The sequence below is a fragment of the bacterium genome, from assembly GCA_008933615.1.
In the GTDB taxonomy this organism is placed as follows: Bacteria; CLD3; CLD3; order SB21; family SB21; genus SB21.
The window spans coordinates 1-42,429 of sequence record WBUR01000036.1; the positions used below are offsets into that span (position 1 = coordinate 1).

Annotated in this window: 30 protein-coding genes and 1 pseudogene; 4 read left to right on the top strand and 27 right to left on the bottom strand. The window is 44.0% G+C overall.

Annotated features, from left to right (window positions below; all coding sequences use genetic code 11):
* The 4 genes and pseudogenes from F9K33_12845 to F9K33_12860 all read right to left on the bottom strand — a co-directional run.
* Positions 1–410, bottom strand: a 410-nt coding sequence (locus F9K33_12845; GenBank protein ID KAB2878495.1) for a dihydrodipicolinate synthase family protein, incomplete at its 3' end; no start/stop codon positions are given.
* A gap of 378 nt (positions 411–788) precedes the next feature.
* Positions 789–2,057 carry a DEAD/DEAH box helicase gene (locus F9K33_12850; protein KAB2878496.1) on the bottom strand — a complete coding sequence of 423 codons (1,269 nt, stop codon included), beginning with the start codon at positions 2,055–2,057 and terminating at the stop codon, positions 789–791.
* 354 nt (positions 2,058–2,411) lie between these two features.
* A complete protein-coding gene (locus F9K33_12855; GenBank protein ID KAB2878497.1) occupies positions 2,412–2,849 on the bottom strand; it encodes an anti-sigma factor antagonist in 438 nt (145 codons plus the stop codon).
* Positions 2,801–4,062: pseudogene (locus F9K33_12860) on the bottom strand (MFS transporter). Before F9K33_12860 ends, F9K33_12855 begins: the two are co-directional and overlap by 49 nt.
* A gap of 274 nt (positions 4,063–4,336) precedes the next feature.
* Between F9K33_12860 and F9K33_12865 the strand changes: the two are divergent.
* Positions 4,337–7,924 carry a hypothetical protein gene (locus F9K33_12865; GenBank protein KAB2878498.1) on the top strand — a complete coding sequence of 1,196 codons (3,588 nt, stop codon included), beginning with the start codon at positions 4,337–4,339 and terminating at the stop codon, positions 7,922–7,924.
* 9 nt (positions 7,925–7,933) lie between these two features.
* On the opposite strand, the gene F9K33_12870 is transcribed toward F9K33_12865, so the two are convergent.
* From F9K33_12870 to F9K33_12880, 3 genes are all read right to left on the bottom strand, one after another.
* Positions 7,934–8,698: a dimethylargininase gene (locus F9K33_12870; protein ID KAB2878499.1), complete on the bottom strand. Its 765-nt coding sequence runs from the start codon at positions 8,696–8,698 to the stop codon at positions 7,934–7,936.
* Positions 8,699–8,878: 180 nt separating this feature from the next.
* Complete coding sequence (locus F9K33_12875) at positions 8,879–9,295, bottom strand: hypothetical protein (GenBank protein ID KAB2878500.1); 417 nt, start codon at positions 9,293–9,295, stop codon at positions 8,879–8,881.
* Positions 9,296–9,390: 95 nt separating this feature from the next.
* Positions 9,391–10,065 carry a M48 family metallopeptidase gene (locus F9K33_12880; protein ID KAB2878501.1) on the bottom strand — a complete coding sequence of 225 codons (675 nt, stop codon included), beginning with the start codon at positions 10,063–10,065 and terminating at the stop codon, positions 9,391–9,393.
* Between the two features lie 85 nt (positions 10,066–10,150).
* On the opposite strand from F9K33_12880, the gene F9K33_12885 reads away from it, so the two are divergent.
* A complete protein-coding gene (locus F9K33_12885; protein ID KAB2878502.1) occupies positions 10,151–10,339 on the top strand; it encodes a hypothetical protein in 189 nt (62 codons plus the stop codon).
* A gap of 152 nt (positions 10,340–10,491) precedes the next feature.
* Here the strand turns inward: F9K33_12885 and F9K33_12890 are convergent, their stop codons facing one another.
* The 7 genes from F9K33_12890 to F9K33_12920 all read right to left on the bottom strand — a co-directional run bounded on the left by F9K33_12890 (position 10,492) and on the right by F9K33_12920 (position 19,446).
* Entirely contained in the window at positions 10,492–11,532 is a 1,041-nt protein-coding gene (locus tag F9K33_12890) for an alpha/beta fold hydrolase (GenBank protein ID KAB2878503.1), read from the bottom strand.
* Between the two features lie 39 nt (positions 11,533–11,571).
* Positions 11,572–12,150 (bottom strand): VOC family protein, encoded by a 579-nt coding sequence (locus F9K33_12895; GenBank protein ID KAB2878504.1) that lies wholly within the window; start codon positions 12,148–12,150, stop codon positions 11,572–11,574.
* Between the two features lie 77 nt (positions 12,151–12,227).
* A complete protein-coding gene (locus F9K33_12900; GenBank protein KAB2878505.1) occupies positions 12,228–12,881 on the bottom strand; it encodes a hypothetical protein in 654 nt (217 codons plus the stop codon).
* 384 nt (positions 12,882–13,265) lie between these two features.
* Entirely contained in the window at positions 13,266–16,373 is a 3,108-nt protein-coding gene (locus F9K33_12905) for a glycoside hydrolase (GenBank protein ID KAB2878506.1), read from the bottom strand.
* A gap of 55 nt (positions 16,374–16,428) precedes the next feature.
* The gene (locus F9K33_12910) at positions 16,429–16,872 is read right to left on the bottom strand and encodes a DUF1569 domain-containing protein (protein ID KAB2878507.1); all 444 of its coding nucleotides are present in this window, start codon (positions 16,870–16,872) and stop codon (positions 16,429–16,431) included.
* 68 nt (positions 16,873–16,940) lie between these two features.
* On the bottom strand, positions 16,941–18,902 hold the full coding sequence (locus F9K33_12915; GenBank protein KAB2878508.1) for a hypothetical protein: 1,962 nt from the start codon (positions 18,900–18,902) through the stop codon (positions 16,941–16,943).
* Between the two features lie 55 nt (positions 18,903–18,957).
* A complete protein-coding gene (locus F9K33_12920; GenBank protein KAB2878509.1) occupies positions 18,958–19,446 on the bottom strand; it encodes a DinB family protein in 489 nt (162 codons plus the stop codon).
* A gap of 291 nt (positions 19,447–19,737) precedes the next feature.
* On the opposite strand from F9K33_12920, the gene F9K33_12925 reads away from it, so the two are divergent.
* Positions 19,738–20,943 carry an aminotransferase class I/II-fold pyridoxal phosphate-dependent enzyme gene (locus F9K33_12925; GenBank protein KAB2878510.1) on the top strand — a complete coding sequence of 402 codons (1,206 nt, stop codon included), beginning with the start codon at positions 19,738–19,740 and terminating at the stop codon, positions 20,941–20,943.
* 154 nt (positions 20,944–21,097) lie between these two features.
* Here the strand turns inward: F9K33_12925 and F9K33_12930 are convergent, their stop codons facing one another.
* The gene (locus tag F9K33_12930; GenBank protein ID KAB2878511.1) at positions 21,098–23,146 is read right to left on the bottom strand and encodes a hypothetical protein; all 2,049 of its coding nucleotides are present in this window, start codon (positions 23,144–23,146) and stop codon (positions 21,098–21,100) included.
* Positions 23,147–23,649: 503 nt separating this feature from the next.
* On the opposite strand from F9K33_12930, the gene F9K33_12935 reads away from it, so the two are divergent.
* Positions 23,650–24,078, top strand: a complete 429-nt coding sequence (locus tag F9K33_12935) for a hypothetical protein (GenBank protein KAB2878512.1) — start codon at positions 23,650–23,652, stop codon at positions 24,076–24,078.
* 23 nt (positions 24,079–24,101) lie between these two features.
* Here F9K33_12935 and F9K33_12940 read toward each other — a convergent pair whose 3' ends face one another.
* The 12 genes from F9K33_12940 to F9K33_12995 form a co-directional block, all read right to left on the bottom strand.
* Positions 24,102–24,566 carry a hypothetical protein gene (locus F9K33_12940; GenBank protein KAB2878513.1) on the bottom strand — a complete coding sequence of 155 codons (465 nt, stop codon included), beginning with the start codon at positions 24,564–24,566 and terminating at the stop codon, positions 24,102–24,104.
* A gap of 123 nt (positions 24,567–24,689) precedes the next feature.
* Complete coding sequence (locus tag F9K33_12945) at positions 24,690–25,811, bottom strand: response regulator (GenBank protein KAB2878514.1); 1,122 nt, start codon at positions 25,809–25,811, stop codon at positions 24,690–24,692.
* Between the two features lie 120 nt (positions 25,812–25,931).
* On the bottom strand, positions 25,932–27,176 hold the full coding sequence (locus tag F9K33_12950) for a 4-hydroxy-3-methylbut-2-enyl diphosphate reductase (protein ID KAB2878515.1): 1,245 nt from the start codon (positions 27,174–27,176) through the stop codon (positions 25,932–25,934).
* A 188-nt stretch (positions 27,177–27,364) separates the two neighbouring features.
* On the bottom strand, positions 27,365–28,747 hold the full coding sequence (locus F9K33_12955) for an insulinase family protein (GenBank protein ID KAB2878516.1): 1,383 nt from the start codon (positions 28,745–28,747) through the stop codon (positions 27,365–27,367).
* Positions 28,748–28,760: 13 nt separating this feature from the next.
* Positions 28,761–30,140, bottom strand: coding sequence for an insulinase family protein (locus F9K33_12960; protein KAB2878517.1), 1,380 nt, complete (start codon positions 30,138–30,140; stop codon positions 28,761–28,763).
* Between the two features lie 77 nt (positions 30,141–30,217).
* On the bottom strand, positions 30,218–33,472 hold the full coding sequence (locus tag F9K33_12965; protein ID KAB2878518.1) for a glycosyl hydrolase: 3,255 nt from the start codon (positions 33,470–33,472) through the stop codon (positions 30,218–30,220).
* A 71-nt stretch (positions 33,473–33,543) separates the two neighbouring features.
* Complete coding sequence (locus tag F9K33_12970) at positions 33,544–35,604, bottom strand: acetate--CoA ligase family protein (GenBank protein ID KAB2878524.1); 2,061 nt, start codon at positions 35,602–35,604, stop codon at positions 33,544–33,546.
* A complete protein-coding gene (locus tag F9K33_12975; protein KAB2878519.1) occupies positions 35,598–36,245 on the bottom strand; it encodes a hypothetical protein in 648 nt (215 codons plus the stop codon). The genes F9K33_12970 and F9K33_12975 overlap by 7 nt, the downstream gene beginning before the upstream one ends.
* 52 nt (positions 36,246–36,297) lie before the next feature.
* Positions 36,298–37,107 carry a PEGA domain-containing protein gene (locus F9K33_12980; GenBank protein KAB2878520.1) on the bottom strand — a complete coding sequence of 270 codons (810 nt, stop codon included), beginning with the start codon at positions 37,105–37,107 and terminating at the stop codon, positions 36,298–36,300.
* 6 nt (positions 37,108–37,113) lie between these two features.
* Complete coding sequence (locus tag F9K33_12985; GenBank protein KAB2878521.1) at positions 37,114–38,304, bottom strand: PQQ-binding-like beta-propeller repeat protein; 1,191 nt, start codon at positions 38,302–38,304, stop codon at positions 37,114–37,116.
* Entirely contained in the window at positions 38,288–41,335 is a 3,048-nt protein-coding gene (locus F9K33_12990; GenBank protein KAB2878522.1) for a hypothetical protein, read from the bottom strand. Before F9K33_12990 ends, F9K33_12985 begins: the two co-directional genes overlap by 17 nt.
* 19 nt (positions 41,336–41,354) lie before the next feature.
* Positions 41,355–42,161 (bottom strand): ABC transporter substrate-binding protein, encoded by an 807-nt coding sequence (locus F9K33_12995; protein KAB2878523.1) that lies wholly within the window; start codon positions 42,159–42,161, stop codon positions 41,355–41,357.
* Between the last annotated feature and the right edge of the window lie 268 nt (positions 42,162–42,429).

Here is a 42,429-nt window from a genome sequence, read left to right on the forward strand (position 1 = left end):
ACGCTATACAGTAGAATACCGATTTTCGACGCATCGGCCACGCGCACATAATGATAATACAAGGCATCCTGCGTGATCGCCGATTTGAAAAAAGACGGCGTGATGACGAGGGCGCAATCGGCGCCACAGTCTGAAGCAACCTGAACCAAACGAATGGTTTCCTGCGTGGACTCGCTCCCAGCGCCGACCATCATGATTTTTTCCTTGGGTATAACTTCTCGCGCCGCTTCGATGATCTTTCTTTTTTCAATTTCGTTGAGCATAACCGCTTCGCCGTTCGAACCAAGGACCAGATACCCGGCTAAATCGGTTTTATTCCATTTCGTGATATTCTCCTTCAATTTCTCCGGCGCGATCTGATCGTCTATAAACGGCGTCGGTACCGGCGGCAGTATTCCTTTTAGATTCATGAATTTTCTCCAGAATTTTCGCTTGAGCTACAACCAATTCCAGCAAAACTTAACCAAATCCGCTCCAGAATGTCAATTGATTATTGGACTTTAGAAATTTAGTACATAAAAAAACCCGCACGGAAATTCCGTACGGGTTGTCAATTTGCCATATTTAGAGCCATCTCAAAAAAAAGAGAAGAGATTGCGTTAGAAAACTTGGATCCACTTTCTTTTTAAAAAAGAAAGTGGCAAAGAAAACTTTGGCCATGAATGCTTTAACATATTTAGAGACATTATGTCAAATTGCAGCAGCATCAATAGCGGGACGCCTACCGCATAGAATATTCCCTTTTTCATCCTTAAATTTTCGCTTTTGAGATGCCCCCCCACCCAACTTTACCTGCCGCGTCTCGCGCCGGACCATTTTCGTCTGCCCGCTTTAAGCGAACCAAAAGAGCGAACCGTTCCGGTGACGCCTTTTACTACCTCATCCTGATGTTTTCCCGGGCCAATATGGCTGAGCGGAAACGGATGGTCTTCCACAACAGGAATGGTTTTAGAGATAAGCCGATTAATCGCGCGCAGGTACGGTTTTTCTTCCGCATCGCAAAAAGAGATCGCTATGCCGCTGAGTCCCGCTCTTCCCGTTCGCCCGATGCGGTGCACATAGGTTTCTGCAATATTGGGCAATTCGTAGTTGATCACGTGCGATAAATTATCCACGTCAATTCCGCGCGCTGCAATATCGGTTGCAACCAGCACGCGCAGTTTTTTTAATTTAAAACTATTCAGCGCGCGCTGCCTTGCGTTCTGCGACTTATTGCCATGAATGGCGTCGGCGTTAACGCCGGCCTGAACCAGATCGCGCGTGATCCGGTCCGCAAGATGTTTCGTTCGCGTAAAGATCAACGCGGATTCGATGGATTTGTCTTTAAGCAAATGAATTAGCAGTGAACGTTTGTCCGATTTCGCAACAAAATAAACGGACTGCTCAATGGCTTCTACCGTTGTTGCAGGAGGCGTCACGGCAACTTTTTCCGGATGGGTCAAAATCGTATTGGCCAACCGTTGAATTTCCGTCGGCATCGTAGCCGAGAAAAACAGTGTCTGCCGGTGCGTGGGTAACTTCGCGACGATTTTTTTAACGTCAACGATAAATCCCATGTCGAGCATACGATCGGCTTCGTCCAACACGAATATCTTTACATGCTGAAGATGAATGAACCTTTGATGCATCAGATCAAGCAGTCGGCCCGGCGTAGCGATCAGGATATCGATGCCGCTGCGCAGCGCATTGGTTTGCGCATGCTGCGATACTCCTCCGAATACGACGGTATGGCGAAGGCCCGTGTGTTTGCCGTAAGCGGCAAAACTCTCACCGATCTGTACTGCGAGTTCTCGCGTCGGAGTCAGGATCAGTGATTTAATGACCCGCGGACCTTTTATAAGATGCAGTTCCGGGTGCTGCTCGCCCCGCAAAATCTGTAGAATTGGAATAGCAAACGCGGCCGTCTTACCGGTTCCGGTCTGTGCGCAACCAAGAAGATCTTTTCCTTCTAGAACGATCGGGATGGCCTGTTCCTGTATGGGGGTAGGTTTCGTGTACCCCTCGGTTTTCAGAGCTCTAAGAATAGGCTCTATGATGTTTAAATTTTTGAATGGCATTATTTAATTTTCTTTCTTTATGAACAGCCGGCTATAACTTATTTAGGGTTGTTTGATCAGCGTTCGATGAAGTACGATCCCTTCACTTAATGTCGCAAAACCCGGTCACATGATATAGCAAAGCCGTCTATCGGAAGGTTCGATAAGCTTTTACGATCAGTGATTAAGTTCTGAATCAAAACGAGAAGATTTCTGTAACTGGCGAGTACCCTTGCAGAACGCAGGGCTTCAAAGTAGGTTTGAAGGGACTGGAGCGAAAAGGAACTCATTTATATTAATATGGACGAATAGTAGGCTATTGCCGTGTCAAAAGCAAGCTTTTTAATTCTCATTGCGGACAATCGCATTACTGCTTCAACTCATCCCTTGAATCCGATGCCCCAGTGCCTCGCACGCCCTATCGACCGATTCAAACGTCCTGAATACCTCATTCAAATGGGTCATGAAAAAGACTTCTTCTGCTTTGCCTTTGACGCTTGTCAATACCAGTTCGCCGCCCGACCTTCTTACGGTGATCAAACTGGCTATCAGAATACCTAGCCCGGCGCTGTTCAGCCATTCAAGCGCATCGAGATCAACAACAACATCACGCATACCTTGCGATAAAAAGTATTTAACGCGTTCGTGAACCTTCCGAGTATCCGGGCCCCCCATCATTTTGCCCTGTAGTCTTAATACGAGCGCATTATCTGCAGTGCTTTCATAAATTTTCATCGTCGTACCTCGGTTCGTGTTCACAATATTCAAATCAAAATCTTTTTTCCTTTGGTTTCCGGAAATACCCAGATCCATGCGCCCGTAAGCAGAGCAAATAAAGCCGCTAACGAGATACCTCCACCTAATCCATACCGCTCCGCAATCACGGCAATAACGACCGGTGTGAAAAATTGTACGCCTCGCGCAAGATTGAACGCAGAGCCCATGGCGGTATTTCTGATTTCTGTCGGAAATAATTCAGCGAAAAGCGGGCCATATCCGCTGAACATGCCCGTTCCGAATCCGACGAGAAACATAAAACTCAATATGACGGACGGATAGGCCGCCACGACATCCCACATAAGTGTTATCATGACGAGCCCGGCGGGGCCATGATCACGGAATAAATCGAATACGCAGGCCGGCGACCCCATTTGTCTGCAATAAAGCCAAAAGTAAGATATCCCGTCAATCCTCCGGCTTGCGTGATCAGCATCCATCCGGCCGATTTGACGATTGAGAATTGCCTCTGCTGATGCAGATATCCCGGGAGCCATGAGTATGTGAACCAATACGCCGACATATCAAAAATGGCAAGGATAAGGCACCGGCTGAATATTTTTCGATACTCAGCGCTGAACAATCTTAAGAATAATTCTCCGGCATTTTTTTTTGTACCGGTTATTGCTTCCGTTGTTAATTTCTTGCGTTCAAGCCATATATCGGATTCAGGCAGGCGTTTCCTTATAAATACAACGAGAAGAGCCGGTAATATTGAAATGAAAAAACACATGCGCCATCCTATCGCAGGCGCACCAAATCCGCCGATGACCGAAGCAAGCACGATGCCGATGGGCGCGCCGGTTTGCATGAAGGCGCCATATCTACCCCGCACTTTGGCCGGAAACGTTTCGCCGACATAGGTTTGCCCCGTCGCCCACTCACCGCCAACGCCTAGTCCTGTGATGATTCTGAAAAACAGCAGAACTTCAAGCGAGTTCGAAATACCGCAAAGAAAAGTACCGATACTATACGTGAGGATCGTCCACTGCAAAACACTTTTCCTGCCGTAACGGTCAGAGAGAATTCCGAAAATTACGCCGCCGAGAGCCGTTGCAGCCAGTGATGCGCCCAGAATATAAGAAAGATCGATATTAGATAGTTGCAGTTCCTGTCCGATGGGGATGAGAAGAAATGTGAACAAGATGAGATCGTAAAAATCAAAGACCCACCCCGCCCAACTCATCATGAGAATTTCAAAGTGCTGTCGTGTAGGTTTTTCATACTCGTTGAGTAATGAAGGGTTCATTCTGTAGACACTCTCAAAATTTTTGAGTGAACAAACCGATACAAATTGCAAGACGACAGTTACAAAGGGTAGTAACTGAAGTTAACCAATAGGAAACAAATTGTCAATGACTTGACCTTAACGGTGCAAAAATAAACTGCAGCCAGATTTGCTCATGCACGCAAATTTCTGCTATTGAAAGACAGCTTCAAAAACGTTATACTTATTGAAGCATTAGCACATACCCGTGTACTTCAGGAATTACGCTGAACCATGAAACTATAAAAGAAGTATCATGATTAGCCGAACCATACCATTCCTAATTCTATTTTTAGCCAACTCGCTATCAGCACAGGAAAGCGGCTTGCCATTGGCCCGTTATTTTCCCGCCGGTCAGTATAGCGCACATAATCAAAATTGGGCTGCAGCACAAGACTCATCAGGAGTCATGTTCTTCGGAAATACCAGCGGTATTCTACGTTATGATGGAAGCGAATGGCAAATGTACCCAACCCCCAAAGGCGGTATTGTCAGATCATTATCTCATGGGCGGGCGCACAAGATGTATGCAGGAGCATATGGCGAATTCGGATATCTCTCAGCCGACGAGTCGGGAAAACTCAGGTGGACTGCGTTATCCGATTCCCTTCCACAGTCGCTCAGGGAGTTCGCTGACGTCTGGAAAATTCACGTCACACCCCGCGGCGTATTTTTTACATCTCAACAAACTATATTTCTTTTCAGTCACGACGACCACTTCATTGCTAAGTGGCACCCAACCCAACGCTTTCGCTTTTCTTATTGGGTTCGCGATCAACTCATTGTTCAGGACGAACAAGCCGGATTAAAAGAAATCCGGGGAGACAGCCTGATCATGGTTTCCGGCAGCGAGGCTTTAGCCGCTACACGTATTTATGCGATATTGCCACACGGCGATAATGCTATCCTTATTCAGACTCGATCAGACGGAACTTGGATATGGGAAAAGGAGCAATTCAAAAAAATTCCATGGGAAGCGGGGCACTACTTGGAAGAACAACAGGTATACAATGGCATTCTGACTTCATGGGGAGAGTATCTGTTTGCAACGCTTCGTAATGGCATTGTTAGAACAGGACAGGACGGCCGTATTCTCCAGATATACAATAAGGAATCGGGGCTACCGGATAATACCGTCTATGATGTTTTTACGGATAGAACGGAAGGTATTTGGCTTGCGATGAATCGGGGAATTCTTCGTGCCGACATTTATGCTCCGTTTACATATTGGGATGAATCGATGGGCATTGATGGCGCCGTCCTAACTGTTGCCCGACATGCTTCGAAATTCTATGCCGGAACAAGCAACGGCATATTTTTTCTCGAAAAAAACAATCTTATGAAGCCGTGGGTGCTTAAAAAACTCAATGAACCCCAGGGACAATGTTGGAGCCTTTTATCTCACAATGGAAATTTACTTTGCGCTCTGAGTTCCGGTATATTTGAAATCTCCGGACAACGCGTGCGGCAGATAAGCGAGGCATACACGTTTGTTCTTTTGCCTTCAAGATACGATTCCTCGGTAGTCTACGTCGGACTTTCCAACGGGCTGGGCTGTTTACGCAGCACGCCATCAGGATATATTTTTGAAAGGATTGATCAGGCGATTCAGGCTGAAACACGGTATATCGCGGAAGAAAAAGACGGCAGTATTTGGACCGCCGGGGGTTTCGATGGGTTTCAACACATCCGTCGGGAAGAAACCGTTCGCCACTATCACCCCAATAGTCAAATCCGCTCACGAAGAAATCGTGTGTTCCCGACCTCGCATGGGATTCTCTTTGTCACAGATCGCGGGCTCATGCGTTTTAACACAACCGGTGATATTTTTGAAAGCGATACACTAATTGCGCACTTACTTCCTGAAAACGGAAAGTTCCTATTACGAATGAGCGAAGATGCAGCAGGAAATTTTTGGATTAGCGTCGGCGGGACAACGAGTACCGAACAGGCTGGAAAAATTCAATACCAGCCGGGTACAGGCTATACCCGCTACGCACCGCTTACTCGCATTTCACAATTTGGCGATATATCTATGATCTGGAATGAAGGCCGGTTTGTATGGTTTGGCGGTTATGACGGTTTACTGCAATATAAAAGCTCGTCCGTTGCCATAAATATTGATACGGATCCGGTAGAGTCTTATCCTCCGATCATATTAACCGTGCGTCTTAAAAATGACTCCCTGCTCTTCGTCGGACAAGGGAATTCAATGCTGACGTATAAATTGGATTATGGAATGAACGAGCTTAGGTTCGCATTTGCCGATCCAGGAAATCTCAGCATAAATTCGCGTGAATACCGCTACCGACTCAATGGGTTCGATTCCAATTGGATACGGAGTGAAGAATTCAAGAAGACATACACGTTTCTGCCTGAAGGAAATTACACTTTTGAGGTAGCATCTACCGAAGCACATTATGAAGGACGTCCCACTATATTTTCATTCGTGATTAAACCGCCCTTATATCGTACCTGGTGGGCATATACGCTTTATATTCTTCTCGGAATCACCGTAATTTTTTTAATTTTTCGAATAAGAAGTGTTTATGTTGAATACGACCGGCGACATCTTCAGGAGGTTGTAGAACAGCAAACTGCAAAGCTCCGAATTGCCAATACGGAATTGCAAAGCAGTCATGAGCGCCTCGAAAAAACCATTGATATAGTCTCAGCCATTAACTCGGAATTGGATCTCGATAGGCTCTTGAATTCGATTTTTGAAATTGTTCACCCCATCTTACATATGCAGTCCGGCTCAGTTCTACTCCGCGAGGCAACGACCGGGCGGTTTAAGTTTCATGCGGCGTTTGGAATTGACAAAGCGGAACTTCGACACATCGAGTTAACCGAAGAGGAAGCTATAGTAAGATATGTAGATAAAGGTGAACCGGTAGCTGAGGATATGTATTTTATTAGAGGACTTGTTGCCCGACAGGGTACTGAGAAATTCATAAATCTTCGAATGATCGATAGTTTGTTTGTCATTCGTCTTATGGGGCATGAGGGATTAGCGGGATTCCTGCTTTTCGATGATGTCATTGCCGTTACAGCGCAAAATTTGCTGCTGCTTACCGGCTTGAAAGAACATATACGCATCGCCCTCACGAAAGCACGCTTACTTACTGAACTCAGGATGATGAATGAAAAGAAAAACGAATATCTCGGCATTGTAGCCCATGACCTGAGAAACCCACTCTCAACTATTCTAGGATATGCCGATTTGCTTATCGAAGACTTTCGTAAAGGTAAAATCAACACCACCGATGCGGTAGATGATCTGTCAAAAATCGCCGGTGTGAGCCGGCACATGAACCGTTTTATAACTGAACTTCTGGATATTTCATCCATTGAATCCGGCAAGGTGCGTATGGATCTCCGCCAAAGTGACTTGAAAATAATTGTTGAAGATTGCGCCTATTTACATCGCCGCGCGTCGCAGAATAAGAATATAGAATTGACTGTGGATTATGATTCCTCATTACCTCCCGTCAATGTGGACACGTCAAAAATATCGTCGGTCATTGATAACCTGCTTTCCAATGCGATTAAATACTCTTATCCGGGCGGAAAGGTCAGGGTGTATTTCGAGAATCGTTCGAGTGAAGTGATAACGCACGTCCAAGATTCGGGACAGGGGTTGAGCGAAGAAGATCTGAAGAAGGTATTTACTTCATTTAAGCGTTTGAGTTCGAAGCCGACGGGCGGCGAACCCAGCACGGGCCTCGGCTTAGCCATTGTGAAAAAAATTGTTGAACTTCATCAGGGACGTGTCTGGGTCAAGAGTGATGTTGGAAAAGGCTCCACTTTTAGTTTTTCATTGCCTGTGGAGTCGTCCTCGTAAATAAAAATTTTACCGTTCAAATATCAAACTGCAGCACGTTAGAGCGCCTTCCGCTTTAGCTAGTTCCGATACATCAACGATCCGTTGTTTGATCCCCGCTTCTTCCAATTTCCTCTGAGTTCGCGGAAATAAAGACGGATAAATTACCGTTCCATTTACCCATAGGGCATTCGCAGCATACGGTTCTGACGGATCAATATCGATGAATTTATTTGCAGAGAAATTTTCCGAATCAACCCAATTCCGGTTGATCAATAATGTCTGCTCAGCAATCTGCGTTACTGCAGACTTTAAATGAAGACAGCCTTTCACCGGTGCGTTTCTAACATCGTACCCGTATGGTTTAAGAAATTGCCGCATCTGTTCTGCCCCTGCTTTATTACTTCGTCCCGACATGCCGACATATACAGTTTTATCCACCCGTAGCACATCCCCGCCGTCAACCGTTCCCGGATCTGTGATATGAAACAATTGACGGTACGAACTCAGCGCACGTGCGATTGAATCGGTTTCTGCCCTACGCGATTCCACGCCTGACCGCAGAATGATCGCAAGCTCATCCAATACAACCGCCGTATCTTCTACGAATACCGAATCCGGCAGATCGGGTTCGGGAGGAAGTGTCTGCACTTCACAGCCTAATTCAGTAAGACACTGCTCATAAGAACGGTGCTGGGTTCTGGCCAGCGATACATCGATCGGCCGGCGTTTCAGGTGCGTCAACTCACAGTACGCGATTCGGTCACTTACGTTTCGTGTAATGGCTATCAACATGTTTGTTTGCAGTAGCTATAAAGGTTGAGCATTTGCGTTTGTGCTTATCGGGTTTACTCACATACGTCATGGTGAGCGGAGTCGAACCATGACCAAGTTTAGTAAAATCAGTCTTCGACTGCGCTCAGACTGAAGGGTTCTTTCCCATCTGTGAGCCAACCCGATAAGCACATTTGCGTTTCATTCCACAGCTAAGTGGTAAGCTTCCAAATCGACCTCGGAATTCTGATAGTGATCGGCGTTGCGCACTTGTTCCTCAAACCATACTGAATCAAGGCCATTCATTTTAGCTATGCGTCTTAACCACTCTTCTTCATTGGAATGCAGAGCGTCGTGATCGCAAAGCCCCAGCCTCAAACCGTCACGGATAAACATCATGGACAGGCTATGCGATTCAAATACGGGAGGTTCATCTGCAATGTATTCGTTGTCAAGAATTTCATGGATAGCTTTTTCACAAAACTCTTCATTAAAATCAAGAGCCTTGCCAATACGCATCATCATATCTTTTTCCGGATCGGAGATTTTTCGATCCTTGCGGATCAGAATAAGTAACCCTCTCAAATAATTGCTTCGATCAATAAGAGAAATTATCATGGTTTTTTTTTTGATGAGCAGATCCCAATTAACCTGTCGATCAAATTTAGGGTAACAGGGCGAACATTACAAGTAATAGTGAAAGCGGCTAAATTTCACATGTCAAGTTCCCAATGATTATCCTGTAGCCATTGTTCTGCATTTTTGTAGTTCGGCATCATTTCCGCCACCCTATTCCAGAAATGATTTGAATGATTACGAATTTTTAGATGAGCCAGTTCATGTACAACCACATAGTCGAGCACGAACATTGGCGCCATGATAAGGCGCCAGTTGAAATTTAAGCTTCCCGACGGGCCGCACGACCCCCAACGCCTTTTTGCACAACTGATCTTTACCGATTTATATTTTACCCCCGAAGATAGCGCATAAAGTTCAACTCGCTCAAAAATAATTCTAAACGCCTCAGTCTTATACCAAGCTAAAATTTGCCGACTAATTTGTTCCGTGTCAGAATCCGATACCTGAATGGTCTGTGAAAGAACAACCGGTTTGTGTTGTCCTCTGACAAATTCCAGCTTGTATGTTTTTCCCAAGTATAGAAATTCTTCGCCCTGAATAAACTTCTTTTGCTTGCGGCCTGCCAATCTGGAACGGACCATTTCTTGTTTTGAAATTATCCATTGACGCTTGTCATCAACTACCCGCTGTACGTCACGCATCGCAGCAAACAGAGGCGCACGAACGATCAGCGTAGCGTCCTGCGCGATCTGAAGGCCAATGCTGCGACGTTTGGAACGGATCAGTTTATCGATTTTGACTTCATCCATAACGAGCTATTACTTTTTATTTTCTATCCGTCGAATGCTTGATAAATTCATTTCAATATACGAAATTAATAAAAAGGAGACTACCATGAAAAAAAAGGCATCTCTTATTTCTGCTCTTTTTATTGCCCTGGTGGCGGTTGGCCACTTACTCCGCATTATCCTGAATATCGATCTGATAGTTGGTGGAATTCAAGCGCCCATGTGGGCTAGCGGTGTGGCCGCTGTTTTCTGCGGCGTTCTTGCTGCGTTGCTCTGGAATGAAAGACGCGGTTAACATTTTAAAACTGATACAGTATTTGTAAGGGTATTTAGTAGAAACAGCCGTCGTTGCAAGGTGCAATGGTTATACGGTTTACTAGAGGCGTAGCAATTTCGGAAAACGTTTCATAAAGCCTTTAAGTAGCGGAGCTGCCTGAACTCTACGGATCAGAAATCCGACTTTTGCTTTCCGTTATTGATATCTTTTATAAATTTAATCAGGCCTTTCATATAGGTCTGCTGATCATCCCACATGGACATATGGCTTCCGTTAGCGCAAAACAGATAACTCCCGTTTTTGAATTGCGTAGACATCCATTTCATGTGTTCCGGATCCATCGTGTCAAATGCCGAGCCGATCACGAGAGTCGGTACCGTAATTTTTGCTAAATCAGCTTTTCTGTCCCACAATTCAAGTTTTCCGGAAATACCAAATTCACTCGGTCCCTGCATCATTACATAAACCTGTTGGTTCATATTCTTAAACGCCCTATTCACCGGATCAGGCCAATCGGCTGCCGGAATCCTGCATATATGCTTGGTATAAAAGTGTTCCGTAAGCAATTCCATGTATTTCGGGTTCTGAAAATCGTTTTTTGCCTCCAGATGTTTAATTTCAGCAAGGATTGCAGGTTCCATTTGTTTTGACAGAACGTCCTCAGCGTACTTATCATATTCAGGGCAACTCGACATCATATTGGAAATGATCAACGCTTTGAGATTTCCCTGATATTTCAATGCGTATTCCACGGCAAGAATTCCACCCCAGGAATGGCCGAGAAGATAAAAATTATTTTTATTAAGGCCGAGCGCAATTCGAACCTGCTCGACTTCCTCGACAAATCTGGGCACATTCCACAAACTGGTATCGGTAGGTTGGTCAGAGTAAGCGGAGCCTAACTGATCATAATAAATGAACTCAATCCCTTCTGCAGGCAAGAAACTTTCAAAATTTTCAAAGTATTCATGCGTTCCGCCGGGGCCGCCGTGAAGCAACAACACTTTCATCGAGGGATTGTTACCGAATCGTTTTGTCCACACATTGAATTTTCCGTTAGGCGTTTCAACTTGAATCATATTTATTCCGCCGGTTTTAATGCCCGGTTCGGAGCTTTTAAAGTAATTCGACAAAGAATGCTGTTCTGATGGCCTTCCGCATGAAAAACACAGAAAACAAATAAATATAACTGCCGACGTAATTGGATTCATTGTCTGATCCCTTTTTTGGTTGGAGTTATCGTTTATCAATTAGCCTCCATAGAGGGCTGCCGCGCGCTTGACCATTTCCTTTGGCGAAACGTCCTCCACATGCGTTGCAATAAACCACGTGTAACCAAACGGGTCTTCAAGCCGGCCCGATCGGTCGCCATAGAATTGCAGTTCGACCGGCTTGATCATGACTCCGCCTGCAGCAACCGCTTGTTTCATAATCGCGTCCGCATTTTTCACGTATATCAAAAATTGCACTGTCGTCTTTCCCTGGGTTTTCGGACTGACATTACCCATCTCCGACGACTCATCAGCCAGCATGAAATACGAATCTCCTATCTTAATTTCCGTATGCATGATCTTTCCGTCGGGACCGCTCATGCGTCCGGCTTTTTCCTTTGCTCCAAAGGCTTTGGTATAATAATCTACGGCAGCGTTACCGTCATGAACCGACAGATACGGAGTCAACGTGTGATATCCTCCGGGGCGAAAAATCGAGGCGCGCTTTGCGGCTTTCTTTTTCTGAAGTAATTTTTTCTTTTTGGTCGGTTTGTTTTTAACCCGTCTCTTCTTCCTGACAAGTTTCTTTTGAACTGCTTTTTTTACTTTTCCTGCCATAGGGTTCTTCTCCTTGTTTTAAAGTGAGATACTTGCTTGCCAAAAAAAAATGAAATCACTTACCATAAACTTAATGCTTAGTTATTCTCCAGGTCCTTCATACCGGCCTGAAGCAGCTTCTTAATGCGCTCTTTGAATTCAGTGTGGCGTTTTAATTTATGTTCGTAATGACGGTATACTGGAATTAAATTTCGTTCGAGTTTATTTTTCTCAGGAGGTATAGGAACCGCGCTCTCTATTTTGTAAAGGTCTCTGGATGTTCGTATGTGTCCCGTGTCTTTCAACAATACGTGATAAATAATCTCCGTAGTCATCAGCACAGGAATATTCTTATCAGAAAACCTCTTATCCAGATCATCTTTTAAACGCGGAATCCATATTTCCGCCGCTTCTTTCCAAATATCGTTTTCGTACGTCACCTTTGTAAAATAATTGCGGCAAACATTTTCAACGAAAACAGAACTAAGGTCAAGTCCCAGCAGCTTGAGATTCTCTAATATGCTGTCAAAATAAGGGTTGGACGGGCCTTCCTTATAACGGTCTAATTCAAAAACGTATTGCAGTTTGTTAAACTCAATGCCCCGTTTGAGTTTATAGCTGGGATCCGTCCCCAACACAATGGCGCGAACATTATCCGGCTTTTCACAGAAAGGTTCCGGCCACGGATAATCCTGCCTGACAAAATCAGGAAAACTTTCGGTTAATTTTTTAAGCAGCTCCTGATCGTTCATGATATTCCTCCGTCATGTTTTGCACAGTACAGATGACAATTAATTACAATGGTGGATTATACTCAAAAGAGCTGATTAGCCTGTCCGAAACTTCACTTAAATGCCGTTCGTAAACAGTCGATATGAATAACTTCAAGAGTGTAAGGTGAAATTATGCACTTATTCAGGATATGTCAATGGGAATTATTCCGGCTCTCTTTTTTTTGGCATCCCGCCGTTTTCCGCGAAAGGGGCTTTTGAAAATCTTCCTTAGTCGATAATAATAGAAAAAGAAATACGAACAATAGAAGCAAACCAATCGTAAGTTCTGTTACCCAATTTACTCTCGGGAAAAAAGTGCAAGAGTTGGGATAGCGCTGATCATATTATTTTACATATTGCGAACTACATCTGTATCTTCGGAAAACCTGAATCGATAAGCTGTGTGTTCACTGAATCAATTTCTTTCCTTATTATTTCCACTTGAGCGTAAAACCTTTTCATCATTTTCTGGGCCTCGTTTACCGCATTTTTGATTTGCGAAGTCGGAGGCATATCGGATTCGTGCAAAATTGTAAAAAGCCTCGATAATATATCCAGTAGGTTTTTTGGATTCGACGCATTCCCATCCTCAGAAACCATTTCCATAATTGCGATACGCCGGTCCATTTCATTCAGTCTCTGCGTCAATTTAGCGCCAACTTTGGGCAAAAGGTTTTTTATTTGGACGCGAACTTTACCAAGGTCTTTCTGAATTATCTTGGTTAGTTTTCTGCTCTCATAAACTTGCAAGGACAGATCGTGTTGCTGTTGCAGTTCCTCTTGTGTGGAGTTCACTCTTGGATCCATCTTAATTACAAGTGGTTGGCTGTATACTGTGCCGCCAACAGACAATTTAACCGTATACTCTCCGGGAAGCGCCCATGGCGCCGTCGCGTCAGGAGGAGTATTGCCGTAAATGGCGTTCATCGGGAAATGAGCTTGTAGATCCAAAGACGCATAATGCAGGTCCCATATAAAGCGATGCGATCCCGATTCAGCAGACAGGATCTGTTGAGGGCGTACCCAATACAACGGAATGTTTACATCGGGAATCATGTACGGTTTGTCATCGCTGGCAAAGCGTCTTACGAGCTTTCCATTTTTATCCAAAATTTCAAGCGATACAACGGCTTGTGATTTTTCTTTAAGATAATAATCAATGATGGCACCGTCGGGCGGGTTTTGACCTGCCGGCTCCTCCTGCGGCAGCGGTGTATCCGTATTCATATTCCATCGAACACGATACGTGACCTGTGGTTTAAAAAAAATCGCTTCCGCGGCATTGAGCGAACCGGCTGCATACTCAGCTATTTGACGCAACGGCGTAATATTATCCAATATCCAAAAGGAACGCCCGTGCGTCCCAACCACAAGGTCATCATCTTTAATTACCAGGTCACGGATTGAAGTTGACGGCATGTTCAAACGTAAAGACTGCCAATGATCGCCGTCGTCAAATGAAACGTATACTGCATTTTCTGATCCTGCAAAGAGAAGCCCTTTGCGAAACGGGTCTTCCCGAACAACATTAATTGGTTCATCGGGTAATCCGGCTGCAATTTCCTTCCAACTTTTCCCGCCGTCGTGCGTTCTGTAAATATGCGGGCGCATATCATCTAGTCGAATACGATTTACCGCCGCATACGCAGTGTTTACATCAAAATGCCCGGCATCCATGAGTGAAATTTTGCTCCAGGAACTGATGCCCGGCGGTGTGACATTCTGCCAAGTTTTGCCGCCGTCCCTGGTGATGTGAATGAACCCGTCATCAGTTCCTGCCCAAATGGTATTACTATCCACGTAAGATGGCGCAACCGTATAAATGACACCTCTGCGCGGCATCTTTTTCACATCTTCGTTTCGATAAACGCCTACATTATCCGGAATATCCCAAGATGCTCTGCTCAAATCGGGGCTAATGACCTGCCAAGAATTCCCGCCGTCGCGCGTTTTAAATAAAACATTACCCGCATAAAATAGGGTTTTCGGATCGACAGGTGAAAAAAGAACCGGCGCCGTTCTCAAAAAACGATAGGTGCCGGTCTTAATGGCTTCCGGTTCTATATTCTGATATTGCCCGCTTCGTTTGTCATATTTCGTAAGTTTTCCACCATAGACCATATTAGGATCGAGCGGGTCGGCTGCAACATAGCCCCACTCTTCCGCGCCAACCGGGTGCCACTCGCGAAACGTGATCGCTCCGTCGTTACCACGGCTGGAAATGCAGACAGAACCGCTCTCCTGCTGTCCGCCGTACACATGGTATGGAAAAGCGTTATCCGTACTAACATGATAAAATTGCGCCGTAGGTTGATTATACCAGGAAGAAAAAGTCTCGCCTCCATTGACTGTAATGATCGCACCCTGATCTGCTGCAAGGAGTAAGATATTCGGATCATTCGGATTGATCCATATACGGTGATAATCGTCTCCGCCCGGCGCCCCGCGGAACCCGTTCCACGTTTTGCCGCCGTCCGTTGATTTCCAAGTCGCGATATTGGCGCTATAAACCACTTCCGCATTTTTTGGATCAGCCTTTATCTCCGCAAAATCACTGCCGCGTCCCCACAATCGTTCATCCGAACTCATACGTACCCATGACGCGCCCGCATCATCCGATCTATAAATACCCCCGAGATCGCGGGAATCAACAGTTGCATACATTCGATCCGGGTTACTCGTGGCAATACAAAACCCGATGCGGCCTAATCCTTGTTCATATGTGGGCAAGCCCTTTGTTAATTTCTTCCAAGTAGTTCCCCCGTCCGTTGATTTATACAAACCGCTCTCCGGACCTTGCCACCACCCGTTTTCCCATGGCCCAAGTCGTGAAGCCCATAGATCGGCATAAATGACGTCCGGATTTTTTGGATCAATCGTGACCTGAACCGCGCCGGTATTTTCGTCTTTGTACAAAACACGGTCCCAATTCTTTCCACCGTCGGTAGTTCGGTAGACACCGCGTTCCGTATTCGGCCCGTACGGATGCCCTAATACCGCGGCAAAAACCCGATCGGGGTTTTCACTATCCACGGTTAACCCGCCGATTTGCTGCGCATCCCGCAAGCCAAGATGTTTCCATGTCTTGCCTGCATCGGTTGATTTGTAAACGCCATTTCCAACTGAAAGATCGGGCCTTTGCAAACCCTCACCCGTCGCAACGTAAATCACATTCGGATCCGACGGCGCAACAACAATATCGCCGATAGAGCCGGTCGGCTGATCGTCGAAAATAGGAAACCACGTTCTGCCATAATCGTTCGTTTTCCAAACGCCGCCATTATTCACTCCGATATAGAATACGTTGGGCTGTTGGGGCACGCCGACTGCTCCAACTGTGCGACCTCCCCGATGCGGGCCTATCATGCGCCACTTCATGCAATCAAAAAATTTCGACTCAACCGATTGGGCAAATAATTGCAGTGTCTGCCCAAAACAAAATGTGATGAAAAACAATAGCCGTATCTTCATATGACCAACTCCGTTTATAAAATGCCTCCAGTATTTTCTTAGTTCTTTACCTGTTTCACACGCCAAATTGTTTAAAATGATGGTCGGCATGTTTATACATCAATTTTCCCCACTCCAATGGAGTCATGAGTCCAAAAAAACTATGATTAGATATCTTGATCGTGTGCTCACCCGGTATTAATTTATTGAATGCCACGGTAAAGTTTGATCTCTCTTTATTAAAATCACGTCCGTCCGATATGACAAACTCAGCTGCCGTCGGAGAATTCTTCGAAAACGGCTTATCGTTTGTTGCCATACTTTTGAAAAAGCGTCCTATGTAACGAAAAAATGTTGGCTTGACGGCCAAATCACCGACGGGAACCTGCATAGTCAATGTACAATGCGCCAACATTTGCGCCGCATTCATTTTGCCCCATTGCGCCGGTGTTTGGGGTGTCAGTTTGTTTAGTCTTTCCATTATTTCTTTTTGCGCATCCGGTTCAAATATGGATTTCATGGTTACTCCCCTGATATGGTTTTAAGCTAGAACGAGTATGTTTATTTTTATTGAAGAGGCAATGTAACTCAATTTCTTCTTACTTTCTGTTGGCAATCAAAAATCAGTTGAATGATTTTTCGATCCGTTGGTTTGTAAAACCGATATCGTTCAAAACAATCAAGTGCATTTTCCCAAGAATTCTGCCGGTAGTATAGCATACCCAAATTATAAAAGACTTCCCAAATTCGTCCCCGACTTTCTCTGATAAATTCCAGATATAATATTTCAGCCTCCTTTAAAGCGCCGGACGATTCGGCAAACAAAGCCATGTGTAAAAGCGGAACAGGAAACCTCTGACCCACGAAAAAACCGGCTAGCCAAGTTTTCATACCTGATTCTGGCTGACCGAGCCATTTATCAAGCAAACCCATACCCGCAGTTACGGTATCAAAACCCATTTCGAATAATTTTTTTTCAAACCTCACGGAGGCCACGTGATCAGCAATTCCGTCATGCGCATAAATAACGGTACTTTCATCAAAATAAAGAATACGCCACTCAGGCATTTCTAGCAATTGATTCTGCCATGCCATCGTCGCGGCATAGTCAAATATGATAAGGTCAGGGTTATTTTGTTTTATTAATGTCTTCAAGCCGCCTCGTGTAAGACTCATTTGAAATTCTTTGTAAAGTGAATCCTGCATAACTTCAAGCCGTCCATCGATAAACACAGGAATATTCAGTCTCCAGCCAAGCCAGCTTCCAATACCAATATTATTTAACACACGGCCTTTGATGCCTTGTTCTTTCATAAATTGAACAGCGCCATCAGCAACATAATTGCGATCCAAACCCCAGCCAAATCTCACCAGCCGTTTATCGCTAACATAATAGGCATTCGTTATAACTCTTGCAGATAGCGCGAGTGTTAAACAAATAAATATGAGCTGGGCATAGCTTCGTATAGTGTCAAATACGGGTTTGCTTTTCTTTCGGTACACCTTATTTAATAACTCTGTCAGCATTTGCCCGGTTAACCCGCTCGTGTAAATAACAAACAACGGAATATTACGGTATTGACTGTAACTGACTGCAAACAAAGCCAGTGCAATAATCAACTCGTGACTTTTTCTATTCCTTATGGTAACAACCACCAAAACACCCGACAAAAAAGTGAACATGTAGTACAGTGCAATTACCTGAGGTGGAAAAAGAGCTGGACGGGAACGGGCGACTGAAGACCATGGGGAAATAAATTCCAAAATAGTATTCTTAAAAATACTTCCGGAATCAAGCCGGGTTGCCAATTCCACTGGAAAGAGCGCACCGTCGACGAAATAAGGATTGATCAAGATGGACGCCATTCCAAAAAAAGACCACATCCACAAATATCGATCTATTTTTTTTTCTTGGAACGGAACCGATACTGCGTACGCGCCCATAATCAATAGACCGATGACAAAAAGGCCCTGCGTGTTCGTCCACAAAACCATGATTACAGGAAGTATCCATAATACCCGGCGGCGCTCCCGTACGTAATGATCCAAGACGTACAACATCAGAATCATCAATACCCATGTCATGACCTCAGGCCGAAAGTTAAATCGCACTTCTATAGTTAATAGAACCCCTAACATGAGCCATGGGCCGACAGCAGAGGTAATCTGATTCGATTTAAACCAATAGTACATCAGTGTAAAAACGATCAGGATCAATGTAACGTATACGGTTGAAATACCTTCGAATCCAATCCACACGTAGACAACATAGAGAAATATCTGATAAAGCCAATGAAGATCAATGTAGAGGTGATTGGGAACCGTATACGTATAAGAATCGAAAGTCGGGAATACTCGATTTTCAAGTATCCACTCTCCTCCGTGCAGATGAAACCCTAAGTCATTCTCTGCTATCAACCGAAAGGATAACGCTGTCAAAAGAAGAAATAAGGAGGCCAACGGCAACAGCCGTATTACCTTAGGAAGAAAACTCGTAAGATATGCAAACCGCTTTGGATTATTAATAATGTCTCTCCGATTGAGATACAAATTCCACACTCATCCGTTTTTTTATAAGTATCATATCCGGCATCCAGAGCATGTTTTATTTGTTCGATAAGAATTTTTCAATTTGTCTGCGATGGCGCAAGACATGAACTATGGCGTGTTCAAGCAGCTGCTCAATATCGTATTCTTCATCCCAGCGCGTCATGAAACGAATGGAAAATAAGTTGAGCTCAATTTGCTCTCTATTCAAATCATATAGTTCTCTTGTGTTGAATTGCAGCATGGATTCGGTTTCACGTACAGCCTGCGTTGGCGTATCGATGACAATTTTGTCGGTATCAGGAAACGCTGACGTCTTATTAAGCGCCGACAAAACGTAATTAGCATAACCATACCCGGAACGAACAACGTGTTTTGAGATGGTCTGAATGGAACGACAATGTTCATCGGAAGTATTTGGATCAACGATTTGGGTAAATTGTGCCCGTGTCAAAGTTCTAATTACACCGGTATATTCATTCACCGCTTTTTGATATTCATCCATGATCGCGCCCAGACCGCCGATTCGATAGGAAAGTGGTTCCACAAAAGTTCTCCGATTTGGTTTCTATGTGTTGATTCTATCTCTATTCATGAACCATGACGACCGTGTTTTTCTTAGACACGGCCAGTCACTTACATCAATCGATAATTGGTTGGTTCAAATGTAGGAATATGGCACAGACTTGTCAACGAGATTTATAGAGCCTGCCTATAGTCTTTGTGAAACAAATACTGTGTCCCTCTTTCACCGTGCGTCTAACTTTGTCCTTTAATATCAAAAGAAATTATTGTAAGTTCTCTCGTTAAAGACCACATATTTTTTATGGAGCCCAACATGTCATCTCTTCATACGATTACGCCTGCGATCCGAACAAATGAAATCACCTATGCCGTACGCGATGTTGTAATTCTGGCCGAGAAAGCCGCGAAACGCGGCCTGGAAATGTTATATTTGAATATCGGCGACCCGAATGTTTTCGATTTTTGCACCCCCCCGCATATCATTGAGGCCGTCCACAAAGCTATGCTGGCCAATAAAAACGGATATTCTGCTTCTTCCGGTATAAAAGATGGGCTTGCAGCGGTTGAAAAAGAAGCGGAACGAAAAGGCATTCGAAATATTCGTGATATTTTTATTACTACCGGCGTCAGCGAGGCGATCGATCTTTGTTTGACAGCTCTGGCAAATGAAGGTGATAATGTGCTGACGCCCAGCCCCGGTTATCCATTATACCAGGCGATTCTTAAGAAATTGAATGTGATTGAAAATTCCTATTATCTTGATGAAGCCAATGATTGGCAGCCTGATGTAGATGAGATGGCTTCCAAGATCAATTCCAAAACCCGCGCAATCATATTAATTAACCCAAATAACCCTACAGGATCGGTGTATTCCAACGAAGTGTTACTCCGGGTTATTGAACTCGCAGCAAAGCATAATCTCGTGATTTTTGCGGATGAGATATATGACAAGCTGATTTTGGACGGCGGTCATCACGTTGCGCTGGCTTCATTGAATTCCGAGGTTCCAATTATTACGTTAAACGGTTTATCAAAGTCATTTCTCGTACCTGGTTTTCGTATCGGCTGGGGAATCATATCCGGGGAGGAAGCGCGCATTCGAACCTACGTGGAAGCAATCAATAAGTTATTGCGCGCGCGCCTTTGCGCCAATCATCCTATGCAATATGCTATTAAGCCTGCTTTAGAAGGAGATCAAAACCATCTGCTCGACGTTAAGGCGCGTTTAACCAAACGCCGGAATATCACTTTTGAAATGCTGAATTCAACGCCAGAAATTTCTTTGGCCAAACCTAATGGCGCTTTTTACGCATTCCCTTCCCTGCATATTAAGAAAACAGACGATGAATTTGTTCGCGCTTTGATAGAAGAAACCGGCGTAGTGGTGGTTCCAGGCAGCGGCTTCGGACAGTCTCCCGGAACAAAGCATTTTCGGGTCGTGTTCCTGCCCGATGAAATCAAATTAAAAAAAGCGTATGAAAAAATTCTGGATTTTGTTCACAAATTCAATAAAAGTTAGACGCAAAATAATCTGGCCGCTGAATCTCCCCGGATTCCAAGCTTCTTCTCCTGTGCCGGTAGATTACTGATCAACGTCAGAACGGTGAACGACATAACTACAAAATATTTCATTCATCAGTCCTTTAATTATTTTTCAGAATCTCCTGGTTATCTCAAAAATTCATTTCGTATGCAAATTTGAAATATTGACCCGAATTTTCAAATAGTCGGTTGTCATTTAGACCAGGATCTTTTTGTAAATTCAGCACGACATACACATTACTCCCTGCAAAAAATTCATACTGCAAAAGTGAATTCCACGAGGTTACTCTGGATACACCGCTTGGGCTATTGTCATCTACAATCCGTTTCTGAAAAAATGATCGTAAGTAAAGTTTATCCATGACGCGATAATTGAGTTTGATACGATATATTTTCTGATCAAAATCCTCAGTATGTTGCCCCACGTACGACAGAAGCAATCCCATACGACTAAAAAGAGATAGCGACAATTCTCCATAGGGATTTTGTAAGAAAGCCCCATAATACGGGCCGAAATTGTATCCGACAGAGAGGGTATGATTACCGTATATGAATTTTGCATTGTGATCTTGTAAAAAATTGGTCCGTGTCACAATCGTTGTGTCACTCGTTTCGTCATCGGGGCGATTATACTCGAAGTAATGATTTACGCTCAACCAATCGTTGACCTTGTAATTCACATACGTATTTACATTCTCTTGATGTTTGAAATTATCAGATAATCGCTGCGCACGATAATACTGGGCACCCGCATTGATGGACGAAAAATACTTTACATTTCGCACAAAATTATAACCGCCTCCAACTATCACTTCATCATAATTGTTCCCGTAATTATTGAACAAGGTCTGAACACTGATTCCTTTTTCAAATCGGTTATAGATTATATCCGCGTAGGGCCCGCCCCCGCCATTGAATTGATAGTACAAGTGTCCGCGATAAGCATTTCCACCGGTATTCGCTACAAATTGAGGCTGGAAAATCCATCTGGAAAACAAATCGATCTTACTGTCAACGCTATATGTTTTATGAACCACGCTATCCATTGGATTGTCGTCCACTATAATGGTTGACCCAATGGTAAATTTCTGAAAAATGAGATTCGGCCTCGCGGCAAAGAATTTTCGCCTGTCGCTATTCGGTAAACCGGGAGCCGCTTCTTCTTCAACGTACACAACACCGGTCTTCAGGTTATTGCTTCGATACGTATAATTAACTCCATAATTAATATCTTGGATCGCGCGTGTATAAAAGATATTGATCGGTGTCCGGTAGATGTCAAGATCCTTACTGAAGAATGTACGTTTCTCGACTAAAAAAATCGGCCGTTTATACAATGAAAAATCAAACGGGTCGGCCTCCAGAGTTGATTCATCGGTATTATATGTGCCCTTCAATTTGTGTTTATCCAGGCTAAGGCTCACCTCACCGCCGAACGAGCTTTTGAAAGTAGAATCGAGCTTGCTTGCCACGATGTAAGGCGTCGCATTAATACTTACGTTAGCGCGCTCCTCGAATGGTTTTATGTCCCAGATATAGGTGCCCTTGAGGTTCAATAATTCACTCGTCGGGCTGATCGAATAAAAAAAGCCTGTGCCGTCCGGCTTATATGCAAAAAGCTGAACATCAATGCCAATCTGCGAAGTATTCTTGTTCTGAATTTTATCAACGGGAATACGTACTTCAGATTCAATATACCCTGCCTCTCCGTCCCTCGCTTCACGATAGATCACCGATTTATTTTGCCAGACCCAGTCCCATTCCTGAGACATCTGACGCTGGTTGTAGATGAGCATATCGCGCTGGTTGTCCAAAAAACTGAAAGCAAAGAAATAGCCGTTTTTGCGTTTATTTTCAACGTCGAGAAGAATAAAAAATTCGTTTTCCTCATCTGTACTGCGGTCTCGAATCAAAGACTGTCTAATCACACGCCCACGCGGCCAGAATTTCATCGCGACATAAACAGCGTCGTTTGATTGCTTAATGTAAACAATCGTTTTATCATAATATTTTTCAGAGGTCTGCGGAACGATCATAGTAAAATCTTCAAATACTTTCGCGTCCGACCATTCATCATCATGAATCTTACCGTCGATCTTCGGCAAAATCTGTGATTGGGAAAGCGCATCGGATAGAGGATACATTGAAAGTGCGAGTAGAAGTTGTAGCACGCGCATCATGCGATCTCCTGCGGATGGTTAAAAATAGTGTTGCTTCTGTTAAACAATCTTACAGACCTCTCACAACTCCTCGGGAAACAAAGTTACAAGAAAAAGGTCGACACTCTATTCAACGAAAAGATCATACGATGTTATATGCCGAATTAACATTTCAAACGCGAGATCGGCTAAAAAGTTTCAATACAATCGGATATTAACAAAATAAAATTAGTTGAGATATTATTACGTCGCGTTTGATAAGGCTCACGATAGATCGAGCATGACCTAAAAGGGTTATGCTGGAATGTTTTTTCCGCTGTTAGATCATGGAAGTGTAAGATGATAATTTCCGTTGATAGAAAGTTTTATCTAACATTCATTATTGACGTACTCTCGTGCGTTTTCGACAAACTGCAGGTCGAACACGGAGCAAAATTTTGCTTGACTTAGCACCTCAACTTAGCGTATTATGACCCGTAACAATTTTTCCAAAAAACATACGTGTCATAATTACCTAGCAATCCATGCTTTCACAAAACCATGTAGTCTATCATGAAGACCCGTTTATGGATGTGCATTGGCACGATGATGTGAGAATTCCTCGGCTTTGCTGGAAAAGATTTTCCGCTACAGGCGCTTACCGTAAAGCAATGGATAAATTAATTGATTTGGCTTCTGAAAAACAGGCAAGGGTTTGTTGGCTCGATCTTGAGGATCTATCGGTTGTCGATAAAGATGATCAAATATGGATTAAAGAAACCTGGCTTCCACGCACCGTTCAGGCTGGTATTAAGCACATAGCGGTTACCATGCCGTCCACGCCGCTGGCAAAAAACTCATTGCTCAAAGGACTTCGCTATGAGGATTATCATGCACTTGAGATAGGATATTTTAATCAATCAGATGAACCTCTGAATTGGTTACTGCGATTGTCGCATGTTAAGCACGATTAATCCAAGCCTTTCTGCCCAAATTCTTAAACAGAAAAATCAATCAGAGTTCCATTTGCGACTTTCAAATAATCCGCAACACGCATTATTATCGAATCGGTAAGAGAGCCCGCATTAAATGCAATTACTTCATTTTTTGCAATGGACATATCGATAAAAAGTTCGAGATCAAGAATGGGTTTCCCAAATGGCGGAACGGCGCCTGTAACAAGTTCTGCCATCTGCATTAATTCCTCCGACGTTGCAAAACGAATTTTACGCGCTTCAAAATGTCGTTTGATTTTATTTGAATCAAGCTTCCTGTCGGCGGCAATGACAAATAGTTTGAAGTTATCACTCACCTTCATAACGATCGCCTTCCCGCCCGTTTTAAGCTCTTCCCCTCTAGCAAGCGCCGAGTCCGCAGACGTATAAGTAGGCTCATGGCGGATCTCCTTGAATCCGATTTCCGAGGCCCTAAGAAATTTTCTAATTTTACCCAAGTGATCCACGACGCCCTTAAAAGCAAAGAGGCTGCTTTATCAGATAAAACAGCCATCTTAATATATTATTCGTCTTTGTAATGTCCAATGCGATTATTACCTAAACTAAATGCTATGTTTGCGATTGGATGGTTACGACTTAATTATATACGACATCATACCAAAGTCTTTCAAATTCCGCATCGGTCCGTCAGAATCATGATTGGCCGGCGACCAACCGTCATGCACTTCCGAAGCTATGTTGGCAAGCTCTCCTCTTAATGCTATTTCAATAAAAACGGGTAGGATATCTTCGTCATAATGGGTTTCAATGCCTGATTCAAGTATGTGGCAGGCTTCGATTGTCCGCATGGCTTTCCGATACGGCCGATCGCTGGTTAATGCGTCGAATGTATCCGTGATAGCGGTAATCCGCGATTCAAACGGAATTGTATCCCCGATCAATCCGTAAGGATAGCCTGTTCCGTCCATTTTTTCATGATGATATGCTATGATATTTAAGAGAGGCCTGCTCGATTTAAGCGGCGCGCAAATCTGCAGTCCGATTGCAGGATGTTTCTTAATTTCTTCAAATTCTTGATTGGTGAGTTTATCGCTTTTCAGCAACACGCTATCACGTATGCCAATTTTGCCGATATCATGCAAAATGGCGCCATTCATTAAAACCGTCTGGTATGCAGGATCCAAACCTAACGCACCGGCTAATTTCATAGCATATCTGCCGACACGCTCTGAATGGCCGCGTGTATAAGGGTCACGCGCTTCCACCGCCCTTGCAAAAGCAAAAATCACTTCATCTACATTCACCAGCGTCGCTTGAAGCGTTTTCATCTCGATGGCCGATGCCACGCGAACCTTGAGTTCCATCGGATCAAACGGCTTTCCGATGAAATCATTTGCGCCAACCTGAATTCCTTTTATCTTATCGTCCGGCCGTGTTAGTCCGGTTATGAGTATAACGGGAATATCTTTCGTGACAGGATCTTGCTTAACGTACCTGCAAAGATCGAAGCCGTTGATATGACGTATCGCAATGTCGGATAGTATCAGGTCAGGTGGGTTTTCCTTTATTTCTTCCATCGCCCTTTTGCCGTTGGGCACGATGGTAACGTTATAACCGTCTTTTTCGAGAAGGGTTTTTACTTCTTGGGCTATGCGAATTTCATCATCGACAAGCAGGACGTTCTTTGACACATTTTCCGTCCACTGTAATGCGGCCAGTTTCTTCTTAATTTGTTCACTATGATCGGCCAATGAAACCTTCGCGCCTATTTTAATAAAAAAACAAATAACCGGTTATATCGGTTATAACTATATACCCAATTAGACTATGACTAATGTAACAACTCTTGCCCGAACAATCAATACCCTATTTCACCTATTTTTCGGCAAATCGGTAAAACTTCTCATGGCCTCGCTAACATTCTTTGCTTCATCAAAATAGGAAAGCAGTTTATTTAATATTTCTTCTACAACTGAGTCTGGACACGATGCGCCGCTTGTAAGCATGACGGTGATCTGTTTTTTATCTGGAATAAAATTTTTGGTTGTCAATTCGATCTTTTTGTGATAGTCAAAATGATCAATCCTATCTCTCGAAATAATTTTTCGTTGCGATGAAATCAGGTAGGTCGGCAATCTCTGCTCGCACAGCTCCACAATATGCGACGTGTTGGAACTATTATAACCTCCGGCAACGATAGCGAAATCGGCCGTTTCTTTCAATAAACCATAGGTTGCATTTTGATTGTCATTGGTCGCATAACACAGCGTATCCCCCGTATCGGAAAAATGCTTGTGAATATCGGATTCATTAAGGTTATATTTCTGAATCATGATTTCTTTAATATAGTCGGCAATAGCCTGCGTGTCGCTTGCCAGCATTGTCGTTTGATTAACCACGCCGATACGTTCCAAGTCTCGGTCAACATCAAAACCTTCCGAGAATTGGTTTTTGAATAAAGTGTAAAACTCTTTTTTCGGAATCTCACCCAATAAGATACTGCCTAATTTTTTTGCTTCACCCATATCACGTAAGACCATCGTCGGCGCATTCATCCGGCTATGCGAAAAAGTGGCGCGGGTCTCTTCGTGAGTTGGCTTTCCGTGGATGATTACGGAATATTTATCCTTCCCTATGGCAGAAGCCTTATTCCATACCTTTTCGACAAACGGGCACGTGGTGTCGTAGGTATAGGATTGAATCCCGATTTCGGCGAGCCTACGCTCAATTTCAACTGTGGTGCCAAACGCCGGAACCAAAACCACGTCGTCATGCGTCAATGAATCCCATGGGATCAGTTGCTCTCCCGATGTGTGCATGATGAAGCGAACCCCTCTGCTTTGCAAGTCCTGATTCACTTCGGGATTATGGATCATTTCGCTCAAAAGGAAAATACGTTTGTTTGGATTTTCTGAAATCGCTTTATAGGATATCTCTATAGCGTTTTCGACTCCGTAACAAAAACCAAAGTGCCGGGCTATCAGAAATACTATCGGACCAAAATCCAACCGGGTAGGTGAAAAATCTTTCTTTCGGGTATCCTGCTCCCGGCGGTACTCTTTTATTGACGTGATCAGTGAACTTCGGTAAAAAAGCGGTATATCAAACTTTTTCATATGGTTCTATTAGTAACGGCCAAATAACGAAATTAAGAAATACGGTTCCGTATTATTTCCGCGGTTAACTTTATTCCGAATGAAGTGGCTCATGGTATTGGGTAATATATTAAATCGTGTTATAAATCAAAATAAAAAAGCCGCACGTTATTGACGTACGGCTTTAATGGTAGGAATGGATGGCGCACTTATTGAATAACTTTACCGTAAGTTTCAACTTGTTTCTTTATTTTCTTAATATCGCCGACGATGACAATGGCAACGTCTGAATCACGAATATACGACTTCACCATCTTTGAAATTTCTTCCGGCGTAATTGCATAAACATTTTTTACGTAATTCGTAAGATACGTATCCGGAAGTCCGTGCAAACTCAAAAAGCTAAGCTGGTTGGCAATACCCGCCGGGGATGAATTTTGCAGCACAAACGTCCCGGCGAGATAATTTTTGATTCCGTCCAGCTCCTCTTTTTCCGGAACTTCGTTCTGTAAACGATTGACCTCAAACAATATTTCCTTAATGGACGCCCCAGTTACGTCGGTCGTTACATCCGCGATTTCAGCCCAGTATGCGCTGCGGTATCTTATCGAAACCGTGCTTCTAGGCGAATACGTATAGCCTTTGTTTTCACGAATATTGCTTGTGATGCGGGAACCAAAAGATCCGCCCAGCATGGAATTCATCACAGTTAGTCCAAGATAGTCTGCATGCGACGGATCGATCACCGGCAAACCCATATAAATCGTAGATTGCGATGCTCCTGGCCGATCAATAAGATATATAGTACGCGACGAACTCATCTTTGGCGGGTTCTGTGTTGCGGCTGTACCCTCCTTCCATTTGCCGAATGTTTCTGTAAGTGTATTCTCGATTGCCTTAGCATCAAACACTCCGACCACATAAATAGACGTGCGTCGAGCGCCATAATTTTTGTCATAAAATTCTTTAACATGATCCAATGTAAATGAATTAATCGTCTCCTCAGTAGGAAAATAGCGGCCATACGGGTGGTCTCCGAACATAACCTGACTGAATTTTTCCGACGCTAAACCGGCCGGCTCAGAGCGCTGAACCGTTAACTGCCGCACCATATTATTTTTTAATCGTTCAAGCTCCGAAGCAGGAAACGCCGGGTTCTGAATCATGTCCCCGATTAATTTGATAAAATCCGGGCCAAATTCCGATAAGACTTCTCCGGTAATAAATACCTGATCTGATCCCGTAGCCACATCGATCGATCCGCCCATGCTCGCGGCTGCTTTGGCAAGATCCTGAGCCGTGCGCGTCTTGGTGCCTTCTTTGAGAAATTCACCTGCCAGATCGGCCAACCATACCTGGGAGGGCGATTCGTCAATGTTTCCCGTACGAATGACTACACGGATATTGACCTTCGGGACTTTTCCGTAAGCGACCATGGTGCCAGAAAACCCGTTGGGCAATGTTACCATTTGTTTCTGCGGAAGATTAAAATCTTTAGGCGTTCCTCCGGCCGGCGGCGTCTCCTTTTGCGCCCAAAGTGAAACGGTCAGAAGAGACAGCAGGCCGATGATCACAACATATCTCGTTTTCATAGATTATCTCTCCTTACTTTTTGGAAATGTTTGATGTTTGGGTTTGTAGAACCAGCACTGTGCGATTTGAATTTCTCAAGTATTCTTTCGCCGTTTCCTGAATAAGTTTCGGGGTCACTTTTTTAAATTCATCTTCAAGTTTATTTATACGGGAAGGATCATCATCAAATATGGCAAAACTGGCCAAAAGGTCCGCTGTACCAAATCCGTAAAAACCCGTGATTTCAGAATACAGCGCCGAGCGCATTTTTACCATGGCACGATCGTACGTTTCCTTATCGATCGGTTCGCTGCGTAATTTTTCAATTACCAGATCAACTTCGGCCATGATAGAATCGGGCGCAACATTAGGATCATGGATCAGGTCGGCCATCCACACCATCGGGCCGTTATAATTAAACATATTACCAAGATAATTGATGCCGCCGGTTAATTCTCCCGTAAATCCCTTTTTCTGAACCAGCGCATCAAATAGTTTACTGTCAGAGCCCTGAACCAGTATCTGGTCAAGAATACCCATCGCGAAATACTCCGGCGTGTTACGTGCAGGCATGTGATACGCAAACGCCAATGCCGGTCGTTTTGCAAGAGCATCCGTCTTGTTCACTTTCTTTTCGGCTTCTTGTTTGGGTTCGCTAATATCGGGTTTTGCGGGCAGTTCAGACTTAGGCAATGCTCCGAAATACTGCTTGACCCATGCCAACGCTTGTTTGGAATCAAAATCGCCGACGATCACTAAGGCTGCATTGTTCGGCGCATAATACGTTTTAAAGAATGACGAAACATCTTCCAGTGTCGCAGCATCGAGATCTTTTAACTCACCGTAAAAATTGTGCGCATTAAACCAGTTAGTATTGGCATATTGCGGCATATCCAGCCAGGGAAACCCTCCGTACGGACGATTCAAGACATTAACCTTTACCTCATTCTTCACAACTTCTTGTTGATTCTTTAAATTATCCTGGCTGATTTTTAACCCCTTCATGCGGTCCGCTTCTGCCCACAACGCCGTCTCCAGTTTGTGCGCAGGAAGAATTTCAAAGTAGTTAGTAAAATCAAATCGGGTAGACCCGTTTAACACGCCGCCGCTGCGCTGCACTAATTTAATGAACTCCATTTTTCCAAGATTATCAGAACCTTGGAACATCATGTGTTCAAATAAGTGGGCAAAGCCGGTCCTATCCTTCGGTTCAATGCGAAAACCGATATTGTAATACACGCCCACCGTTACGATCGGCGCGGTCGGGTCAGGTGAAAGAACCACCTTGAGTCCGTTATCCAATTTATGATATTCTACCGCGACGCGAAAGCTTTTGCCGCTTTCCTTAGCGCACGATAGGAACATCAAAGCCATCAGGATTACTAGCCATCCTGAAAATCGAAAGTATTTCATACCATCCTCCGTTATGATTACGGGTTTAGTTTATTAGTGAATATATTAAAATAGAATCACACCAACAAATTATCCGCCTATTCCATTTTCCACTCAGGCAGGCGTCCGGGCGTCCAAGGCGCGTTAAGTTTTTCCAGTTGATCTTCTATCGACTTCAAATCCGTTTCGATAACAGTCTTTAATTGAGCAAGCGCCGGACCAAATTGTTCCGCCGCAATGCTGTATGCATCAAGCTGGGTTTGAGTTGGATCGGATGTAGTTTCCCATGTTCCGTCGATAATATATTGCAGTCTTTCCGTTACCGGCGGAATTTGATTTTCGTTCCGTTTTGCCAGCGTTTTGTCCCCGGCCATGGTTCGTTGAATTGCCGCGATCTGTATCTTAAGTTGGCGAACTTTTTCAATGAGCGATTTATTTGCGCCGACGGCGGTCAGAGCGGATTTCTCAATGAGGATAAGACGCTTAGTGACCTCATCCGCCGCTGCATTCACCGCTAGAACGGCTTGTTGGAGGCGCGCAACTTTTCGTTGGAACGTGACCAATGCCGCGCGGTCTTTCGCAGGTAAGGTCGTGTTATTCAAAGGACGCGCTGTAAATTCAACAGGTCCGAAAAGTTCAGTGATCATGCCGTTCTCATTTTTTGACATGGTAACTTTATACTTGCCGGGAAGTACAGGCATTCCGTAAAACTTGTTCGTTTCTGTTTTTTCCGTTACGGGCGCCGCATTCGGATAACGCAGGTCCCACGCGATACGGTTCATGCCCGCTTTTGCCGGAGCGGTCAGACGGCGGATAGTATTACCGCTTTCATCTGTTACTGTAAATATCAGATATGGAGCCTGTTCCTCATCCTCCTCGCGCAGATCGGTGAACGACGGGTACGGCAAAACATTTTTTTTCTTCTCAGCTTCTTTTTCAGCGTCCTTACGTTTTTGTTTTTTTGATTTTATTTCTTCTTTTAAGTAGTATGTAAATACAGCTCCGAAATCGGGATTTTTTGCGCGATAGAATGTCTCTCCGTAATCGTATTTCTCACGCGAATAATCCGGCATATACATTAATGCGTCCTTAACCGGAAACACGTACGCATCCGTCTTTACAAGATCCTCCGATAGTTTACGCAGCGGAGTATAATCATCTAAAATATATATACCCCGCCCGAATGTCCCAATCGCAAGGTCGTTTTCGCGCTTCTGAATTTCCAAATCCCGTACAGCGATTGTTGGAAATTCACCTTTAAGCTGGATCCATTTCTTACCGCCGTCCACGGTAAAATACAAACCAAATTCCGTTCCACAGAAAAGCAGGTTTGGATTGACAAAGTCCTCCGTGATCGTGTATACGACGCCGTTATCCGGAAGATTTCCGCGAATGGAAGTCCACGACTTTCCTTTATCCATACTCTTCAATAAGTAAGGCTTGAAATCCGCGTTCTTGTGATTATCAAACGAAGCATACACAACGTTTTCATAATGCTGAGAAGCGAAAAGATCGCTCACGTAGGTCATTTCAGGCACTCCGGGAAATTTGTCAAGCTTCCGCCAAGTCTGCACGTCTTCCGTCACCTGAATCAAACCGTCATCTGTTCCGATGAAAATCAAATTTTCTTTCAATGGTGATTCCGTGAGCGAAACGATATTCCCAAATAGCGACGTAGATGCATTTTTAGCAACTGCATCCGGGCCCCATACTTTACCCATGACCGAAAGTTTATTACGGTCGATCTGGCGGGTAAGATCGGGACTAACCGCTTTCCATGACTGGCCTCGATCGTCGCTTCGAAAAACGCGATTCGCCGCAAAATATAAACGCGTATTCGAATGAGGACTGATCAAAAGCGGTGTATCCCAGTTCCATCTATGTTCCTCCCCTTTTTCCGGCTGAGGCTGGATGAACAACACTTCGCCGCTCTTTCGATCCATACGCACAAGCCCGCCATACTGCCATTCGCCGTACACGATATTGGGGTCTTTGGGATCCACTTGGGCTTTATATCCGTCCCCGCCAACAACTAAAAACCAGTCTTCGTTCGTTATGCCGCCGTTATTGGTCGTTCGTGTCGGGCTTCCCCATGTGCTGTTATCCTGCGTACCGCCGTAAACGTAGTAAAAAGGTTCAGAGTTGTCCACCGTAATACGATAAAACTGCGTGATAGGTAAATTGGGGGAAAAGCGAAAAGTTTTTCCGAGATCATAGGATTCGTACAATCCTCCATCGCCGCCAATCAGCAAATGATCGGTATTGTCCGGATCGATCCAGATGGCGTGGTCATCCACATGACGATGCTCATTACCAAGATTTCGCCACGTCTTTCCGCCGTCATCCGTTAATTTTAAATACGTATCCATGCTATACACGCGGTCGACGTCTTTAGGGTCACAGATTATTTCCTGATAATACTGCGCACTGGTAGAAATATATTCGTATCGTTTTTCCCATGATGCGCCGCGGTCGGAGGAACGGAAAAAACCCCCGGAATTATCTGACGTTTCAATCAGAGCAAACACTACATCCGGATTGACCGGAGAAATCGCTAATCCGATTCGGCCGACATCTCCGGACGGAAGTCCCTCGGATAATTTCGCCCACGTCTTTCCTCCGTCGGTTGATTTATAAATAGCCGACTCCGGGCCGCCGTTGATCAGCGTCCAGACATGGCGCCGTCTCTGGTAAGCCGAAACGTAAAGAACATCCGGATCGCGTGGATCCAGTGCAATATCTGAGACGCCTGTATTTTCACTTATTTTAAGCGACAGATCCCAGGTTTCCCCGCCATTTGTTGATTTATATAATCCTCTGTCCCCGCCAGGGCCCCACAACGGGCCTTGTGCGGCAACATATACCACATTTGAATTTCGAGGATCGATGACAATCTTCCCGATATGTTCTGATTTTTTCAACCCCATATTCTTCCAATTTTTTCCACCGTCCAATGACTTGTAAACGCCGTCGCCGTACGATACGCTTCGCTGGCTATTATTCTCACCGCTTCCAACCCAAACCACATTTGCATTATTTGGATCTAAAGTGACACAGCCAATCGAATAAGAAGTTTGTGAATCAAAAACCGGTGAAAATGTAATGCCGCCATTCATCGTTTTCCAAACGCCACCGGATGCCGCGGCAACAAAAAAATTACTGTGATCCTTCGGATTGACAGCCAAATCGATAATACGGCCTGAAGTAATCCCAGGCCCGATTAATCGCAATTTTAATCCAGAAAATGTTTTGGACTGAAAATAATCAGTAGTGTCTTTTTGTGGTTGTTGTGCCGGAAGATGAAAACTGAACATCAACATACCTATCCATACTGCGAAGTGCATTTTTTTCATGATAACTCCTGTTTTATTAACTCATACGGTGAGCATGATTATAACGAATTTTAATACAAATCATTTTGTTTCTAATTTTTTTCGATCCGGACGCGTGCGTCGACGGCGATGATATTTTTGCCGCGGCCTAGAAGAGGGTTGATATCCAATTCCTGTATTTCCGGCGCAAGCATCAGCAGTCCCGATAAACGAACGATTATTTCTGCAAATACGTTTTCATCTATACCTTCCTGGCCGCGAATTCCCTTAATTAGATTATATCCGGCTAACCCGCGAATCATGTCCAGCGCTTCATTGTGCGTCAAAGGTAGAAGGCCATTGGATACATCTTTTAGTGCTTCAACAAAAATTCCACCCAGGCCGCATAAAATAACGTGGCCAAAACCCGGTTCATATTTAGCGCCAATAAATAATTCAATTCCGCTCAACATCGGTTGTATTAATACTCCTGAAACATCCTTTATTTTCATCAAACGGTCAAATGCTGATAATAGTTTTTCATCGGTTCTGATATTGAGTACTACGCCGCCAATGTCGGTTTTGTGAATCGGACCTACGGCTTTCATTACTATCGGATATTTGAGATCATGGGCGGCCTTCAGCGCGTCTGCAGAATTATTGACTGTTATTTCTTTTACACTCGGAATTCCGGCTGCATCGAATAAGATTGTTACGTCATCAGGCTTTAAATAACCATTTGCAACATCGCGCAGGAGCCGTCGAATGGTACCTTCGTCAATTTGGGTCACACTTTTTTCAGGTGTGATGGGTCGTCTTGCATGGCTCACTTTACTCAAAGCCTGGGCAAGCAGAACTTCATCCGGAAAGCTAACCTCGCCTTTGGAAAGAAAAAACTCCACTTCATTTTTTGCCGTCAACGTGGATGGTAAAACGCTAAAAATAGGCTTTTGACAGGATTTCTTCCTTTGATGAATAACCTCGTATGCGTCAAATACTTCGACCAGGCCTGGGGTTCCAAAAATGACCACCATAGCATCTATTGCCTCAAAATGATTCTCCACATAATCGATGATATACCCTAATTGCTCCGCCGTGCCCGTTGCCAAAAAATCGATGGGGTTGTTAACGGATGATCCTGGAAAAAGTTTCTGTAAAAGTTCCGACGCGTGATGTCCTTCAATTTTAGGAACTGACATCCCGCCTTTCGATAAAGCGTCTGTTATCATGACCGCAGGACCTCCTGCATGTGTAATAACGGCAATATTTTTACCGTGGAAAACAGGATGCATAAAGACGCACGCCACATTGATCAGGTCCTCACGGCCAAAACACCGGACAATCCCTGCCTTTCGGAAAAGCGCATCTACCGCCGTATCCGAACTTGCCAGTGCGCCCGTATGCGAAGATGCGGCGCGGCTTCCCGCCTCGGAACTGCCCGCTTTAATCGCGGCAATTCTGCAGCCTTTTTGAATCAATGAGAGCGCATGCTTGAGAAGCATCTGCGGTTTTTCAATTTTTTCTATGTAAAGTAATTTGACCCTTGAACTTGTTTCGGGATCAAACGACTCGTCAAGATATTTTAGAATTTCCTCGACGCCGATTTGCGCGCTGTTTCCAACTGAAAAAATATTTGAAAAAGTCAGTCCCTTTGGAATCCCTGCCTCCAAAATAAAAACGGCTGTTGCCCCGGAACCGGATATGAGGTCGGAGCCTTTCGCGTTAAGTTTGGGGATTGGCTGTGTGAAAACACCGTGGTAATGCGGGGTTAGAACGCCGATCGAATTGGGACCTATCATTACGCCGCCAACGTTTTCAACGATCCGCACAACTTCGTCCTCCAACTGCTTACCTTCGTGCCCAACTTCGCTAAATCCTGCCGACAAGACAATGAATGCACGGGTGTTTTTTTTTAGGGTCAATATCTTTACGGCCTCAGGGACAAACTTAGCAGCAATGGCAATGATCGCCAAATCTACGTCCGGTAAATCACGAATATCTGTATGACAAGAAATACCTTGTATAGATTTCTCTTTCGGATTGGTCACATAAAGTTTGCCTGAGAACCTACCGTCGATAAGATTTTTTAAAACTTTCCCACCCGGTTTATGAATATCATTTGACCCTCCGACCACGACAATACTTTTTGGATGTAGAAGCTGCAGATTCATGATGAAACAGGACTGGTTTTTATATTGGGATGCAAAAGAAGCACTGTGCGATACGCGGTGTATGAAAAGAACGGAGCGGCAAAAACGTCCACACTGTAATGGACATGCTGAACCAGAAGGCAAAAAGCCAACACACACGTCCCCAACAACAAAACAATTTTAAGAGGCCGCTGTGGCACGCACAAGAACAAAATGAACATAGTTGCAGTGTGTCCGGAGAAAAAAAGATCGCGCGTAAGTAATTTACCCGTTCCGATTATTTCCACTAACGGATCCTGTAAAGGAATCATGGCCTGCGGCGCCTCAAGAGGAATCAGATACATCGCAGCCGTTCGAAATACTACCATGAGCGTATACGCCTGCATACCTATCACGAGCCATTCAGGAACAATGACTACAGCCACAATTGCAGTTATCAAACCAAGATAAATCAGTGCAAATGTCAACCACGTTACATCCACCGGCGTCAGCATGGCAAGCAACGGGTCATTGAGAACCGCACCCTGGCGCAATTCCACCCAATTTACAAATTGAGAAAATAAAGACAAAACCGTTAGCAGACAGATCAAGGAAACGGCCAGTTCGATTCGGAACAGCTGTCGCGGCCACACCCTGGCCCAATTTGCTGAAAATTGTTTAAACATATTAGTTTGATTTTGTGATGAACAGCAGATAAATAAAGCGGGCTTACACTTTTTATCGGGATTTCAAAAGAAAATAAACCAATGCGGCTACATTGGTTTGCATACCTATAAAACCGATCACGGCATAACGATCATATTTACGCGTTTTTGCCAGGTGACGTTTCTGGGCATCAGTGTCACCCAATCTCCTTGCGATCTTGGCCTTTTCAAAAGTATCGTCGCCTTTTTTCTTGTAATAAGCTGCGCTTGCGCCAAACACGACGCCTAAGGCGTTGCTGATCCATATGGCGCTTTTGTATTTATGCGGACCCCGTTCCTGCCATTCAAGGTTAACAAATTGATTCTGGTTATTGCTCCGGTTCTTTAAGTTTGGGTTTAATGATATGAACAAATAATTATTATTGATAGTCGAATCCGATACGGTTGCCAAAAAATCTTCATATCCCGGTTTCTTGAAATGCAGTGTGCGCTCTTTGTACTCCCGCAGCCGGAGATAAAACGGAGTGACGCCCAGTAGTTCTGAATCATAAGATACCGAAGCGCCGTTCGGAACGGAATTAATTTCGGCAAGCATATCAAAATATACTACTACTTTTTCATTTTCCCCAGGACGAATGGTAATCGTTTTGGTAAAATCAAGCGCCTGAAATGACGTTCGGTCCGGATTTTGAACAACAACAACATGCGTTCCGGCCTGCAGCGCTATCTTATCAGATCTTGTATAACTCGAATCATCAATCATTATTGTTTCAAAATGAACATGTGATGACAGCGTCAGATAGCCGTATTCCCCCTGTGCCACAACAGATACACAATTACCCAAGGCTAAAATTAAAAGTATTATATAGGATTTTCTGGTCATCGTAAATTATTTTGAAGTTCTAAAAGCATAGACGTTTTTGGCTTCAGAGGCAACTACCAGATATTCTCCATACAAAGCCATATTGGATTTAATTCTGCCTGCAGTCTTAAAACTCCAATTCGATTTGCCCGTTTCCAGGTCAATCGCATAAAGATATGAATCTTGCGATCCAACATACACAAAATTCTTTGTAATCACGGGCGCTGAACTAATGGCAGATTGAGTTTGGAATTTCCAGGCAAGTTCTCCGTCTTTCTTAGTAAATGCGTACACAAACCCGTCCGTTGCGCCTACAATAACCTTATCTTTGTTGACGGCCGCTGATGAAAAAAATTTCCCGGGCGCTGCCGTTCCGATCTTGTACTTCCATCGCAGCGTACCTTCTTTTAAATTGATTGCATAGAATGTGCTGTCTGTTGACCCGATGTAAACATTCTGATCATCCAGTACTGGCGCGGCGTAAATAGCGCTCCCGGTCTTAAATGTCCAGTTAACGCGTCCGTTAAAGCGATTGAGGGCATATATCGTACCGTCATCGCAACCAAAAAAAACGGCGGTTCCTGAAACCGACGGCGACGACCTTACCGGCTTCGGCGTTTCGTAGATCCATAGCGTTGCGCCGTCTTTAAAATTTAATGAATAAAATTTATTGTATTGGTCGGCCAAATAAATATAGTCTTCAACTATCAGTGGATTAGTCTCAATACCAGGCATCGGTTTGATAAAATTATAATCATTGTCATACACGTTATAACTGACCAGCGCTTCCTTTCCGCTCGCTAACGCAATAATGGCTGTTTGATGACGAACCGATAATCCGTTGGTGGCGGCATATAAAAATTTAAGGCTCCCTATCGTGCCGCCCTTCTGAATATCAAACGCATAAATACGTCCGTCGAGCGTTCCGGTATAAACAACTTGGTCGGAGGCAACGACAACTTCGTTCGGAGCAGAAGAAATTTTTGTCTCCCATACCTTTTCCAGCGGCGGATTCATTTCTGTTGACCGGTAGTTATTACGGGATGAGGAGCCACCGGAATTTTCCCAGTTTTCAATACCTGTTTTTTTAAAATAACTTGAAATTCGAATATTTCCTGAAATACCGCAAGAGTATAATAACGCTGCAAAGGCGGCCGTTAAAACAGACAAAATAATTCTATTTACGCTCATTCGCTGTTTCCTAATAATCATATCCAAACCAAATCTGCCAAAATATCCCACGGGACCATCTGGGATTCTTTAAAATTTCTCCTGTTTCAAAATCGCGGCCACCAAATTGTTCGTTGTTGCGGGTTTCATTAAAATTAGTCACGATCGGGCGGCTTCGGTTACCCGGCAACTTTTGACCAAAAATACGGTAGCCGCGAAGGTCGAACATCTTGCCGTAATCGAATCGCAAAACTAACACGCCGAAAAAATTGATACGGAAACCCGTTCCCAAACTTCCTATAATACCGTCAAATTTCTGATTCCCAAGGATCACGCGTCCATCGTTGAACTGACTTCCCCAGGCATTTCCCATGTCCATAAAAAGCGCGCCTCGGATCGAGCGGAATCCGAATCCGCCAAAAGGTAAACGCAAATTAAGATCATCGACAAAAGGAAAGCGCAACTCGTTATTGACCACGAAAAACCTAGTTCCTGGTAGACTCCATCGCGGATATCCGCGCAAATCCCAGCTGCCGCCTAAAAGATAATTTTGCGGATTCTTACCCTGATTCCACTGCACCATAGCTCTCGATGCAAATGCGGAACGATTGGTAATTCTTGCATAATTACGGACATCAAAGATCACGGTGGAGTAGTTTTGTTGCGATCGTTTGACATCCGTAGTATAACCGACGCTGAGGCTTACGGCATTGCCATCCAGTGGTCCGGTGGGCCCCCACAATGTATTGTCAAACACATAACCGGCGGTATTGCTTACTAAAACTCCGTCAATCGGCAGTAAGGTGCCAAAGGTTGCATCCCGTTTAAAACGGCTGATATTCAAACTCGTTTCAATTCGCTCGAACTTGGACAAAGGGTATAATAATTGAAAAAAACCGCCGTAACGATTTTCATCAACAGGCGAGATACCGCCAAAATCGTCAATTTCAAAAAATTCGCCTTTAAAACGAAATAAACCATAGGCGAAATTGGCGCGTTGGTTTAAGTTAATCTTGGTGACCACAAAATTCCAGTCATATAAAATCTGTTCCGTCGAGCGGGCATTATTGTATACGACAAAATAATATTGATCGTTACCCAACATGTCCGTAACGCCGATTTGCGCGCCGCCACCGCTTCCATAGATCGGATCGGCCTGAAATGCGCCTTGGACGAAATCAAGTCCGTATCTTTTCTGATACGGTTTTGTATTAGCCTGTGTTACAGCCTTGGTGGGCGTAATCCATGAAGACCTAACGACTACGCTTTTTATGCGCTCGCCCGGCTGAAGGGCCTGCGCTTTTGTATAGGCATCCGGCAGTGTTCTAATTTTAAAACTAAACTCTTCAAATGCGGTGAAAATTAAATCGCCGGAGTTCGTCCATACCGGATCGAACACAGCGGATGTAATGGCCGTTAATGGACGAGGTGAATATTTATCCTCTAACGTTTCCGGAGACTTTTTTAAGTCCGAAACAAAATCCGATTCTCCAATTCTGAAGGGCAATATCCAAACGTTGGTCGGTGTACCGCGCCTGTTGGATGTAAATGCGATCATATCGCCTGCCGGAGACCAAGAAGGCGAATCATCGATATAATTACCGGAGGTCAAATAGTGTGTTTGCCTTTTAGTTCGGTCATACAAAAATAAATTGTACGCGCCCGCCTCTCCGTAATGCGTGCGGTCCGAACTGTAAACAATATATTTTCCATCAGGGCTCCATGCCGGATTCCGGTCATCGTAAAAATCGTTATTCAACTGTTCGATCATTCCGTCATTTTCATCACCCGTAACCCGAATAATATACAGATCATCGTTGCCCGATACGCTCAGGCCGGAGAAAACAATCGATTTTCCGTCAGGGGACCAACTAGGTGAGGCGAGTCCGATCAGGTTTTTGTACATGTATTTATGGGTGATTTTCTTCGTATCGATGTCATAAATGTACAAAACATCACTTTCACCGCTCTTGGACACAAAAGCAAGTTCACCTTTCTTATTCACATCGATTTTGCTTTTAAAAAAATGAAACGCTTCAAAAGCGGAGCTCCGTTCTCCTTTGATGACAATTTCAGATTTATTGGTTTTAAGTTCTTGTTTATAAATATTGGTGTACCCGTTGCGATTCGCAAGATAAAACAGGTATTCTTTATCATCTTTAAAAAAGTAAGCCGGTTTTGAATTAAAACCTTCGCGGGTATTCACCTTAGAAATTGCACTGGGAACGTCGTTGTTGGCAACAGTCGGATAATATTTTTTTCTAAGCCAATAAATCCATTCCCGGTTTAATTCTTCGTATTTTTTCCCGAGCGTCAGCTCCACTGTTTTCTCAAATTGGTCGTACTTCCAGCAGTTCTCTATCAACAACAGAACTTTTTCGTCTCCGTATCTTTCTTTAACAAAGTGCAGAAGGTTTTCACCCAACTTGTACATATAATAAGTTCCCTCTACCCGATAAAAATATTGGAGAGGAACTACCGTATTATTGATTGTTGCGTCCCGCATAACCATTTCAGCCTGAAAATCCGGCTCACCCGACCAAAATTCAGCAAGGCCTTCGGTAAACCACAACGGCAGTCCGGGATGATTAAATTTCCTATGCTGGCTTAATATGCGATTAACTTTCGATGTCATCATGACGTGAACAAGTTCATGCCTGATCACCCGACGGAAATTAGTTGTCGAGCCGTCGCTGGGCAGAACAACACGTCCTTTGAAAAATTCAAAAAAACCTCCTACACCTTCCGGCAATTCATACGGCGTCGTATTCGTTTGCTGGAAATAGAGATGCGAACTGAAAATAATCATCGGCACTCTTTTGATCAGCGAATGATTCAAGCGCGTCTCAAGTTCAAGGTATTGTTCTTCTGCAAGTCCCGCGGCGCGTTCCGCAAGCTCTTGCATCTCCGGATAATAATATATTTCAAAATGTTTTGTTTCCAGAATTTTCCATTTAAAGTCAGTATAATGCACTTTGTTTGTTCCAAAAAAATTCTGATGATACTGAGCGGCCGCTTTTTGTGTGCACAGTACGAAACAAAACGTCATCAAGAATTCTATGTACCTCAGTTTGCGCATGATTTATATAATGGAATTATTAATCTAAACGGGAGAGAATTCGTTCGTGAATATATTGCGAGGCCCTTGCAGTACGCGTGCCGTACCAGCAAAAATAAGTCCCGTCGGCCAAAAATATACGTTCGCTCTTAACGGCGGAAACAGATAAGTGCAAGAATTCTAACTTATGTTTTTCCATAAAATGATACGGTTCATCGGGGAGAATGATCACGTCGGGATTTGCCGCTTCAATGTCTTCCGCTTTAACATTAAAATATCGTTGCGGATGATTCCGATACACGTTTTCCAAATGATGTATATCCATAACATGGTGAATAAATGTATCGTGATTGATGGACATCCAGGGATTCCGCCAGATTAAATACAGAGTTTTAAGTTTTGCCCGACGATGTGATCGTATTTTTTTTACGGAATTTCTTATTTCATCAGCAAATTCAGCGGCTTTGGTTTCTACGCCAAAAACCTGCCCGAGTTCCAGTAATAATTGTTCTGCATCGCTGACAGTTTTAGGGTAGGTTATCCATGTTTTATACCGCAGACTCAGATAATCGATATGCTCCGGTTTGTTTTCTTCCCTATTCAGAATGATCAAATCCGGATCAATTTTCTTAATCTCCTCGAAATCTGGATTTTTTTGGCCTCCAACCTTTCGCTTTCCCTTCACGGACTCTGCCGGATGAACACAATATTTTGATATGCCAGCGACAGCATCGCCGACACCCAGATCAAACAAAGTTTCCGTGATGCTAGGAATGAGCGACACGACACGTTTCGGCGTTTCAAAAAAATTTATTTTCTTATCGGTCGAATCGGTGATTGCTATCATCAAAAAATCCTGGCTCGATACGTTTACAACTTTTTTAAGATACACGTTATGGAAAATTGAATCAACACTATTCTGCTATTCATGCGTAAATTGTTTTTGCACTTCCAGAATATCAGGCAATACCGCTTTAAATGCTTTTACCAGATCAGGATCAAAATGTGTTCCGATTCGTTTATTTATTTCCTTCAATGTATCGTCCAGCGTCCAAGGTTCTTTATATGGCCTTCGCGACATCAGCGCGTCAAAAACATCGCTCAAAGCGCAAATG

What these genes read in the sequence shown, in the direction of transcription:
- F9K33_12855 (KAB2878497.1), bottom strand. Translation starts at nt 2,849, where the DNA reads ATGGATCTGGGTATTTCCGGAAACCAAAGGAAAAAAGATTTTGATTTG.
- F9K33_12930 (KAB2878511.1), bottom strand. Translation starts at nt 23,146, where the DNA reads ATGATGCGCGTGCTACAACTTCTACTCGCACTTTCAATGTATCCTCTA.
- F9K33_12900 (KAB2878505.1), bottom strand. Translation starts at nt 12,881, where the DNA reads ATGAACGATCAGGAGCTGCTTAAAAAATTAACCGAAAGTTTTCCTGAT.
- F9K33_12960 (KAB2878517.1), bottom strand. Translation starts at nt 30,140, where the DNA reads ATGAAATACTTTCGATTTTCAGGATGGCTAGTAATCCTGATGGCTTTG.
- F9K33_12895 (KAB2878504.1), bottom strand. Translation starts at nt 12,150, where the DNA reads ATGGCAGGAAAAGTAAAAAAAGCAGTTCAAAAGAAACTTGTCAGGAAG.
- F9K33_12950 (KAB2878515.1), bottom strand. Translation starts at nt 27,176, where the DNA reads ATGAAAAAGTTTGATATACCGCTTTTTTACCGAAGTTCACTGATCACG.
- F9K33_12935 (KAB2878512.1), top strand. Translation starts at nt 23,650, where the DNA reads ATGCTTTCACAAAACCATGTAGTCTATCATGAAGACCCGTTTATGGAT.
- F9K33_12965 (KAB2878518.1), bottom strand. Translation starts at nt 33,472, where the DNA reads ATGAAAAAAATGCACTTCGCAGTATGGATAGGTATGTTGATGTTCAGT.
- F9K33_12990 (KAB2878522.1), bottom strand. Translation starts at nt 41,335, where the DNA reads ATGCGCAAACTGAGGTACATAGAATTCTTGATGACGTTTTGTTTCGTA.
- F9K33_12980 (KAB2878520.1), bottom strand. Translation starts at nt 37,107, where the DNA reads ATGACCAGAAAATCCTATATAATACTTTTAATTTTAGCCTTGGGTAAT.
- F9K33_12995 (KAB2878523.1), bottom strand. Translation starts at nt 42,161, where the DNA reads ATGATAGCAATCACCGATTCGACCGATAAGAAAATAAATTTTTTTGAA.
- F9K33_12865 (KAB2878498.1), top strand. Translation starts at nt 4,337, where the DNA reads ATGATTAGCCGAACCATACCATTCCTAATTCTATTTTTAGCCAACTCG.
- F9K33_12890 (KAB2878503.1), bottom strand. Translation starts at nt 11,532, where the DNA reads ATGAATCCAATTACGTCGGCAGTTATATTTATTTGTTTTCTGTGTTTT.
- F9K33_12875 (KAB2878500.1), bottom strand. Translation starts at nt 9,295, where the DNA reads ATGATAATTTCTCTTATTGATCGAAGCAATTATTTGAGAGGGTTACTT.
- F9K33_12870 (KAB2878499.1), bottom strand. Translation starts at nt 8,698, where the DNA reads ATGTTGATAGCCATTACACGAAACGTAAGTGACCGAATCGCGTACTGT.
- F9K33_12910 (KAB2878507.1), bottom strand. Translation starts at nt 16,872, where the DNA reads ATGAAATCCATATTTGAACCGGATGCGCAAAAAGAAATAATGGAAAGA.
- F9K33_12975 (KAB2878519.1), bottom strand. Translation starts at nt 36,245, where the DNA reads ATGTTTAAACAATTTTCAGCAAATTGGGCCAGGGTGTGGCCGCGACAG.
- F9K33_12905 (KAB2878506.1), bottom strand. Translation starts at nt 16,373, where the DNA reads ATGAAGATACGGCTATTGTTTTTCATCACATTTTGTTTTGGGCAGACA.
- F9K33_12880 (KAB2878501.1), bottom strand. Translation starts at nt 10,065, where the DNA reads ATGGATGAAGTCAAAATCGATAAACTGATCCGTTCCAAACGTCGCAGC.
- F9K33_12955 (KAB2878516.1), bottom strand. Translation starts at nt 28,747, where the DNA reads ATGAAAACGAGATATGTTGTGATCATCGGCCTGCTGTCTCTTCTGACC.
- F9K33_12925 (KAB2878510.1), top strand. Translation starts at nt 19,738, where the DNA reads ATGTCATCTCTTCATACGATTACGCCTGCGATCCGAACAAATGAAATC.
- F9K33_12885 (KAB2878502.1), top strand. Translation starts at nt 10,151, where the DNA reads ATGAAAAAAAAGGCATCTCTTATTTCTGCTCTTTTTATTGCCCTGGTG.
- F9K33_12850 (KAB2878496.1), bottom strand. Translation starts at nt 2,057, where the DNA reads ATGCCATTCAAAAATTTAAACATCATAGAGCCTATTCTTAGAGCTCTG.